Source organism: Halomonas sp. CSM-2 (genome assembly GCF_002119345.1).
GTDB classification, from domain to species: Bacteria; Pseudomonadota; Gammaproteobacteria; order Pseudomonadales; family Halomonadaceae; genus Vreelandella; species Vreelandella janggokensis.
Map to the genome: position 1 here is coordinate 1 of NZ_NBYR01000006.1, position 57,671 is coordinate 57,671.

51 protein-coding genes, 1 pseudogene and 1 riboswitch (1 of these 53 running past the window's edge) are annotated in these 57,671 nt (G+C 57.1%); of the genes and pseudogenes, 16 read left to right on the forward strand and 36 right to left on the reverse strand.

Annotated elements, in window-relative coordinates; translation table 11 throughout:
- Window positions 1-253: 253 nt before the first annotated feature.
- Together B7L15_RS06075 and B7L15_RS06080 are read left to right on the forward strand one after the other, a co-directional pair.
- Window positions 254-1,054, forward strand: coding sequence for a YbfB/YjiJ family MFS transporter (locus B7L15_RS06075; protein WP_085918114.1), 801 nt, complete (start codon window positions 254-256; stop codon window positions 1,052-1,054).
- Between the two features lie 28 nt (window positions 1,055-1,082).
- Window positions 1,083-1,416 (forward strand): annotated as a pseudogene (locus B7L15_RS06080) (IS66 family transposase); the annotation flags it as partial.
- A 362-nt stretch (window positions 1,417-1,778) separates the two neighbouring features.
- On the opposite strand, the gene B7L15_RS06085 reads toward B7L15_RS06080, so the two are convergent.
- The 4 genes from B7L15_RS06085 to guaB all read right to left on the reverse strand — a co-directional run bounded on the left by B7L15_RS06085 (window position 1,779) and on the right by guaB (window position 7,623).
- Entirely contained in the window at window positions 1,779-3,257 is a 1,479-nt protein-coding gene (locus B7L15_RS06085) for a hypothetical protein (protein ID WP_085918115.1), read from the reverse strand.
- Entirely contained in the window at window positions 3,247-4,287 is a 1,041-nt protein-coding gene (locus B7L15_RS06090) for a protein kinase domain-containing protein (protein ID WP_085918116.1), read from the reverse strand. The genes B7L15_RS06085 and B7L15_RS06090 overlap by 11 nt, the downstream gene beginning before the upstream one ends.
- A gap of 199 nt (window positions 4,288-4,486) precedes the next feature.
- A complete protein-coding gene (guaA, locus tag B7L15_RS06095; protein ID WP_085918117.1) occupies window positions 4,487-6,064 on the reverse strand; it encodes a glutamine-hydrolyzing GMP synthase in 1,578 nt (525 codons plus the stop codon).
- Window positions 6,065-6,153: 89 nt separating this feature from the next.
- Window positions 6,154-7,623 (reverse strand): IMP dehydrogenase, encoded by a 1,470-nt coding sequence (gene guaB / locus B7L15_RS06100; protein WP_085918118.1) that lies wholly within the window; start codon window positions 7,621-7,623, stop codon window positions 6,154-6,156.
- 170 nt (window positions 7,624-7,793) lie between these two features.
- On the opposite strand from guaB, the gene B7L15_RS06105 reads away from it, so the two are divergent.
- Together B7L15_RS06105 and xseA are read left to right on the forward strand one after the other, a co-directional pair.
- Window positions 7,794-8,387: a DsbA family oxidoreductase gene (locus tag B7L15_RS06105; protein ID WP_254902858.1), complete on the forward strand. Its 594-nt coding sequence runs from the start codon at window positions 7,794-7,796 to the stop codon at window positions 8,385-8,387.
- Between the two features lie 3 nt (window positions 8,388-8,390).
- On the forward strand, window positions 8,391-9,734 hold the full coding sequence (gene xseA / locus B7L15_RS06110; RefSeq protein ID WP_085918120.1) for an exodeoxyribonuclease VII large subunit: 1,344 nt from the start codon (window positions 8,391-8,393) through the stop codon (window positions 9,732-9,734).
- A 38-nt stretch (window positions 9,735-9,772) separates the two neighbouring features.
- On the opposite strand, the gene B7L15_RS19530 is transcribed toward xseA, so the two are convergent.
- Complete coding sequence (locus tag B7L15_RS19530) at window positions 9,773-9,925, reverse strand: hypothetical protein (RefSeq protein WP_176243645.1); 153 nt, start codon at window positions 9,923-9,925, stop codon at window positions 9,773-9,775.
- A 355-nt stretch (window positions 9,926-10,280) separates the two neighbouring features.
- Between B7L15_RS19530 and B7L15_RS06115 the strand changes: the two genes are divergently transcribed.
- Complete coding sequence (locus tag B7L15_RS06115) at window positions 10,281-11,135, forward strand: SDR family oxidoreductase (RefSeq protein ID WP_085918121.1); 855 nt, start codon at window positions 10,281-10,283, stop codon at window positions 11,133-11,135.
- Here B7L15_RS06115 and argA read toward each other — a convergent pair.
- The 3 genes from argA to B7L15_RS06130 all read right to left on the reverse strand — a co-directional run bounded on the left by argA (window position 11,132) and on the right by B7L15_RS06130 (window position 14,610).
- Complete coding sequence (gene argA / locus B7L15_RS06120) at window positions 11,132-12,448, reverse strand: amino-acid N-acetyltransferase (RefSeq protein WP_085918122.1); 1,317 nt, start codon at window positions 12,446-12,448, stop codon at window positions 11,132-11,134. The two genes, B7L15_RS06115 and argA, sit on opposite strands and share 4 nt — an antisense overlap.
- Before the next feature lie 170 nt (window positions 12,449-12,618).
- On the reverse strand, window positions 12,619-13,884 hold the full coding sequence (locus tag B7L15_RS06125) for an inorganic phosphate transporter (RefSeq protein WP_085918123.1): 1,266 nt from the start codon (window positions 13,882-13,884) through the stop codon (window positions 12,619-12,621).
- Window positions 13,885-13,929: 45 nt separating this feature from the next.
- Window positions 13,930-14,610 (reverse strand): TIGR00153 family protein, encoded by a 681-nt coding sequence (locus B7L15_RS06130; RefSeq protein ID WP_085918124.1) that lies wholly within the window; start codon window positions 14,608-14,610, stop codon window positions 13,930-13,932.
- A 136-nt stretch (window positions 14,611-14,746) separates the two neighbouring features.
- Here B7L15_RS06130 and B7L15_RS06135 point away from each other — a divergent pair, with 136 nt between their 5' ends.
- Both B7L15_RS06135 and B7L15_RS06140 read left to right on the forward strand, forming a co-directional pair.
- Entirely contained in the window at window positions 14,747-15,634 is an 888-nt protein-coding gene (locus B7L15_RS06135) for a CYTH domain-containing protein (protein WP_085918125.1), read from the forward strand.
- Between the two features lie 28 nt (window positions 15,635-15,662).
- Window positions 15,663-16,601 (forward strand): ion transporter, encoded by a 939-nt coding sequence (locus B7L15_RS06140; RefSeq protein WP_085918126.1) that lies wholly within the window; start codon window positions 15,663-15,665, stop codon window positions 16,599-16,601.
- 47 nt (window positions 16,602-16,648) lie between these two features.
- Here the strand turns inward: B7L15_RS06140 and B7L15_RS06145 are convergent, their stop codons facing one another.
- The 3 genes from B7L15_RS06145 to B7L15_RS06155 form a co-directional block, all read right to left on the reverse strand.
- Window positions 16,649-17,425, reverse strand: a complete 777-nt coding sequence (locus tag B7L15_RS06145; protein WP_085918127.1) for a 5'-nucleotidase, lipoprotein e(P4) family — start codon at window positions 17,423-17,425, stop codon at window positions 16,649-16,651.
- Window positions 17,426-17,670: 245 nt separating this feature from the next.
- The gene (locus B7L15_RS06150; RefSeq protein WP_085918128.1) at window positions 17,671-18,294 is read right to left on the reverse strand and encodes an L-threonylcarbamoyladenylate synthase; all 624 of its coding nucleotides are present in this window, start codon (window positions 18,292-18,294) and stop codon (window positions 17,671-17,673) included.
- Between the two features lie 48 nt (window positions 18,295-18,342).
- Window positions 18,343-19,263: a PHP domain-containing protein gene (locus B7L15_RS06155; RefSeq protein ID WP_085918129.1), complete on the reverse strand. Its 921-nt coding sequence runs from the start codon at window positions 19,261-19,263 to the stop codon at window positions 18,343-18,345.
- Between the two features lie 132 nt (window positions 19,264-19,395).
- Here B7L15_RS06155 and B7L15_RS06160 point away from each other — a divergent pair, with 132 nt between their 5' ends.
- Complete coding sequence (locus B7L15_RS06160) at window positions 19,396-19,695, forward strand: YciI family protein (protein ID WP_085918130.1); 300 nt, start codon at window positions 19,396-19,398, stop codon at window positions 19,693-19,695.
- 157 nt (window positions 19,696-19,852) lie between these two features.
- The gene (mnmC, locus tag B7L15_RS06165; protein WP_085918131.1) at window positions 19,853-21,859 is read left to right on the forward strand and encodes a bifunctional tRNA (5-methylaminomethyl-2-thiouridine)(34)-methyltransferase MnmD/FAD-dependent 5-carboxymethylaminomethyl-2-thiouridine(34) oxidoreductase MnmC; all 2,007 of its coding nucleotides are present in this window, start codon (window positions 19,853-19,855) and stop codon (window positions 21,857-21,859) included.
- Here the strand turns inward: mnmC and B7L15_RS06170 are convergent.
- The 13 genes from B7L15_RS06170 to ccmA all read right to left on the reverse strand — a co-directional run bounded on the left by B7L15_RS06170 (window position 21,856) and on the right by ccmA (window position 36,933).
- Window positions 21,856-22,131: a YheU family protein gene (locus B7L15_RS06170; RefSeq protein ID WP_066321347.1), complete on the reverse strand. Its 276-nt coding sequence runs from the start codon at window positions 22,129-22,131 to the stop codon at window positions 21,856-21,858. The genes mnmC and B7L15_RS06170 overlap by 4 nt on opposite strands.
- The gene (gene ligA, locus B7L15_RS06175) at window positions 22,131-24,164 is read right to left on the reverse strand and encodes an NAD-dependent DNA ligase LigA (RefSeq protein WP_085918132.1); all 2,034 of its coding nucleotides are present in this window, start codon (window positions 24,162-24,164) and stop codon (window positions 22,131-22,133) included. The genes B7L15_RS06170 and ligA overlap by 1 nt, the downstream gene beginning before the upstream one ends.
- 101 nt (window positions 24,165-24,265) lie before the next feature.
- Window positions 24,266-25,903: a cell division protein ZipA gene (zipA, locus tag B7L15_RS06180; protein WP_085918133.1), complete on the reverse strand. Its 1,638-nt coding sequence runs from the start codon at window positions 25,901-25,903 to the stop codon at window positions 24,266-24,268.
- Between the two features lie 473 nt (window positions 25,904-26,376).
- Window positions 26,377-29,868 carry a chromosome segregation protein SMC gene (gene smc / locus B7L15_RS06185; protein ID WP_085918134.1) on the reverse strand — a complete coding sequence of 1,164 codons (3,492 nt, stop codon included), beginning with the start codon at window positions 29,866-29,868 and terminating at the stop codon, window positions 26,377-26,379.
- Window positions 29,869-29,886: 18 nt separating this feature from the next.
- Window positions 29,887-31,128, reverse strand: coding sequence for a c-type cytochrome biogenesis protein CcmI (ccmI, locus tag B7L15_RS06190; protein WP_085918135.1), 1,242 nt, complete (start codon window positions 31,126-31,128; stop codon window positions 29,887-29,889).
- Window positions 31,125-31,595, reverse strand: a complete 471-nt coding sequence (locus B7L15_RS06195) for a cytochrome c-type biogenesis protein (protein ID WP_085918136.1) — start codon at window positions 31,593-31,595, stop codon at window positions 31,125-31,127. Before B7L15_RS06195 ends, ccmI begins: the two co-directional genes overlap by 4 nt.
- Window positions 31,586-32,113, reverse strand: a complete 528-nt coding sequence (locus tag B7L15_RS06200) for a DsbE family thiol:disulfide interchange protein (protein WP_085918137.1) — start codon at window positions 32,111-32,113, stop codon at window positions 31,586-31,588. Before B7L15_RS06200 ends, B7L15_RS06195 begins: the two co-directional genes overlap by 10 nt.
- Entirely contained in the window at window positions 32,110-34,089 is a 1,980-nt protein-coding gene (locus B7L15_RS06205) for a heme lyase CcmF/NrfE family subunit (protein WP_085918138.1), read from the reverse strand. Before B7L15_RS06205 ends, B7L15_RS06200 begins: the two co-directional genes overlap by 4 nt.
- Window positions 34,090-34,135: 46 nt before the next feature.
- A complete protein-coding gene (ccmE, locus tag B7L15_RS06210) occupies window positions 34,136-34,624 on the reverse strand; it encodes a cytochrome c maturation protein CcmE (protein ID WP_085918139.1) in 489 nt (162 codons plus the stop codon).
- Window positions 34,608-34,817 carry a heme exporter protein CcmD gene (gene ccmD / locus B7L15_RS06215; RefSeq protein ID WP_309782254.1) on the reverse strand — a complete coding sequence of 70 codons (210 nt, stop codon included), beginning with the start codon at window positions 34,815-34,817 and terminating at the stop codon, window positions 34,608-34,610. The genes ccmE and ccmD overlap by 17 nt, the downstream gene beginning before the upstream one ends.
- Entirely contained in the window at window positions 34,817-35,557 is a 741-nt protein-coding gene (locus tag B7L15_RS06220; protein WP_085918141.1) for a heme ABC transporter permease, read from the reverse strand. The genes ccmD and B7L15_RS06220 overlap by 1 nt, the downstream gene beginning before the upstream one ends.
- Window positions 35,558-35,570: 13 nt before the next feature.
- Window positions 35,571-36,302, reverse strand: a complete 732-nt coding sequence (gene ccmB, locus B7L15_RS06225) for a heme exporter protein CcmB (RefSeq protein WP_254902859.1) — start codon at window positions 36,300-36,302, stop codon at window positions 35,571-35,573.
- Window positions 36,303-36,312: 10 nt separating this feature from the next.
- Window positions 36,313-36,933 carry a cytochrome c biogenesis heme-transporting ATPase CcmA gene (gene ccmA, locus B7L15_RS06230; RefSeq protein WP_085918276.1) on the reverse strand — a complete coding sequence of 207 codons (621 nt, stop codon included), beginning with the start codon at window positions 36,931-36,933 and terminating at the stop codon, window positions 36,313-36,315.
- 220 nt (window positions 36,934-37,153) lie between these two features.
- Between ccmA and B7L15_RS06235 the strand changes: the two genes are divergently transcribed.
- From B7L15_RS06235 to B7L15_RS06255, 5 genes are all read left to right on the forward strand, one after another.
- The gene (locus B7L15_RS06235; protein WP_139839344.1) at window positions 37,154-38,116 is read left to right on the forward strand and encodes an IS1595 family transposase; all 963 of its coding nucleotides are present in this window, start codon (window positions 37,154-37,156) and stop codon (window positions 38,114-38,116) included.
- A 49-nt stretch (window positions 38,117-38,165) separates the two neighbouring features.
- Entirely contained in the window at window positions 38,166-38,399 is a 234-nt protein-coding gene (locus tag B7L15_RS06240) for a site-specific integrase (protein ID WP_254902868.1), read from the forward strand.
- A gap of 700 nt (window positions 38,400-39,099) precedes the next feature.
- A riboswitch (TPP riboswitch) is annotated at window positions 39,100-39,260 on the forward strand.
- A gap of 89 nt (window positions 39,261-39,349) precedes the next feature.
- Window positions 39,350-40,018, forward strand: coding sequence for a thiaminase II (gene tenA, locus B7L15_RS06245; protein WP_085918277.1), 669 nt, complete (start codon window positions 39,350-39,352; stop codon window positions 40,016-40,018).
- 26 nt (window positions 40,019-40,044) lie between these two features.
- Window positions 40,045-41,934 carry a phosphomethylpyrimidine synthase ThiC gene (gene thiC / locus B7L15_RS06250; protein ID WP_085918144.1) on the forward strand — a complete coding sequence of 630 codons (1,890 nt, stop codon included), beginning with the start codon at window positions 40,045-40,047 and terminating at the stop codon, window positions 41,932-41,934.
- 180 nt (window positions 41,935-42,114) lie between these two features.
- Complete coding sequence (locus B7L15_RS06255; protein ID WP_085918145.1) at window positions 42,115-43,785, forward strand: hypothetical protein; 1,671 nt, start codon at window positions 42,115-42,117, stop codon at window positions 43,783-43,785.
- A gap of 105 nt (window positions 43,786-43,890) precedes the next feature.
- Here the strand turns inward: B7L15_RS06255 and B7L15_RS06260 are convergent, their stop codons facing one another.
- The 8 genes from B7L15_RS06260 to B7L15_RS06295 all read right to left on the reverse strand — a co-directional run bounded on the left by B7L15_RS06260 (window position 43,891) and on the right by B7L15_RS06295 (window position 51,791).
- Entirely contained in the window at window positions 43,891-44,970 is a 1,080-nt protein-coding gene (locus B7L15_RS06260) for an NAD(P)-dependent alcohol dehydrogenase (protein ID WP_085918146.1), read from the reverse strand.
- Between the two features lie 143 nt (window positions 44,971-45,113).
- Complete coding sequence (locus tag B7L15_RS06265; protein ID WP_085918147.1) at window positions 45,114-45,299, reverse strand: CsbD family protein; 186 nt, start codon at window positions 45,297-45,299, stop codon at window positions 45,114-45,116.
- A gap of 150 nt (window positions 45,300-45,449) precedes the next feature.
- Window positions 45,450-46,526 carry a DUF2955 domain-containing protein gene (locus B7L15_RS06270; protein WP_085918148.1) on the reverse strand — a complete coding sequence of 359 codons (1,077 nt, stop codon included), beginning with the start codon at window positions 46,524-46,526 and terminating at the stop codon, window positions 45,450-45,452.
- 2 nt (window positions 46,527-46,528) lie between these two features.
- Window positions 46,529-47,590: an HlyD family secretion protein gene (locus B7L15_RS06275; protein WP_085918149.1), complete on the reverse strand. Its 1,062-nt coding sequence runs from the start codon at window positions 47,588-47,590 to the stop codon at window positions 46,529-46,531.
- Window positions 47,591-47,717: 127 nt separating this feature from the next.
- Entirely contained in the window at window positions 47,718-49,043 is a 1,326-nt protein-coding gene (locus B7L15_RS06280) for a TRAP transporter large permease (RefSeq protein ID WP_085918150.1), read from the reverse strand.
- Entirely contained in the window at window positions 49,040-49,555 is a 516-nt protein-coding gene (locus tag B7L15_RS06285; protein ID WP_085918151.1) for a TRAP transporter small permease subunit, read from the reverse strand. Before B7L15_RS06285 ends, B7L15_RS06280 begins: the two co-directional genes overlap by 4 nt.
- Window positions 49,556-49,639: 84 nt before the next feature.
- Complete coding sequence (locus tag B7L15_RS06290; protein ID WP_085918152.1) at window positions 49,640-50,692, reverse strand: C4-dicarboxylate ABC transporter substrate-binding protein; 1,053 nt, start codon at window positions 50,690-50,692, stop codon at window positions 49,640-49,642.
- Window positions 50,693-50,870: 178 nt separating this feature from the next.
- Window positions 50,871-51,791 carry an EamA family transporter gene (locus B7L15_RS06295; protein ID WP_085918153.1) on the reverse strand — a complete coding sequence of 307 codons (921 nt, stop codon included), beginning with the start codon at window positions 51,789-51,791 and terminating at the stop codon, window positions 50,871-50,873.
- Between the two features lie 164 nt (window positions 51,792-51,955).
- Here B7L15_RS06295 and B7L15_RS06300 point away from each other — a divergent pair, with 164 nt between their 5' ends.
- The gene (locus B7L15_RS06300) at window positions 51,956-53,140 is read left to right on the forward strand and encodes an acetate/propionate family kinase (RefSeq protein ID WP_085918154.1); all 1,185 of its coding nucleotides are present in this window, start codon (window positions 51,956-51,958) and stop codon (window positions 53,138-53,140) included.
- Window positions 53,137-55,320 (forward strand): phosphate acetyltransferase, encoded by a 2,184-nt coding sequence (gene pta, locus B7L15_RS06305; protein ID WP_085918155.1) that lies wholly within the window; start codon window positions 53,137-53,139, stop codon window positions 55,318-55,320. The genes B7L15_RS06300 and pta overlap by 4 nt, the downstream gene beginning before the upstream one ends.
- Before the next feature lie 89 nt (window positions 55,321-55,409).
- Here pta and B7L15_RS06310 read toward each other — a convergent pair whose 3' ends face one another.
- From B7L15_RS06310 to cyoC, 4 genes are all read right to left on the reverse strand, one after another.
- Window positions 55,410-56,015 carry a Yip1 family protein gene (locus B7L15_RS06310; protein ID WP_085918156.1) on the reverse strand — a complete coding sequence of 202 codons (606 nt, stop codon included), beginning with the start codon at window positions 56,013-56,015 and terminating at the stop codon, window positions 55,410-55,412.
- A gap of 118 nt (window positions 56,016-56,133) precedes the next feature.
- Complete coding sequence (cyoE, locus tag B7L15_RS06315) at window positions 56,134-57,027, reverse strand: heme o synthase (RefSeq protein WP_085918157.1); 894 nt, start codon at window positions 57,025-57,027, stop codon at window positions 56,134-56,136.
- 5 nt (window positions 57,028-57,032) lie between these two features.
- Window positions 57,033-57,350: a cytochrome o ubiquinol oxidase subunit IV gene (cyoD, locus tag B7L15_RS06320; RefSeq protein WP_066316837.1), complete on the reverse strand. Its 318-nt coding sequence runs from the start codon at window positions 57,348-57,350 to the stop codon at window positions 57,033-57,035.
- 1 nt (window position 57,351) lies between these two features.
- Window positions 57,352-57,671 carry the 3' portion of a cytochrome o ubiquinol oxidase subunit III gene (cyoC, locus tag B7L15_RS06325; protein ID WP_085918158.1) on the reverse strand. Its footprint extends 301 nt past the window's final position, so 320 of the gene's 621 nt are visible here — the last part of the coding sequence; the start codon falls outside the window, past its right edge; it ends in the stop codon at window positions 57,352-57,354.

Here is a 57,671-nt window from a genome sequence, read left to right on the forward strand (position 1 = left end):
GGCTCAAGCTCATCAAAGTAGGCGCGGTCATCATCCGCAATACGCGTCGAATCCGCGTACTCATGAGTGACAGCTACCCCTATAAAACGGCGCTATCCGATCTCGTCAGGCGGTTGGTGCCGAACTGACTGCTCGGGCGCCCCCGGCCCGACGCAATGGGGGGAAGGGGGAGGTGTGTCTGAACGACGAAAAGTGGTTAAAAAGTAGCCGATGTAAGTCGAGCCAGTAGGTGTTTAGCGGTGTTACAGCCTGAGTGCGGTACTGGCTGAGGTACTATGAGAAATCCGGGCTAGGACTGTTCTATGCAGGTTCAGGACTAGGCATTGCTCTTTCCGGTATCTCTGTACCCTGGATTTTATCCCAATGGGGTGAGTCCGCTTGGCCAGGCGCTTGGATAGTTTTGGCAATCATATCGAGCGTATTGATGTTGGGGATGTTCTATGGAGTTCGAAATCTGCCGGAACATCGGACATTCCAACACACTAAGTCTCCAATACTAGCTATGAAGTGGATTATTGCAGGCTACTGTCTATTCGGTGCAGGTTATATTACTTACATGACTTTCATGATTGCGTGGATCCAATCACATGATGAAGGTCCAATTTTTCAGGCTCTATTTTGGATCATTCTTGGCCTTGGTGTAGCAATATTTCCTTGGCTATGGTCCGGAGTATTAAAGTCCCAACACCATGGCCGAGCCTTCGCTATTTTAAATGGACTAACGATGGCGGGAGCTGCTCTGCCCCTAGCCTTTAGCACTTGGCCTATCTTGCTTATTTCAGCAGCAGTTTTTGGGAGTTCCTTTTTTGCAGTTGTCGCGTCGACAACTGCTTACGTGCGACGTAACTGTCCTCCATCCTCTTGGGCATCGGGTATCGGCGCAATGACATTGGCGTTCAGTATTGGCCAGACCTTTGGCCCCACCTTCACAGGTTGGCTGAGTGATCTAACCGGAAATTTATCAGCAGGGTTGTTGGCTTCGGTTTTTCTTTTAATTGCCGCTTCTTTGTTAGGATTGCTGCAATCAGATTTAAATCCTGGATTCATAAAGTAACTGCCAACGGTGATTTTCAACCCAGTTACCCAAAAGTGCGCTAGGGAAAGCCCTGCACTACCTGGATCACCACTGGCTCCGCCTGACCCGATTCCTCGACGATGGCCTGATCCCGCTGGACAACAACTTAGCCGAGAATGCCATACGCCCGTTCGTCGTCGGTCGCAAAAATTGGCTCTTCAGCCACACGCCGAGTGGCGCCCACGCCAGCGCTGCGATCTACAGCCTGACCGAAACCACCAAAGCCAATGGCCTCTCGCCTTACGACTACTTGCAGTACGTCTTCACGACACTGTCCACACTCAATGATGATAAACTAAGCACGCTGGCCCTGGCAGTGGAAAGAGACCTTACCGGTCTAAGCAAAGCCTGCCTAGATGGGGTTGGTGACGCGCTTACTTATGAAACTGCTCCACTTAGAATACTCTCACTGGATTTCGCGGTAGCTGACTTTTTTATATTGCAAATACTAGCTGATTAAAAACTTCAATATTAGCTTATATCACATGAATTAAAGCTATCACTAGGGTCAGTGAAATAGAAGTGAGAGGTTATATTTACTAATTGTTCAAATTTCGATACCATTCCCTTGCTTGAGCAACTTCGGAGACCGAAAAATTAATCTCAAGAATCATATGGCTTCAACGGATGGCGGCCCAGCTTGTGGCAACACAGTCGGCCACCATTTCTTTATAATAATTGCCTACAATTCTTTAAAAGACCATCACCATTCAACTAAAAGTTCAAGCATACGTTTCTTTTTAGCAGTAGCTTCAACCGAGCTTCTTAATTTAGCATAAAGATCATTATTATGATGCTTAACATTTTGAGAATAAAAGTGCTCAGCAATACCAACTGCTCGTTCATCTTTTCTCTTTTTAAAGAACTCTATTGCGGACTCATAAAGCTCGGCACCTTTACATTCCTCACCAATTTTAAACATCATCAAACCTGAAGTAGCTACATAAATTCCCTTTGCACTTTCCTCCCTAGCCTCTGCTTTTTTGGCTAATAGCTTAAAATCAGACTCAATTCCATGAAAATTATTTTGCAACAACTTAGCAACAATCAAGTTGTTTAAAGCGCCAAAACTCATTTGCGTCTTAGGCTTTTTATAATATAACGATTCAGTGACAAACGTTGGGTCTTTTAAACCAATCAAACTCATATAACCAGCATCAACCATTGAAGCATCTGAGAATGGTTGAAAAGAATGAAACTCTACCAGCTTATCCCTACAGCGTGAAAAATCGCCAGACACATAATATTTATTAGCATCATTTTCAATTGACGAATCAGGAAGCGAAGGCTCTTCATCAATCGAAAACCCATGCTTTTGCTTTAACCATCCATACTGTGACAAAGCATTTTCAGAGGGGACTAAAAGGGAGGCTTGGAACATTTTCTTTGCTTTTTTTAGGTTTCCATTTTCGAATTCTATAGTACCTAAACTTGCAGCCAAGTCAGAAACTCTACCCATATCACCTGAAAAATTTTTTAAAATTTTCTTTCCATCATTCACCCTCGCGCTAGGTAGCTCAAAAGAATTAGCAATTGAAATATGAGCACTAGTTAGTAAAGGATTATTTCTTGAATCCTCACTGCGATTCAAGACCCAAAGAGCTTCTTCGGGATTATCTTTATGTACCAAAAATCTCGCAAATGACCTAGCTACAAAAGGAATATATTTATTCAAACTCCATGCGGTTTTCAAACACTTATAAGCCTTTTCATCTTCCCCCTTAACTGTATAGTAAAAAGCCATATCCACCCATGAAAAAACATCTCTTGGGTTTCTTTTTAAAAAACCTCTCACATTCCTTATACTCAAGTCTGTCATATTAGACTCTAACGCATACAATCCTGTTCCTTTAACTTCTTCACTTGAGTTAATGAATGACTTCACTCCAGGAGCAAGCATATTATAATTATCTAAAAGAAAAGATAAAGTTGACAAATAACCGGCATCTTCATACATGCCATTCATGAACAATGCTACATTAAGCTCAACTGCATTAAAAACAGTTCTTTTTTTATCCCACTCTTTCCTGGCCTCTTCTAGCCAAGGGTCATGTGCATTAGTGCTATTAATTGCAACATTTTTCTTTTTTAGCGTTGGATACTGCAGAGACAAGGCTTTTCTTGAAGCATGCCATCTTGGTATTAGTTGACGCTTTTCCATAAGAAGAAAGTTATTTGACATTATTTATAAGCCCCTCAATATAAAAAAGCCTAATTACAGTTGCCATCTTGCTTGTATATCTTCTTGCATTTAGCTTCATGGGCCGCGCTATAAACTTAGGAGCTCCACGTTTTTCATAATCAGGATAACACATTTCCCCCACAATACCTGTCACCTCTTCAGCAATTTTATTGCCGAAAATATTTTCACATGCTCCATAAAACTCTTCCATCAATATTGAAAATGAAGATATATGTATTACCAAAGACTCTCTATAATCTCGCTGAAAGACATTTGGAGAAATTTTTTCAGACTCATTTGCTAAAGCAGCAGTTAATGAAACCCCCATGACTGTTTGGTATACCAAGCTTCCAATAGCATATATATCGGTAAGATACCTATCACTAAACTCTTTTACTGTTATCCCGTACCTAACTTCAAGAGGCGCGTACCTATAATCGCCCGGAAAAGGCATATTAATAAATGGCGATTTACCTTGAATATCTGTAACCCTACCCAAGTCTCCAATTTTACTTTGGTTCTTAGGGAAATGGAGTACGTTTGATGGTTTGATGTCTTGGTGAGCAATGCCTGCACGATGTAATTGTTCAGCAGCAATGCATATATGGTGCATTGCTTTAAAAAAAGAAAACCAATCATCATGTTGTTTTTGAAGATAAACTTCTCTAAGGTCGCCTTCAGCTTTTTTAAAAACTATATAGAAAACTCTATTCAATGGAGCTTGGAATTGATTATTAACAAGTTCACCTGCCGATAACGGCACTACTACCTTACTCATTTTTTCATCTTTGCAGTATGCTAATATATTTCTCTCAAACAAGTACTCGTTAATTAATGCTTGAATATCTTCAAGGCTGCCGCCCATTACTCGGGTAAGATCCATCGCCTTCATAAAAGCGATATCTCCATTTTGACTCTCTACTAAATAGCGTGTACAGAAATTCCCTCCTGATGTTTGACTAGTCGTAATCATTTCTACCACGTTCCAGCCGCACGGCGTGCTTTTTCCAACAAGGCTTGTAGATGGCATAGTTACTCCTAGAAGAATGAAAAAGCTAAAAAATCCCTAAATTAATATTTCATATACAGCATTTTTTTGACCGATAGCGATCACAACTCATACCTTACATATGAAGAGCATCCATGTAATTAAAAATATGTATTACCAAAAAAAAGCCATCCAACTTTGGGATGGCCTTGTACCTAGAATGCTCCATTCCTAGCAATATTCACTCCCACTCAATAGTAGCAGGCGGCTTGCTGCTCACATCATAGGTCACCCGCGACACCCCTTCCAGCTCATTGATAATCCGGTTGGATACCTTCTCCAGCAGTTCATAGGGCAGGTGCGCCCAGCGGGCGGTCATGAAGTCGATGGTTTCGACCGCGCGTAGCGCGATGACCCATTCGTAGCGGCGACCGTCGCCGACCACGCCGACTGACTTGACCGGCAGGAACACGGCAAACGCCTGGCTGGTTTTTTCGTACCAGCCTGAATTGCGCAACTCTTCGATGAAGATGGCATCGGCTTCGCGGAGGATGTCGGCGTACTCTTTTTTGACCTCGCCGAGGATGCGCACGCCTAGGCCCGGCCCCGGGAAGGGGTGGCGGTAGACCATGTCGTAGGGCAGGCCGAGCTCCAGGCCGAGTTTGCGCACTTCATCCTTGAACAGCTCGCGCAGCGGCTCGACCAGCTTGAGCTTCATGGTTTCCGGCAGGCCACCCACGTTGTGGTGGGATTTGATCACGTGGGCCTTGCCGGTTTTGCTGGCGGCAGATTCGATCACGTCCGGGTAGATGGTGCCCTGGGCGAGGAAGTCCACATCCTCGATTTTACTGGCTTCATCATCGAACACGTCGATGAAGGTGTTGCCGATGATCTTGCGCTTGATCTCGGGGTCGTTTTCGCCCTTGAGCTTGTCGAGGAACAGGTCTTCGGCGTCCACACGGATGACCTTCACGCCCATGTGCTTGGCGAAGGTTTCCATGACCTGGTCGCCTTCCGCCTTGCGCAGCAGGCCGTTGTCCACGAACACGCAGGTCAGTTGGGTGCCAATCGCCTTGTGCAGCAGCGCGGCGACGACAGACGAATCCACACCGCCGGAGAGGCCGAGCAGCACGTGGCGGTCGCCGACCTGTTCGCGAACGCGCTGCACCTGGTCTTCGATGATCTGCGCGGGCGTCCACAGCTTTTCGGCTTTACAGATATCCAGCACGAAGTGCTCGAGAATGCGCTGGCCCTGCAGCGTGTGGGTCACTTCCGGGTGGAACTGCACGCCGTAGAACTGTTTCTCTTCCCAGGCCATGGCGGCAATCGGGCAGCTGGGTGTGGAAGCGGTCACAGTGAAGGTGTCCGGCGCCTGGGCGACTTTATCGCCGTGGCTCATCCATACATCCAGCAACGCTTTGCCGGTCTCGTGGTCGACGTGGTCCTTGATGTCGTTGAACAGCGCCGTAGGTTCGTCCAGACGGATCTGGGCGTAGCCGAATTCGCGCTGGTTGGAGCCTTCCACCTTGCCGCCCAGTTGCTCGGCCATGGTCTGCATGCCGTAGCAGATACCAAAGACCGGCAGGCCCATGTCAAACACGCACTGCGGCGCACGCGGGGAATCCAGCTCGGTGACGGATTCCGGCCCACCGGCCATGATGATGCCGTTGGGGTTGTACTCGCGAATCTCTTCTTCGGTGATATCGAAAGCGCGAACTTCGGAGTACACACCGATTTCGCGAACCCGGCGGGCGATCAACTGGGTGTACTGGGAGCCGAAGTCGAGAATCAGGATCTTGTGGGCGTGAATGTCACTCATGGCGGTATCTCGTTAAGCGGGGCGGGGCCACGGTAAGGCCAAAAAGCAAGCGGCGAGCCATGCCCGCCGCTATTGAACTAAAGCGCTGGTTAGCTCACCCGGTAGTTGGGCGCTTCTTTGGTGATCTGCACGTTGTGGACGTGGGATTCGTTAAAGCCAGCGCCGGTGATTTTCACGAACTCAGGCTTGGTGCGCATCTCTTGAATGGTGCTGCAGCCGGTGTAACCCATGGAGGCACGCAGGCCGCCCATCAGCTGGTGGACGATGGCGCCCATCACGCCTTTGTAAGGTACGCGGCCTTCGATGCCTTCCGGCACCAGCTTTTCGGCACCTTCGGCTTTATCCTGGAAGTAGCGGTCGGCACTGCCCTGATTCTCGGACATGGCACCCATGGAGCCCATGCCGCGGTAGGCTTTGTAGGTACGGCCCTGGTAAAGCTCCACTTCGCCCGGAGCTTCTTCGGTACCGGCCAGCAGGCCACCCACCATCACCGCGCTTGCGCCGGCGGCAATGGCTTTTGAAAGGTCGCCGGAGAAGCGGATGCCGCCGTCGGCAATCAGCGGAATGTCGAACTCTTTGAGCGCTTCTGCCACGTTGGAGACGGCGGTGATTTGCGGTACACCCACGCCTGTAACGATCCGCGTGGTGCAGATAGAACCGGGGCCGATACCCACTTTCACCGCATCGGCACCCGCTTCGGCCAGCGCCTTGGCGGCGGCGGCGGTGGCGATGTTGCCGCCAATCACCTGGATGGCCGGGAAGTGTTCCTTGATCCAGCGAACGCGGTCAATCACGCCTTCGGAGTGACCGTGGGCGGTATCCACCACGATCACATCAACACCGGCTTCGGCCAGCGCCGCGATGCGGTCCGGGGTTTCCGGACCGGTGCCGACGGCCGCGCCGACCAGCAGGCGGCCGTCGCTGTCTTTGGCGGCCATCGGGTAGGTGCGGGCTTTTTCGATGTCCTGGAAGGTCACCAGACCGCGCAGGTGGAAGGCGTCGTCAACGATCAGCATCTTTTCGATGCGGTGTTCGCGCATCTTGGCTTTGCTTTCTTCAAGCTGGGTGCCTTCCGGCACGGTGACCAACCGATCGCGGGGGGTCATGATGTCGGCCACGCTGTCGCCGTGGTTGGGCTGGAAGCGCATGTCGCGCTCGGTCACAATACCCACCAGGGTTTCGCCTTCGACCACCGGGAAACCGGAGAAGCCGTACTCGCGCGCCATGGCGAGCAGGTCTTCAAGCTTGGCTTTGGGGCTGACGGTAATCGGGTCTTTAACGATCACGCTTTCGTGCTTCTTCACCTTGCGCACTTCAGCGGCCTGCTGCGACATGGTCATGCTTTTATGAATGATACCAATGCCACCTTCCTGCGCCATGGCAATCGCCAGTCGCGCTTCGGTCACCGTGTCCATCGCGGCGGAGACAAGCGGAATATTAAGCGAGAGATTGCGGGTCAGGCGGGTTTTAAGGTTAACATTCTTGGGGAGAACGTCCGAATAACCGGGCAGGAGGAGTACGTCGTCGAACGTAAGTGCTTCTTGAGCCATACGTAGCATAGCGGCAACACCCAATTTGAAGTGGAAGACGGGGCGTGAAAAGTTAATCCCCCATTATAACGGGTAGAGGGCCATCCCAGCAATGCAGAGACGCCATTACGCTTATACCAATGGATAATGACGATTGATGGTAGCCTGACAGCCGATTCATTTACCGACCCAAGGGGTGCGTGTTGACCCAGCAAATCATTGTTTACAGCGATTACGTCTGCCCCTTCTGCCTGCTGGCCGAAGAGGTGCTTGCCGAGGCCACCAAAGGCCTGGACGTCGACATCCAATGGCGCCCGTTCGAGCTGCGCCCGGCGCCGGTGCCCACCTTGAAGGTCGAAGACCCGTACCTGCCCAAGGTGTGGCGCGAGGCGGTCTACCCCATGGCTGAAAAACTGGGCGTGCCCATCAAGCTGCCCAATATTTCGCCGCAGCCGCGCACCGACAAGGCCTTTGAAGTCTTCGCCATGGCGGAAGAACACGGCCTGGGCCACGCCTATTCGATGGCAACGTTGAAGGCGTTCTTCCAGCAGGAACGCGATATTGGCGACCCGGACGTGCTGGCCGACATTGCCGACTCCGTCGGTCTGGAGCGCCAGGCGGTGCTCGATGCGCTTGCCGAGGGCCGCTACCGCGAGCAGCACCAGGCGGCGCTGCGCCACGCCATGGAAGAAGCGCGCATTCAGTCGGTGCCCACCTTGATCATCGACGGTGAAACCATCCAGGGCGTCCCCGACCCGGCGGCGCTGAAACACTTCCTCACCGAGCGCGCTTAACCTATGTCCTCTGCCACGCCCCAGGCGCTTTCCGTCAGTCAGCTCAATCAGCGCGCCAAGCAGACGCTCGAACGTGACGTGGGCGAGGTGTGGGTAGAGGGTGAGCTTTCCAACGTCTCACGCCCGGCGTCCGGGCATGTTTACTTCACCTTGAAGGACGACCGGGCGCAGATTCGCTGTGCATTGTTTCGTCAGCGGGCGCGGTTTGTGTCGGCGCCGATGCGCGATGGTGACCAGGTCAAGCTGCGCGGGCGGGTGTCGCTGTTCGAGCCCCGCGGCGATTACCAACTGATTGCCGAGGCCGTTCAGGCAGCGGGGCTGGGCGAACTGCTGGCGGCGTTCGAACGCTTAAAAGCCCAGCTCGACGGTGAAGGCGTGTTTGCCAACGCCCGCCCCCTGCCCTTTCCGCCGCGCAAGCTGTTGATTTTAAGCTCGGCGACGGGCGCGGCGATTCGTGACGTATTGGCGGTGTTGGCCGCCCGCTGGCCGCTGGCGGATGTCACGCTGATTCCGGTGCCGGTACAGGGGGCCGAGGCGGCGCCTGCGATGATATCGGCACTGGCCCTGCTCAATCGCCAGGCGCGGCTGGACCCGGAACGCGATGCCATCCTGATCACCCGCGGCGGCGGCAGTCTGGAAGATTTGTGGGCGTTCAATAACGAGCACCTGGCGCGGGCGATTTTTCACTCCCGGCTGCCGGTGATGTCGGCGGTGGGTCACGAGGTGGATATCACCCTGGCAGACTTTGCCGCCGACATCCGCGCGCCCACGCCTTCCGCCGCGGCCGAGCGCCTGGTGCCGGACCAGCACACCCTCAAGCGCCAGCTTGAGCACCATGAAAACCGATTGATGCGGGCCATGCAGGCGCGCCTGGAGCGGGACAGCCAGCGGCTGGATACCCTGCGCGCCAAACTGCGCCATCCCGGCGAGCAGCTCAATCGCCAGCGCCAGCATTTAACCGCGCTCTACCAACGCTTGAGCCGCGCCATGCAGCAAACGCTCACCCAGCAGAAAGCGCAGGTATCGCAATTGAGCAGGCGCCTGGCCAGCCAGGATATGGCACGTTTGCACCGCGTGGAAAGCGAGCGGGTCAGTCAGCTTCAGCGCCGCTTGAGCGCGGCCATGCAGCGCCAGCTGGAAAGCCGCCAGGCGCGGTTAACCAGCGCCGCCCGAGAGTTGAATGCCATCAGCCCGCTCGCGGTATTGGGCCGGGGCTACGCCATCGCCCAGGACGAGCAGGGTCAGATCGTGCGGCGTGCGGACGATACCTCGCCGGGGCAAAAACTCAAACTGCGTCTGTGCGAAGGCCAACTCAGCGTGGAGGTAAAACGGCGCTACAAGGGGTAGCGCCGCGATGGCTGAGTTGACGGGATCAACCTGGCTTACTACTTGTCTTTTTGCCTGTCCTTGCCCGGTTTCTGGGGCGAGTCTTCGGACTCAGGGTTTACATGATGCGTATCCGGCATCGGATTGGCTTCACTGTAGTGTTCGTCCTGAGGTTTGGGTGATTTCTCGTCTTTCCTGTCGGGATGAGACATAACGCGTACTCCTTACGGTTAATGGTGCTCGGCATTACGTTGCCTGTCTTCACTGTAGTGCGTCACGCGTAACTTGCAATTAAGCACCTCTCGCCCACCCATCCCCTTCGAATTAAAAAACAATTTAAAAACAATGCCATATAAGAATCATGGTATTCAGCAGGGTGATTAGCAAACTAAATAAGGCACATCGACTGTCACTATCGTCGTGGATTCCGGCTTACGCCATGCTGTAGATGCCCCGGTTTGCCCCTACTGGCGAGCCGGGTCTACATTAAAAAACGGGTGCCCAAGGAGGCTGGCACCTGCTGCATCTTACTTTTTGATGTTTGTGCCAACAAAGGAGTGACCGCACATGAGCAATCAGCAACAACCCCCTCAGCATCAAGCTAAACAGCCGGGCGACGAACACATCATGCACCCGGAACCCGAGTTTATTCGCGAAAGCTACCGAGGTGCCGACAAGCTGCTGGATAAAGTGGCAATCATTACCGGCGGCGACAGCGGTATTGGCCGCGCGGTGGCAGTGCACTATGCACGCGAAGGCGCCGACAGCGTGATCGTGCATTTGAAGGAAACCCAAGATGCCAAAGAAACCCAACGACTGGTTGAGGCTGAAGGCCGTCGCTGCCTGGTTGTGAAAGGAGACGTAGGAGCTCCCAGCTTCTGCCGTGAGATTGTGAAGCGCGCCCTGAAAGAATTCGGCAAGCTCAATATCGTCGTCAATAACGCGGCTGAGCAGTACGACTGGCGCGATATTACCGAGATCCCCGACGACCAGTTGCAGCGTACCTTTCAAACTAACCTGTTCAGCCACTTTTATATGACCAAGGCCGCGCTACCCCACATGAGCGAGGGCGATACGATCATCGCCACCTCGTCGATCAACGCCTTCAAGGGCAACGACACGCTGATCGACTACACCGCCACCAAAGGGGCGATTCAGGGCCTGGTGCGCTCGCTTGCCATGTCGCTGATGGACCGCGGCATTCGGGTCAACGCCGTTGCCCCCGGGCCGGTATGGACGCCGCTGATTCCCGCCAGCTTCGACGACGATAAAGTCGCCTCCTTTGGCGGCCAAGTGCCGATGAAGCGCGCTGGCCAGCCCAGCGAAATGGGGCCTGCCTATGTGTATCTGGCAAGCGAAGAGTCGTCCTACATGACGGGACAAACAATGCATCTGAACGGCGGTGTGATCCTCAATACCTAACCCGCCAGCGTTTTGACCAGCACCTTGGATTTACGCGCGTGGTTGTAGGTTTCACGCTTCAGCGTCGGCAGCTCTTCAAGGCTGGCGGCGCGGAAGCCCCGCTCCACAAACCAGTGCGCCGTGTGGGTGGTCAGCACAAACATCTCCTGCACCGCGCGCTGGCGGGCACGGCGCTCCAGCGCCTCGACCAGACGCTCACCGCGTTCGCCACCGCGGTAATTGGTATGCACCGCTACGCAGGCCAGTTCGGCCACGCCCGTATCAGGGAAGACATGCAGCGCCGCGCAACCGATCACCATGCCGTCGCGCTCGATGACCATGTAGTCATCGATTTCATGCTCCAGCCGCTCGCGGGAGCGTGCCACCAGCATGCCCCTGTTCTCCAGCGGCTCCAGCAGCTCCAACAGGCCCGCCACATCGTTGAGCGTGGCCGGGCGCAGCTGTTCATAGCGGTGCTGGGTAATCATGGTACCCACACCGTCGCGGGTGAAGAGCTCTCCCAGCAAGGCATCGTGATTGCGCCAGGAAAGCAGGTGAGTGCGGGCCACGCCTTCCCGCGCGGCGGTACAGGCGGCATTGAGATGGCGGGCCAGTTCACTGCCCGGCGCGGCATGCTGGATGCGCGGCTCGGCATCGGCGGGAGACAGCTGGCGCAGCAGTGCACCCTGCTCGTCTTCCAGACCTTCGGACTCGCCCAGCAGAATCAGCTTGTCGGCATTGAGCGCCACCGCGGCATGTTGGGCCACTTCGGAAGCATCCAGATCGAATACCTCGCCGGTGCTGGAAAACCCCAGCGGCGGCAACAGTACCAGCGAGCCTTTTTCCAGCAACCCTTCAATGGCGCTGGCGCGCACGCGACGCACCTCGCCGCTGTGGTCGAAATCCACCCCTTCGCGCACGCCCAACGGTTTGGCGGTCACCAGGTTGCCGGAAATCACGCTTAGCTCCACGCCATGCAGCGGCGTACTGGGCAGGCCCAGCGAAAGCCGCGCCTCCAGCCACAGGCGCTGATGGGCAGCCACCTGTTCCACATGCGCCATAACCGCGCGATCGGCGACCCAGCGGCCGTTGAGACGCGTCGGTTCAACCCCCGCCGCACTCAGCGCCTCGTGCACCTGGGGGCGAATGCCAAACACCACCACCAGTCGCACGCCCAGCGTATGCAGCAGCGCCAGGTCCTGGATCAGTTGCTCCCCTCGGCCAGACGCCATGGCTTCGCCTTCGATCAAGATGACAAAGGTTCGCCCCCGGTGCGCATTGATATAGGGGGAGGCATTACGAAACCAGTCGACAAAGGGGAAGCGTGTATCCAAGGGGCCGCTCTCCGGCAGCAGGTGAATGGAAGAACTATGGTTAATAACTACGGTTACTTTACCAGAGCACAAAAAATAGCGGCACCTTCTAATGCACTTATGCATAAAGAAGATGCCGCTTTGGGGTACCAGGCGTTGGCGTGCCGGGTCAGTTGTACTGCCCTCGCCGCTTAACCGAACATACCCTTGAACATAAAGAAGAACAGAATGGAGAGCGCCGCGCCTGCAGGCAGCGTAATCAACCACGACATGGCGATCGTACCGATCACCCGCAGGTTGAGCGCCGTCATGCCGCGCGCCAGGCCAACCCCCAGAATGGCACCAACCAGGGTATGGGTGGTGGAAATCGGCAAGCCGGTGCCTGACGCAAGCACGACGGTGGTGGCCGCCGCCAGGGTCGCGGCAAAGCCGCGGCTCGGCGTCAGCTCGGTGATGCCTGTACCCACGGTGGCAATCACTTTATGACCGTAGGTCACCAGACCGGCCACGATACCGCCACCGCCTAGTACCAGTACCCACCAGGGGACCAGCGCCGAGCCGCCAATCTCACCACCGGTTTGCACCACGCTGATCACCGCCGCCAGCGGGCCAACCGCGTTGGCCACGTCGTTAGAGCCGTGCGCAAAGGCCATGGCGCAGGCGGTGAAGATCATCAACACACCAAAAGCGCGCTCCACGTTGGCATAGCCAAAGTGATCATCGCTGCTTTCTACGTACTTCACACGGCGTTCCATCAAGACACCGACACCGGCGAGCAACCCGCCCAGGATCAACGAGATCACCAGGCTCTGGCCAAACGAAAGATTCAGGCCAACGTGTTTCAGGCCCTTGGTCATGGTGACCATGGAGACGACAAAGCCTACCAGGAACACATAGGCGGGCAGATAACGCTTGGCGGCTGCCAGTGGGTTGCGGTCTTCAAACACCAGGTGATGGACCGACTTAAACAGCACGAAACCGGCCGTACCGGCCAATAGCGGCGACACCAGCCAACTCGCGGCGATACTACCGACCGCCCCCCAGTCGACGGCCTCGGCCCCCAGGCCTGCCACTGCAAAGCCGACAATCGCACCCACAATCGAGTGAGTGGTCGAAACCGGCCACCCCTTCATCGAGGCAACCAACAGCCAGGTGGCCGCTGCCAGCAGCGCCGACAACATGCCGTACACCAGCAGTTGTGGTTCCCCCTGCAGCAGTTCAGGATCGATAATGCCCTTGCGGATGGTATTGGTGACTTCGCCGCCCGCAAGCCAGGCACCTAGAAACTCAAACACAATGGCAATCAGGATTGCCTGTTTGATGGTGATGGCCTTGGAGCCGACCGAGGTACCCATGGCGTTGGCCACGTCGTTGGCCCCCACGCCCCAGGCCATGAAAAAGCCGAAAAGACAGGCCAGGATGATAAAAATATCACCGTGCTGAGCAATGATCTGCATAACGCTTCCCTTGGTTGGGATCAGGTATTAGGTTTGGATCACAAATTAGTTGGCGGTCATGATCTGCAGGCGGCTACCGACCCGTTCGGCGCGGTCGGAAAGTTCGCCTACCCAATCAATGATCTGGTAGAGGAAGACCACATCGACCGGCGGTAGCTCGCTTTCCAGACTGAACAACTGACGGCGGATCGCGACTTGCTGACCATCGGCCTGGTGCTCAAGGGTATGCAGTTCGCGGATCATGTTGTGCATGACATCCGATACATTGCGCCCAAAGCCTGACTCCAACAGGTCCTTGAGTTCTTCCAGCGCCTGGCGGGCTTGCGCCACACAGGCCACGCTGGTGCGGATATAGTCACGCATGGGGTCAGCCAACTCGTCAGGCACGGTCATTTTACGGCCCAGCATAATGCCGGTAATGTCGCGTGCTTTATTGGCAATCTTGTCCTGTACGCTGATCAGGTCGAGCAGATCGGAGCGCGAAACAGGCAAGAACATGGTGTTAGGCAGGTTCAGACGTAACTCGGTCTTGAGTACGTCGGCATCGTGTTCTAAACGGGTGACGTTTTCACGCAGTTGCGCAGCGCTCTCCCAATCGCCTGCCAGCGTCGCTTCGAAGAAGGGCAGGAGTTGATCGGCACATTCGTTTGCCTTGACGATGTGAGCGAGCAGCGGCTGGAATGGCGAGCGGCCAAACATCGAGGAAAAAGGGTTGGAAGTAACCATAAAGCCTTTACGCCTTTTTTCGGGAAGCCGGGAAATGGCGGCAATAGTATAGAGAGTGCGTCTGCCGCCGTCATGAAAAGTTCATAATGTCATTAAAATTTAACCTAAATGTCATAGTATAGAGGTGGCAATTGTCATGAAACCCTCAGAGCCAACCGAGATTGAACTGAAGCTTGCCCTGGCCCCCGAGGGGCCGGTGGCCCTGCGCCAGTACCCCCTGTTGCAGACCCTGACACCCAGTCGGCAAACCCTGACCAACACCTATTACGACACCCCTGGGGGAGCACTTGACCAGGCGCGCATCGCGGTGCGTCTGCGTCAGGTGGACGATCAGGTGCTGCAGACCGTCAAGACCGCCGGCCACGGCGGCGGCGGGTTTTCGCAACGCCATGAGTGGGAATGGCCGCTGACGACACGCCACCTGGATACCCAAGGGCTTGCCGAGCTCCCGCCGTTTCAGGGCGCCCTGGGCGAGGCAATTCCCACGCTGCAGCCTCAGCTGAGCACCGATTTTGAACGGTGGAGCTGGCAGGTGATGTGGCAGGACAGCCATATCGAACTGGCACTGGATGAAGGCAGGATTCACAGCGGTGGGCATCAGGCGATCATCTGCGAAGCGGAACTCGAGCTTAAACACGGCGCGCCCGAGGCACTCTGGTCGCTGGCCCAGGCGATCGCCGAACGCGTTCCCCTGCGCCCTTCAGACACCAGCAAGGCCGCCCGTGGCAACGCCCTCGCCGCCCAGCAATGGCCGCTTCCCGACGCTGACTCCCCTGCGCAATGGATGCACCGGGCAACGCTGGCGCTTGATGCCTACCACGACAGCCACCGCGCCGAGCACTTGGCGGCAGCTCAGGAGGCACTTGCCATGCTGGCCGCCGATCCGATGCTCACCGACCAGGCCCGTGATGACGCGAACGCCATGCGCGATGCGCTGGGAAGCACCGGCCAGCCAAGCGTGACGTATGCCAAGGCCGCACTGGCCCTTGCCCATCGCATGGCGCATCAAACCGCGCTACGCTAGCGCTCACAGCCTTTTTCAGGACGGCCTGATGAATCTTTCATTAAAACCTGGCGCAGAGGGACTTCGCGCGCAGCTTTTCCACATCATTTTCGAGTCCGATACGCCGGGTGCCAAAGCCTTTGACATTGGCTTGATTCTGGCGATCCTGCTCAGCGTCGGGGTCATATTACTGGATAGCGTTGAGGCCTATGCCGAGCGCTACGGCATGCTTTTTTATGTCCTGGAGTGGATATTCACCATCCTGTTCAGCATCGAGCTGGTGCTGCGCCTTTACTGCCTTGAGCGCCCCACGCTCTACCTGAAAAGCTTTTACGGTATTGTCGATCTGATCGCCATCCTGCCCACCTGGCTGGTATTGCTGATACCCGGCGCCCACGGTCTGGTGATTGTGCGAATCCTGCGGGTATTGCGTATCTTCCGCATTCTGCGGTTGATGGAGTTTGTCGGTGAAGCGCGGCTGCTGATCGATGCGTTAAAGCGCAGCCTGCGCCAGATCCTGCTGTTCTTCTTCAGCATTTTCATGGTGGTCACGCTGTTTGCGGCGCTAATGTATGTGATCGAATCGCCAGAAGCCGGTTTTACCAGTATTCCCATGTCGATCTACTGGGCGATCGTCAGCATGACCACGGTAGGCTACGGCGACATCGTGCCGGCAACGCCGTTAGGCAAATCCATCACCGTGGTGCTGATGCTGCTCGGTTACTCGATCATCGCCGTGCCCACCGGGGTGTTCTCCGCCCAGGTCATACGTTCGATCCGCGAGGATCGCTACTCTGAAGAAGCCTGCCCAGGTTGCGGCCACGAGCGCCACGAAAAGCGCGCCTACTATTGCCTGCGCTGCGGCACCTGGCTGGATGAACACAGTGAAGACCCGCGCAAGAAAGAGGAAGAAAAGAAAGAAGAAAAGAAGAAAGACGACAACGGCGACGACACAGATAAAAACGCGCCCCAGGATAGTGACACCTGAGGCGCGCGGCGCTTCTTGCTTATCAAATGGCGTGATTATTTAACCCATCACTCCACTTCGTGCGGAGCGTCCCAAGCGTTCAGCTCGGCCTCGCTCCAGTCCCCGTAAGTGGCGTTGGGGAAAACAATCCAGTCATTGCCAAAACGGTCGACATTTTCGTTGACCAGCGTACGCTGCTCCTCAAGGTTCGCTTCGGCAAACTCACCGGCGAAGTCATGCAGCGTGTCGCCGAGTTGCAGCACCACCGTGTGCCCGTCCTCAACCTCGGCACGACGCTCCGACTTGGGTGGCCCCAACAGTTTCACGCTGTCTTCAGAGACCTGAGGAAGTCCCAACGTTTCGAGCGTGGCCAGTGTATCGGCTTTATTTTCCTGGTAGCGATCAGAGACATAGTAGATCGCCACGTCGTGCTCATCAGCGAACTCCAGGAAGTCTTTTGCCCCGGGAATCAAACGTGGATTCCCTTCGCGCTCCCAGTGCTTCCAGGTATCCCAGGTGGTGAAGTCATGGCAAGCTTGCATGTCACGCACCAGCAAGGCGCTATTATCCAACACTGTTTCGTCAAGATCGGTAATGATCGCCAGGTCAGCATCGTCACCATGGGCTTCGATCTGCTCTTCCAGACGATAGGTGGCCAACTCGAACCCCTGACGCTGCAGGGCAATGGCTTCGGCGGACTGCTGTTGAAAACGCAGTCCCATGGCGTATTCAGCCTGGGCGCAACCCGTATCTTCGTTCGCCACTGCCTGCCCCGCGAGCGGCAGACTCGCCAAGCTTGCCAGGGCCGCCAGGGTGGCCACATTGCGGTAACGCGATAGTGTCATTAGGCAATCTCCTTTTGTCGGCAATCCTGAAGCAGCAAGCATCCCCCCACCGCTTGGATTGCCTTCGTTATCGATAGAATGCATTGATACCGTATTTTATTTTTATTAATCATTCAAATAATATTAAAAGACACAAAATAGCTTTATGCGGTATCTCGGATCTCAGTGATCGGCAAAAAAAAACCCCCAGTCAATGGGGGCTCGATTCACAAGAATTCAGTCAGAGCAGTCAAGTTTATAACCGGTTAAACGGTAAAGGGCGTGACATCCCCGCGGCCTTCGCGGACGATCTTGGGCGGCAGTTCGCGCAGATCGATGACGCTGGTGGGGTCCAGGTGGCAGGCGCCACCGTCAATGATCAGGTCCAGGTGTGCCCCAAAGCGCTCGCGGATATCCTCGGCGTCGCTCATTGGCAGGTCCTCGCCGACGGGAATCAGGGTGACGCTCATCAGCGGCTCGCCCAGTGCATCCAGGAGCGCGTGGGTGATGCGGTGGTCGGGCACGCGAACACCGATAGAACGCCGTTTGGGGTGCAGCAGCAGGCGCGGCACTTCGGTACTGGCGTCTAGAATGAAGGTGTAGGGGCCAGGCGTATGCGCCTTGAGCAGCCGGAACACGTCGTTATCGACCTTGGCGTAGGTGCCGATCTGCGACAGGTCCGAGCACACCAGGGTGAAGTTGTGCTTGTCGTCCAGCGAGCGCAGCCATTTGATTTTCTCGATGGCTTTTTTCTCGCCCAGGTGGCAACCCAGCGCGTAGCCGGAATCGGTGGGGTACGCCACCACGCCGCCTTTGCGAATAATCTCGATGGCTTGGTCGATCAGGCGTTTTTGCGGATTCTCGGGATGAATCTGAAAGTATTGGCTCATGGCGTACTCCTGCCTGTGGATATTAGTGGTCCTACCGCCTACCTTAGCTTATGCAGCGGCGAGAGGCCCAGCCGGTGCGTCCTGCAGGTGGCGTAAACGCGGATGCTGCCAGATAGGCGGCGCTGCGGTTCGCGGTATCATGCTCATGCTGCCAGGGGCGGCGTGGCTGCCGGGAAAGTGAAAGTCACTGCCCATCGAGGCGTATAACTCGCGTTCGACCAGTTGGCGCGCCAGATCCCGGGTGCTGTCCGGATTTTGCTGGCCGCTGACCAGTTCCACCGCCTGGCCGCCGGCTGCCTGAAAGGTATCCATCAACAGGCCACGCTTGCGCCGGGTCAGGCCGTGTCGCAGCGGATGAGCCAGCACCGCCACGCCGCCTGAGGCGACAACCCAGCCCACCGCGTCGCTGATTTCCGGCCAGTGGGCCTTTACATCGCCTTTCTTGCCGCTGCCCAAAAAGCGCTTAAAGGCGCTGGCCCAATCGGCCACCATGCCGTCTGCCACCAGGGCCCGGGCAAAGTCGGGGCGGCCTAGTGGCCGGTCGCTACCGGCCTGCTCGCGGGCCTTGGCCAGGGCGTCAGTCAGACCGGCCTTTTCAAGCCGCTCGGCAATCACCTCGGCGCGTTTGATACGCGCCTCACGCTGATGGATCAACCCTTCCACCAGCGGGCCCTGGAGGCCGCCCGGCATCAGCGCCACCATGTGAATATTGATACCCTGCCAGCGAGTGGATAACTCACAGCCGGGCAGCAGGCACATACCTGTGGATGCCGCCGCCTGGCCCGCCTCCACCACGCCATCCATGGTATCGTGGTCGGTCAACGCCATGTGGGTAAGCCCACGTTCGGCGCACAGCGTGACGAGTTGCGTCGGCGTCAAGGCACCGTCGGATGCCGTCGAATGCATATGCAAATCAACGGGGTAACGCTGGTCGGTCTCAAACGTGGCAGGAAGTCGGAGCATAGGCATGACGCCGTGTGGCGAGTTTGTCAGAATAAGGCTTAGGTTGATGCGATATGGTGCTCGCTTATACCGGTCCGGTCAATTGAAGCCGTGGTTACCTACCTTTTTGTTCCTTCTTTCATTCAAGGAGTTATGCACATGCTATATGCCATCATCAGTGAAGATACGGCTAACAGTCTGGAACGCCGCCTGGCCGCCCGGCCTGACCATTTAGCGCGGCTGGAAGCCTTGCGCGACGAAGGGCGCCTGGTGCTCGCAGGCCCCCACCCGGCCATTGATGCCAATGACCCTGGCGAAGCGGGCTTCAGCGGCAGCCTGGTGATTGCAGAGTTCGGCAGCCTGGAAGACGCCAAAAGCTGGGCCGATGCCGACCCCTACGTCATTGCCGGTGTTTATTCCCAGGTGACCGTCAAGCCGTTCAAGAAAGTTTTACCTTGACCCTGGCGAGTGAATATGGAGGGTCCGTCGGCTTTTTCACAGAGGCTGTGGAAAACTCTGTGAAAACACGGCGGACGCATTTCCCTAAGCCAGGAATAACGCCCCTATTCACAAATTGGTCATTTTTTAACCATCTTTCTGCAACACGGATGACTGCGTGACGCAACACCCTTACCCTTTGCCGCCTCTGGCGGCGCTGACGTCGCCGTCGCTCACCTGGAACGACGCGGCGCCGCACTCGGACGCCTTCGACGACGTTTATTTTTCCCGTGATAACGGCCGCGCTGAAACCGAGCACGTGTTTATCAACGCCAACCACCTGCCTGCTCGCTTTACCGAGTGGCAGCAGCGGCGTGCCTTTGTGATCGGCGAGACCGGCTTTGGCACCGGGCTGAATATGCTGTGTGCCTGGGCCTGCTTTGCCGCGCATGCACCGGCCCACGCCCGGCTTCACCTGTTATCCACAGAGAAGTTTCCCCTGGATCGCGCCTCGCTTATCCGCGCGTTGAGCGCATGGCCGTCGCTTGCCACTTATGCACAGGTGCTTTGCGACCAGTGGCCCGACGCGGTCAGCGGCATCCACCGTTTGCACCTGAGCGAACGCGTGACGCTGGATCTGCATTTTGGTGACACCACCGAGCGCCTGTCGCAGTTGGATGGCCAGGTCGACGCCTGGTTTCTGGATGGCTTTGCACCTTCCAAGAACCCTGAGATGTGGCAACCTGAGCTATTTGAGGCCATGGCGGCGCGCTCACGCCCCGGGGCGACATTCGCCACCTTCACCTGCGCCGGTATCGTCAAACGCGGGCTGAAAGCCGCCGGGTTTGGGTGGCAAAAAGTGCCGGGCTTTGGACGCAAGCGGGAAATGCTGGCAGGCGCGATCGCCGCGCCACCCGGCGATACGCGCCGCCGCGCCACGCCATGGTTTACGCCGCCTGCAGGCCTGGATAACCGACACGTCGCCGTGATCGGCGCGGGCATCGCCGGGGCCAGCGTCGCCGCCGCCCTTGCCAGGCGCGGGATCAAGGTCAGCGTGGTAGAGCGTGAGGCACCCGGTGCGGGCGGCTCGGGCAATCGCCAAGGAGCGCTATACGTCAAACTGGCCGCAGAGACGAACCATCAAAGCCGGTTTTATTTGGCCGGGTTGATGTATTCCCAGCGCTGGCTTGGGCAGTTAGCCACGGACACGCCTGTATGGCGGCAAAGCGGCGTGGTACAGCTGGCGTTAAGCGATAAGGAAGCCCGCCGCCAGCAGCGCTTCATGGCGTACCATGCGCTGCCTGAAGCGGTGGTGTCGGCTCATACGGAAAACCTGAGCGAGCTTGCCGGGGTACCGATCAGTGCCCGGCAGGCGCTGTTTTATCCCCAGGCAGGCTGGGTACACCCCAAGGCGCTGTGCGAGCAGCTGCTCGCCCATCCGCTTATCAGTATTATTCAGGGGGATGTGACACAACTGCAGCGAGACGGGCAGCATTGGCAGCTCGACCTGGCCAACGGCGATACCGTAAGCGCCGATCAGGTCGTGATTGCCAACGCTCAGTTGGCCAACCACTTTGCGCAAACCACACAACTGCCGCTGCAGCAGGTGCGTGGCCAGGTCAGCGAAGTGGTGCTGCCAGAAAGCGTGCAAGCGCCTCAGCGGGTGGTTTGCGCTGGCGGCTATGTCTCACCGCCTGTGGATGGCGTACTGACTTTTGGCGCCAGCTTTGTGCCCAATAACGACACCCGCCACGTCACCCATGACGACCACCAGCGCAATATTGACGAGCTGCGACAGGCATTGCCCGACTGGGTGGCGGCTATTGAGGCATCAGGCGTTGACCTCAGCCCCGAAACACTCGAGGGCCGGGCCGCCGTGCGTGCGGCAAGCCCGGACAAAAGCCCCTATGCAGGGCCGGTGCCGATAGCTGAATCCTGGCAGGAGGCGTATCAAGCATTAGGCAAGGACGCCTCGAAAGTGCCTGATACACGGGGGGAGCATTACCCGGGGCTGTGGATATCCACCGCCCACGGTTCCCGTGGGCTTGCCAGCGCGCCGCTGTGCGCCGAGGTGATTGCCTCGCGTATCAGCGACGACCCGCAGCCGTTGGAGTTGCCGCTGGTCGACCACCTCCACCCGGGGCGGCGGCTTATCAGCGCGATTATTCGGGGAACGATGGCCTAGATGTCACCTTCCTCCTCATCGTCGGCTATATCGCGGCCAAAGGAACGCCATTGGGCCAGGGTCATCACCTCGGTCATCTCTAGCTCAAGGTCGTGGGCAATGATCAGCTCATTGCGCTCAAGCTGCTTTTTAAGCTGCGCAACCCAGCCATGCATGCCCTCGCCCGTGGTATCGGTCGTGTCGTAGCCCTGACGAGTCACAAACGCCTCGAGCAGGGCATCCAGGGTTTCCTGCGGCAGCATTCTGGCGGGTACTTCAATAAATCGGCTCATTAGCTCTGCTCCCACTCTGCCAATCGGTCTATAAAGGTCGCTTCATCGATGACGTCGACACCCATCTGCTCGGCCTTGGTGAGTTTGCTGCCCGCGGCTTCGCCCGCCACCAGGCAGGCAGTTTTCTTGGAGACGCTGCCTGCCACCTTGGCACCCAGTGCCTGCAGGCGTGCCTTACCTTCGTCGCGGGTCATCGACTCAAGGGTGCCGGTGAGCACCCAGGTCTGGCCGTCAAGGGGGGTGGGGCCCTGGGTAACCTCTGCTTCTTGCCAGGTTACGCCTGCGTCTATCAGCGCCTGCAGTGTTTCCAGGTTATGCGGCTGGCGGAAAAAGGTGTGCAGGTGAGCCGCGACCACCGGCCCGACATCGTTCACCGCTTCCAGCCCTGCCTGGTCGGCGTCCTGCAGTGCCTGGAGGGTGCCGAAGTGATTCGCCAGGTTGGACGCCGTGGCTTCGCCCACTTCGCGTATGCCCAATGCGTAGATAAACCGCGCCAAGGTTGTCGACTTGGCGTTATCCAGGGCGTTGACCAGATTGCGGGATGACTTTCCCCCCATGCGTGGCAGGCCTTGCAGTTGCTCAACGGTCAGATGAAACAAATCTGCCGGGGTTTTCACCCAGTCCAGGTCAACGAGTTGCTCGATCAACTTCTCGCCCAGACCGTCGACATCCAGCGCCTTGCGGCTGGCGAAATGTTTCAGCGCTTCTTTACGCTGGGCGGCGCAGTAAAGCCCCCCGGAGCAGCGGGCAACGGCCTCATCGGCTAAACGCTCGATCTCTGAGTCGCACACCGGGCAACGCTCGGGAAAGATAATGGGCCGGGCATCCGCGGGGCGCTTGTCGGCATCCACCCGGACCACCTGTGGAATCACATCACCGGCACGACGAATCGCGACGGTATCGCCAATCATGACGCCCAAGCGAGTAATTTCATCGGCATTGTGCAACGTGGCATTGGAAACCGTCACGCCTGCCACGGTCACCGGTTCAAGCCGTGCCACCGGGGTAATGGCGCCGGTACGCCCCACCTGAAATTCCACCTCGTTGAGCGTTGTGACTTCTTCCTGGGCGGGGAACTTGAAGGCCACGGCCCAGCGCGGCGCCCGGGCGACAAAGCCAAGCTCCCGCTGGTGGCGCAGATCGTTCACCTTGATGACCACGCCATCGATATCGTAGCCCAACTGGTCGCGCTTCTCGCCGAGCTGTTCGCAGTAATCGGCGACGGCTTTGGGGCCCTTCATGGTGGTCAGCTCGGCGCTGGTACGAAAACCGAGTGTTGATAACCGCGCCATCAAGGCGCTGTGGCTGGTATCGCCCAGGTCGGGCTCAAGGCGAGCCGCCTGGTAGGCATGAAACTCCAGCGGCCGTTTAGCGGTGATGCGCGGGTCCAACTGACGCAGGCTACCCGCCGCTGCGTTACGCGGGTTGGCAAACACCTTGCTGCCCTCTTCCCGGGCGCGTTCGTTGAGCGCTTCAAACCCCGCATGGCGCATGATCACTTCGCCGCGAACTTCCAGAAGCTCGGGGACGTTTTTCCCCATCAGCTTCAAGGGCACCGAGCGTAGCGTGCGCAGGTTGGAGGTAATTCCCTCGCCGGTGCGACCATCGCCCCGAGTCGCCCCACTGACCAGCACACCCTGCTCGTAAACCAGCGACACCGCCGCACCATCCAGCTTGGGCTCGCAGCTAAACTCGATATCATCCGTCTCGCTCTCCAGGCGTTCGGCAACGCGCTCGGCAAACGCGTGGATATCCTCACGGCTAAAGGCGTTATCCAACGACAGCATGGGAATGGCGTGGGCCACTTCGGGGAAGCCATCGGCAGGCGCCGCGCCCACCCGCTGGGTAGGGGAATCCGGCGAGACAAGTTCAGGGTTATCGTCTTCAATGGCTTTTAAACGCTGAAACTTACGGTCGTAGTCCGCGTCGGATAGCGTGGGCTCATCCAACACGTAGTAGCGGTAGTTGGCGTCGTCCAGCTCGGCGCGAAGCTGGCTGACTTCTTGCCGCACATCGGGGGAAGGCTGACTCATTGAAGCGGGTTCTCGATAGCGGTGGTACGAATTAACGGTATTATAAAATAAAAAACACCCGCCCTCTGCAAGAGGACGGGTGCTGGATGACAAGCGCGCTGTTAGTGCGCCTGCATATGGCGGTGCAGGCGATGTCGGCGTTCAAACTCGTGTACGCGTTGGCGCGCAAACTCGATGGTTTGTGCCGTCATCACGCTATGGTTCTCGTCTTTCAGCTCGCCACCCATATGCCGCACAACTACCATGGCGGTTTCGACCATGGCCTCGAACGCTGCCGAGCTGTCGTGGGCGCCGGGTAGCGGCATCAGCAAGGTAATGCCGGGGGTCACAAACTCATCCATCTCTTCAATGGGGAAGGTGCCGGGCTTGACGACATTGACCATGGAGAATTGCAGTTCGCTGTCGGCACTTTCGGTTTCGAAGCGGTGGAAAACCCCCATGGCGCTGCTATAGCGGAGGCCACAGGCCATCATCAATTCCAGCAGCTTGCCACCGTCAAAGCCTTCCGGGTCGCGTGACAGCACGCTGATGACGATCATTTCTTCTGCATTGGTCAAGGTTTCCTTGGCGTGTTCACCGCAGACATCGTGACGCAATGCTTTTTCCAGTGCAGGGTGAGTCCGTACTACCCCTTCATCAGGCTCGTGCCGGGTCGCTTGTGGCTCCAGCGAGTCGTAGGCTTCTTCCTCGGCGGCATACTGGGCCATCTCGGACGCCTGGGCGAGACGTTCTTCTTCAGCGGCCTGGGCAGCCAACTCACGTTCTTTCGCCTGTTCCTGAGCGATGCGGGCTTTCTCTGCCTCGGCGGCTTCCTCGGCTGCCCGGCGCTGCTCTGCTTCAAGCGCCTTACGCTCTGCTTTCTGCTTGGCTAATGCGTCGGCGCGACGCGCCTTCTCGGCTTTTTTCTTTGCCCGGGCTTTGCGATGGTCGATCATCTTCTGTTTCAGTGAACGACCAATTTCCTCAAAGTCGACCAGACGATAGGTATCTTCTTCTTCGTCTTCATCCGGGTATTCACCGGCAATATCGTTGCGCAGATGACGACGTTTCGTCGATCCATCAGAGGAGGCGTGTTTGGCGAACGCGGCGTCCTCCGGCTCAGCCCTCAGTACCGGCCTGTCGTCATGGACGTCTTGCGTGGCCGCCGAACGTTCAACCTCGTTTTCCTCCATGGCACTTAAACGAGGCTCGCGGCTGGCAGCGGTGGCGTTTTCATCTGGCGCAGGGCTGGCGCCGTCTGAGGAGGACAACGCAGGATCGCGATGGCCTTCTTCTGGCGCTGGCGTTGGCTCAGGCATTTTCACCTCGGGGCGCTGGGCACGCGTCGTTGTCGATGCTTCGGCTGTGCGCGTGGTGGCTGGTTGCTCATCCCGGCTCTCTTTCCAGCTCTCTTTTACCCTCGAGGAGACAGATGAACTTGTCTTGGAGCTACCGCGCTTAAACTGGGAAAGTATTTTTGAGGGTCCCGGGTGTTCTTGACGTTCCAACTTGGGCTTTTGATTGAAACCGCTATAATCAGCAGGCTTTACGACACGGGCTCCGCCGTTGGGAAGCTCCCAGTTGACCTCAGCTTCTTTAGCCGCGTCATCGAACTCGGTGGATCGACTTGCCGGTGTCTCGCCGACAGACTGGTCAAGGCGAGGAACACGGCGCTGGCGCTGAAGTCGTCTCACCCCATCAATCACGATGAGGGAAACCAACGCCAGCCCTAAAATGATTAGCCACTCTCTTAATTCCATGTTGAACATTCCATGGGTCATTTTGACGGTTGCTAAGGCGCGATGCCTGAAAATTAGATCACTACTGTTAAACCTATACTTACCCCAAGCATAGCGCGATTACTACGAAAAGGGCCACTTTTTGCTAATTTTCACGTTATCGCACAGTTTTTAACGTTATTTAAGGCAAAAATTCGACTATACCGTCGGCGATAAGTGCCCCAATGCCTGTCTATTAATTAACTACCTTACGCGACAGCAACATCGTTTGCGATTGAAGCCCGTGTTAGTAATGCATGCCCAGTCCTTTAAACATCACCCTGCTGAGTACCGGAAGCTGGATGCGGTTACCACATTTTCTAACACTACTGAAGGCCAAAATCACTCATCGCCCTATAATATAGATAAGTTTAGCGCCTCAAGTCACCTTTTTTAACGCTGGGGCGTGGATCATTAACCGTTAGGGTAGTTAATAACGTTAACACTTGCGAGCATTAATCCACCAACGCTGTTGCTTCTTCAATCCCTACCGAGACCATCCGTGAGACCCCCGGCTCCTGCATGGTGACCCCCATTAATCGCTCGGCAGCCTCCATGGCAATTTTGTTGTGGGTGATATAGATGAACTGAACGTTTTCCGACATCTCTTTTACCAACTTGGCATAGCGACCAACGTTAGCATCATCCAAGGGGGCATCGACTTCATCCAGCATACAAAAAGGCGCCGGGTTTAACTGGAATATAGCGAACACGAGGGAAAGTGCCGTCAGTGCTTTTTCCCCCCCGGATAAGAGATGAATCGTGCTGTTCTTTTTACCCGGTGGACGCGCCATGATCGCCACACCGGTTTCCAATAAGTCATCACCTGTGAGCGTTAACCAGGCAGTGCCGCCGCCAAACACTCTCGGAAACAAGGTTTGCAATCCGGTATTGACCCGATCAAACGTATCTCTAAAACGAATGCGGGTTTCTTGATCAATACGTTTAATGGCGCGTTCCAGGGTTTCCAGCGCTTCGCTTAGCTCAGCGTGCTGGGCTTCCAGATAGTCACGCCGTTCGGCCTGTTGATCATATTCTTCAATCGCCGCCAGGTTGATGGCCCCCAGGCGACGAATTTTGTCGGTGGTGCTTTCCAGATGCTCCTGCCAGGCGGTTTCAGTGGCGTCGTCGGCAAGCTGTTCTGCCAATGCATCGCCATCGTGGCCCAGCTCAGTGAGCTGCTCATCCTGAGTAGCAGCTTTTAGCGCCAGCGCCTGAACGTCCATTCGCCGCTGCTGCAGCTGCTCGCGGCTTTGTTCCAGATTACGTTCATGCTGCTGACGGGTCAGTTCGTCGTTACGCAACTGCTCTGCCAGTGTCTGGGTTTGCTGGCGGGTGTCGTTTAAACGCTGCTCTTGCTGTTCGCGCTGGTGAAGCAGCTCTTCAAGCTCCTCGGCGGCAAGCTCGTCAGGTTCAAGCAGGGTCTCCCGCGATGCTTCCAACTCTTCAATGCGCAACGCCAGGCGCTCTTCGCTTTCATGGCTACGCGACTGCTGGGAACGCAGGCTATTAAGCTCGGTGTTGAGACGTTCCCGCTCAAGCGCCAGCGCCTGTTGGCGGGCTTTCAGCGGTGCATGCTGCTGATTCAACCGTTCGCGTTGTTCGCGCTGGTGATCCCGCTGCTCGGCGCTTTCGTCGCGGGCCTGGGCAGCCATTTCCAGCTGCTCCATGGCCTCATGCCAGCGGGCACGCTGTTCATCGAGAGTAAGCGCTAACTCTGCTTCATCTTCCTGCAGTTGACTCAATTCTTCGTCAAGTTCTGTGGCTCGGCTTTCCAGATGTTCCAGACGTTGAGAAAGGCGCTGCTCGGTGACCGCCAGCTGCTGGAGCGTGGCGGCGTGGGCTCGCTCTTCCTCCGCCTGTTGATCGCGGGTGTGCTCCAGCGTCTCGATGGTTTCACTGGCCGCCTCGCACTGGGCTTCAGCAAGCGCCAGCGCCTCTTCATCCTGCTCCCGGCGGGCCGCCAGCTCATCATAGCGACGCCGGGTGACCAACAGCGCGTCCACGCCGTCGCCGTTGGCCTGCTGGTGCAACCAGCCACGCCCGCGCCACACTCCCTCCCGCGTGACCACGCTTTCACCCGGGGCAAGTGTGGCTAATAGCGCATCCGCCTCGGCGCTGCTCTCGGCATAGTGAATACTTGCCAACCATTCACCCAGCGCGCCCGCTCCACTCACCAGCGCGTCCAGGCGTTGTCCACCGTGCAAGGCAGGCGACGCCCGGTCAATCAAACACCAGTCGGTGGCCAGCGCGTCGGGCAGGGCCTGCAACTGATCAACGGCAACCAGACGGGCATTGAGCCAGGGCGCCAGCAGCCAGGAAATCACCCGTTCCCAGCCGGGTTCGACACTGATGGCCTCTCCCAACCGTGGCGCCTCGGCAAGCCCGTGGGCGGCTAACTCCTCGGTGATGTGCGGGTCGTGATCGGCAAGCGCGGCATCAATCAGCGCCTCCAGCGAGGCAAGTTCGCCCTGTCGCTGACTCAACTCGGCGCGCTGCTGATCGCGGGCCTGGGTCGCCTGCTGGTAAGCCGCCTTGGCTTCGCTGTAGCGCTGCTGCCATTGGTCGCGCTCGGTTTGGAATGCCTCAGCGCGCTGTTCGGCCTCTTCCTTGCGGGCCTGGCATTCAGCGTGCTCGCTGCGTAATTCGGTGACATCGGCAAGCTCGCCCCGCTGCTGACGGCGGCGCTGGCGTTCGGCCTGCAGGCGGGCAATGCGCTGTTCAAGGTCACGTAACTGATCCTGGCGGCGCTCGGCCTCGCGGCTGGCATCCCGCCAGTGGCTTTCGGCATCCGCCCACTGCTGCTCGGCGGCCTCCAGAGAGGGGCTGGCATCGGCCAGGGCCTGTTCCAGCGTTTCCAGCTGTTCGTCGAGTGCTTCGTGCTCGGGCAGCAATTCTTCCAACCGCGCTTCAATGGCGGCCAGGCGTTCCTGATCGCCTTCGCTGACCTGGCGCTGCTCGTCGAGGTCTCGCCGCGCCGTCTCGATGTCGCTTGCCAGTTGCGCTTCCCGGCTGCGCCGGTGGGCCTGGTCCTGCTCCAGACGGGCGATGCGGGTGGTGGTCTCAAAGAACTGCTGCTGATGGCGCTCGAGGACTTCGGCCAGCTCATCGTGTTGCTCACGGGCCTGCTCCAGGCGGGTTTCGCACTGGCGAACGCCGAATACGTCTTTCTCGACGGCGATTTCCAGCTCGCGCACACGGCTTTCCTGCTGGGCCTGTTCCGCCCGCAGAGCACGCCCGCGCAGCACGGCAAGTTCGCCTTTTAGCTGGAATTCCTGCTGCTTCAATGCCTGGTAACGCTTGGCGGCCTCGGCCTGACGCTTGAGGCGTTCAAGCTGCTTATCCAGTTCTTCGCGGATGTCGTCCAGGCGCTCCAGGTTTTCCTGGGTACGCCGCATGCGGTTTTCGGTTTCCCGGCGGCGCTCTTTGTATTTGGAGATCCCCGCCGCCTCTTCCAGGGTGGCACGCAGGTCATCCGGGCGAGCTTCGATCAGCCGCGATATCATCCCCTGGCCAATAATGGCGTAGGAACGCGGGCCCAGCCCGGTCCCCATGAACAGGTCGGCGATATCCCGGCGGCGGCATTTCTGGCCATTGAAAAAATAGTTGGACTGACCGTCGCGGGTCACCAGCCGCTTCACCGCAATTTCAGCGTACTGGGCATAGACCCCACCCATGGCGCCATCCCGGTTATCGAACTTCAGTTCAATGGAGGCCTGCCCCACCGGTTTACGGCCCGTCGAGCCGTTGAAGATGACGTCGGCCATGGACTCACCGCGCAACGTCTTGGCGGAAGACTCGCCCATCACCCAGCGCACGGCGTCGATAATATTCGATTTACCGCAACCATTGGGCCCGACGACAGCCGTCATATTTCCGTCGAAAGGCACCGTGACCGGGTCGACAAAGGATTTGAAACCGACGAGACGTATTGACGTTAAACGCATGGAGAGTTCACGTTGAGATTATTCAAAAACACGATCAATGGTCACCCTGGTAGTCTCTCGTGCGTTAATCGGGCCAACGTCGACCCGGTCGACAGAGCCCCATAAATCCCCCGCCTGAGGAGTAGCCTGGCCGCTTGGCGAAACACGCACCATCAGACGAACTTCACGCGCTTGCGATATCTGCGCGTCAGCCGTCATGGCCGCGCGGTCGTCCAGCACGACGGTCATTGGCAGTTCTGACACCAGGCCCTGAACCACCGCCAGTGGCGGCTGTTCGCCGCCTACATCGCGCGCAACGATAAAGACTTTATCATCACCGTCAACCTGACTTGCCAGATCGGGATCGAGCGACACGCTGACCCGCACCCCCGGGCCGTCTGCCTGCGTGACTTGACGGCCTTCTTCTCCCAGGCGCGATTGCGCCACCTGAATTCCCTCGCGCAGCGACGCGGCGATATCGGGATTCTCAACATTGGCCACGGCGCGCCGCCAGCGGTCGATTGCCTGCGCATAATCGCCAGCGTCGAAGGCGTGAATGCCGAGTATACCCAAGGCAGTGGGCTGACGGGGATCTTCCGCCAGCACTTCGTCCACAAGCCCCTGCACCTCGTCGGTGAGTTCTCGCCCGGCCATGAAAAAGCGCAGCTGCGCGAGCTGGGCTAACAGCGGTGGCAAGCGCCCTTCGAGGGCGATCAAGCGCTCAAGCGCTGTCACGGCGTTATCCGCTTGGCCGGTTTCCCGATAAAGCGGGAACAGTGTGCTCCACAGGTTGGGGTTGGACGGCTGCCGGGACGTCTGGGCTTCAAGCCTTTCGATATACATCTCCTGCGAGCCCTCCGGATGTTCGCGAACCTCCTGGCCAATGGCCCACAGCACAAGATCGTCTTCAGCGCCCTGCTGCTGGTACCACACCACGCTGCCCGCCCCCAGCGCGAGCATCACCAGTGGAACGATCCAACGCCCCGATACATAAGGCTTGAGCGGCCGACGCTGCAAGGTGGCGGTATCGTCCAGCAGACTGCGTTCCAGTTCAAGACGTTCTTCCGCCAATTGCGCTGCGTCGACTTTGCCGTCGGCGTGGGCGTTTTCAAGCGCCGCGAGACGCCGCCGAAAGATGGCGACATTTTGTTCAGCGGCGCTGTCATGCTGCTCAAAGGCCATTTGCTCGTCGCGCCACCGGCGCGCCGTGCGCAACGGCAACACCAACAGCCAGAGCGCGGGCAGCAATACGCAGGCAAGAGCGGTCCAAAGCAGGGTCACGACGACTCCTTACGCTCGATAAGGGCATCCAGTCGCGCCTGTTCGTCAGGGCTAAGGGCCTTCGCCGAGGCGTGGCGACGAGACCTGACGATCCATGCCACCACAACGCCTACCACTACCAGCAGCCCGACCGGCAAGCCCCACAGCAAGTAGGTACGCTGTTCCAAACGCGGGTTATAGAGAATGTAGTCTCCAAACCGCTGCACCATGTGCTGGATGATTTCCGTATCCGATTTGCCCTCGTCAAGCAACTGATACACCCGTTCCCGCATGTCCGCCGAAATGGGCGCATCGGAATCATCGATTGCCTGGTTTTCACACAGTGGGCAGCGCATCGAAGCCGTTAGGTCGCGATAGCGCTGCTCCGTTACCGGGTCGTCAAAGTCGCGCAGCTCGATACCGGCCGACCACGCCGGTAGCGCGCATAGCATCAGCACCACCAGGCCTAAGCCGCGAATCAGCGCCATTTCTCCACCTCCGGCATAAGACGGTTGCGAACATCCTCGGGAGATACATAGCCTTTATGGTGATAGCGAATGACACCTTGCGCATCGACCACAAAGGTTTCCGGCGCGCCAATGACGCCAAGCTCAAAGCCGAGTTCACCTTCAGGATCAAAAATGTTGGCCGCAAAAGGATCACCAAACTCGTCCAGAAACGCCAGGCCATTCTCACGGGTATCCCGGTAGTTAACCCCCACCAGTCGGATGCCCCGATCAGCCAGGTCAAGCAACTGGGGCATTTCCTGGCGACAGGCGGCACACCACTCTCCCCACACATTGACCAGTGTCAGTTGGCCATGGAGCAACGATTGATCGACCCGCTGCTGCTCATCTTCCAGCGTCGTGGCCTCAAAGGCGGGGAAATCGCGGGCCATCAGCGCCGAGTCACGATCGGCGGGGTCCTGGGACAAGCGCTCAAAGAAAAACAGCGCGAGACCTAAAAACGCAACGGGTAACAGAAACAAAAGCCAGCGTCGTTTCATGCCTGCCTCTCCTGGACCAATCTTGCCGGGCGCGTCTTACGATAGCGCTTGTCGAACACCGCCAGCACACCGCCCAGCGCCATCAGCAAACCGCCGAGCCATAGCCAGCGCACAAAGGGTTTGTACTGGATACGCATCGCCCAACTGCCGTCGTCCAGCTCTTCGCCCATGGCCACGTAAAGATCACGAAAGAGGCCCGGGCTAAGCGCCACCTGGGTCATGGGCATGCCCGTCGCCAGATACAGCCGCTTTTCTGGCTGCATCTCGAAACGGCGGCGACTGTCACCGCGCTGTACCTCAATAACAGCGGTATCGGCCAGAAAGTTGGCACCGCGCCGGTCAAAAAGCTCGGTCATGGTAAAGTGATAGCCTGCCACCTCGACGCTGGTATCCGGCGACATGCGCACGTTGCGCTCCACCGCATAATGGCTGACCACCGTGGCACCGACAATCGTCACCGCCACCCCCAGATGGCCCAGCACCATTCCCCAATAAGCTAACGACAGGCTGCGCAGCCCTTTCCATATCGAGTGCCGATGACGCACTTTGTCGAACAGGTCACGGCTCAATGACAGCCCTATCCACAGCGCCGTCGACAACCCCAAGGTCACCCAGAGGTTCCATTCGCCGCGATACACCAGCGGCACCAGTGCCCCCAGACCCAGCGCGACCAACCCGGCCAGCCACAATCTGCGCACCAGTTTGCCAGGCGACGTCGATTTCCAGTGCGCCATCGGCCCCAGGCCCATGAACAGGCAGGCGATCACGGTCAGCGGTACAAACAGTGCATTGAAATAAGGCGGCCCCACGCTGATCTTACCCAGCCCCAGCGAATCCAGGATCAACGGGTACAGGGTGCCCAGCAGCACCGTCATCGTCGCGGTCACCAGCAACCCGTTATTGATCAGCAGCAGGGCATCCCGGGACAACCAGTTAAAACCCACCGTATGGCTGACGCGCGGTGCTCGCAGCGCAAACACGACCAGGGAAAGCGTGACGGTGATAGCCAGCAGCACCAGGATAAACAGTCCCCTTGATGGGTCGTTGGCAAAGGCGTGTACCGAGGTCAGCACGCCGGAGCGGACCAGGAAGGTGCCCATCAGCGAAAGCGAAAAGGTGGCAATCGCCAGCAAGACCGTCCAGCTCTTGAAGGAGCCGCGTTTTTCGGTGACCGCCAGCGAGTGAATCAGGGCCGTACCGGTGAGCCATGGCAGCAGCGAGGCGTTTTCCACCGGGTCCCAGAACCACCAGCCGCCCCAGCCCAGTTCGTAATAGGCCCACCAACTACCCAGCGCAATCCCGACCGTCAGAAACGCCCAGGCGGCGTTGGTCCAGGGCCTTGCCCAGCGGGTCCAGGCGGCATCCAGCCGCCCTCCCAACAAGGCGGCAATGGCAAAGGCGAACACCACCGAAAACCCGACATAGCCCATATACAGCATGGGTGGGTGAATGATCAGCCCGATATCCTGCAGCAAGGGGTTAAGGTCTGCGCCATCGGCGGGGATGTCAGGCAGATGCCGCTCGAAGGGATTGGAGGTCAACAGGATAAACAACAGGAAACCGGCGCTGATCAGCCCCAGGACACCGAGCACACGGGCAAGCATGTCGCGGGGCAGGCGCCGCGACCACCAGCCGGCAACGCATCCCCAGCCCGCCAGCATCAGGCTCCACAGCAGCACAGAGCCTTCATGGTTGCCCCATACGGCGCTGAGCTTGTAATACCAGGGCAACAGCGAATTGGAGTTGTTGGCGACATTCACCACGCTGAAGTCGTCCATGGCGTAACTGGCCGTCAAGCAAACGTAGGCCAGCAGCACAAACAGGAACTGGCCGGTGGCCATGGGCTGCCCGTAGGCCATCCACAAGGGACGCCGCGTTGCGGCCCCGGCCAATGGCAGTACTGACTGCACAACCGCCATCAGTAGGGCAACGATCAAGGCGAAATGACCTATTTCGGGCAATATTCGGGTCAGCATGGGGACTCCGGCTGAACACGACGATCGATGGCGAGGTAGCGGGGCATCACGTATCGTCCTCGCGCGGCTGCCTCACCTCGGCGGCCCTGGCCTGAAAATCGGCGGGCGAGTAACCGGCCTCTTCCAGGGCCTGTGCGACCTCGGGCGGCATATAGTTCTCGTCGTGCCGGGCTAAGACGTCATCGGCACGAAAACGGCCATCCTCCTGCAGCTCCCCCACCACGACCACGCCCTGCCCTTCACGAAACAGGTCGGGCAGGATGCCCTGGTAATCAACGTGCAGATCACCCACGTAATCGGTAACGGTAAATTCGACATTCAAACTATCGGCATCGCGGGATACCGAGCCGACTTTCACCATGCCCCCCGCACGGATGGAACGCGACACGGGGGCCTCGCCCTGGGCAATCTGTACGGGGCTAAAAAACAGATTGATGTTGGCCCGCAGCGCATACAGAGTCAGGCCCACGGCCACTGCGGCCAGGCTGACCAGCGTGACAATCACATAAAGCTTGCGCTTACGCTTTGGGGTCATCGTCATGCCCTCTTTGCTGCGGGGGTGAGGCTTGGCGGCGCGCTACCCGCTTGAGATGTTTGAGCAATTGTCGACGTTCCAGCCGGGCATGGAGCGTAAGGCCCAGCATAAACAAGGCCGTAATACCCCAGGCAGACCACACGTAGACACCGTGCTCACCCATGGATACCCATTCAGCCAACGAGGCCACCATCAGTTAACCTCCTCAAGCAACGCTCTCACCCATCGGGTATTGGCTTCGCGACGGAGTATTTCGCTGCGCGTACGGGTAAGCGTAAGGGCGATAAAAAAGCCGTAAAAGCCCACCACCATCATCAGCAGCGGCAGCCACATTTCCATCGGCATTGCGGGGCGGGAGGTCAGGGTAAATGAGGCGGGCTGGTGCAAGGTGTACCACCAGTCCACCGAGTATTTGATGATGGGAATATTGATCACGCCAACCATTGCCAGCACCGATGCCGCCCGCGCACCGCTATCCCGACGACTAAAGGCACCGCGCAGTGCTATCACCCCTATATATAAAAACAGAAGAATGAGCATGGACGTCAATCGGGCGTCCCATATCCACCATGTTCCCCAGGTTGGCACGCCCCACACCGCGCCGGAAAACAGCGCGACAAAGGTCATGGCCGCCCCCAATGGGGCCATGGCAGTCGCCGCCATATCGGCAATCTTGATTTTCCAGACCATGAAAACAAGCCCGGAAACGGCCATGGCGACAAACACCGACTGGGCCAAAAAAGCGGCGGGCACATGGACATAAATGATGCGGAAGCTGTTGCCCTGCTGGTAGTCGGCTGGGGCAAAGACGAGCCCCCATACGCTGCCGACCAGCAGCAACGCGGCGGCCACGCCCCAGCACCAGGGCTGCAGCGCTGCACTCCGGTAATAAAACCACTTTGGCGACCCCAGCTTATGTATCAAGCCCCACATACAGTGCTCATCCCTACCCGTTAATACTGATACGCAGCGACGCGGCGATGGCCCAGGGAGCAAATATCAGCGCTGCCGCCAGCAAGGCGCCAAGCATCGCCAGGTGAGGCAATGCGGTATCGCCCTGGATTGCCGCCTGAACCGCCCCGGTGCCAAAAATCAGCACCGGAATATACAGCGGCAGTACCAGTAGCGAGAGTAGCACGCCACCCCGGGGCAAACCGACGGTTAATGCCGCGCCAATGCCGCCGATGAGGCTCAAGCTGGCGCTGCCCAGCGCTAACGATGCCATCAGCACGCCGGCACTCTGGAAAGGCAGTGCCAGCATGATACCCAGCAGCGGCGCCATGAGCGCCAGCGGCAAACCGGTAACTAGCCAATGGGCTGCCACTTTGGCGACACTCAGCGCCGCAAGCGGCTGAGGGGAAAGCATCATCTGCTCCAGGCTGCCGTCATCGAAATCACTGCGAAAAAGTCCATCCAGCGACAACAGTGTGGCGAGCAGCGCCGTGACCCATAAAAGCCCCGGCGCCATGACAGCCAGCAGCTCTGCCTCGGGTGAAATACCGATGGGAAATAAGCTAACCGCCAAGGCATAGAAGACCAACGGGTTCAGCACGTCACCGCGCCGACGGCGAACGCGATTAAGATCACGCACCAGGGTAGCGCCAAAGGCGACGCCCAGGCGCCTGGATGTCGGCTCGGCCAGGACCGCAACGCGCTGTGTGGTTTCTGAAGGCGGCAACTCTGGCTCCTTAGCCCAACGCAACATGACGCAGTGGATGGTCAATCTCGAGTACGTGATGGGTCGTCATCACCACGGCCCCACCAGCCCTGGCATGGGCGACCAGCTGCGCCTCCAGCGCCTCGACGCTCGCCTGATCGATGGCCGTAAAGGGCTCATCCAGTATCCATAGCACACGCGGAGTGAGATTCAGCCTTGCCAGCGCCACGCGGCGTTGCTGGCCTGCTGACAAATGCCCCACCGGAACATCTTCAAAGCCTTCAAGCCCCATGGTCGCAAGGGCTGCTTCGCGCTGTACCTCGTCGCTACATTCATCGTGCAACGCCTGGTACCAGGCCAGGTTTTCCAGCGGCGTCAGGCCCGCGCTCACGCCCGGCGAATGCCCCAGGTAAAGCATGTTGGCGGCAAAATGTTCACGCCCCTGACCAAGCGGCCTGCCCTGCCAGTGGAGCGACCCGCAATAGTCATTGAATTGCCCCGCCAGCACTTTTAACAGCGTGGTCTTGCCACTGCCATTGGGGCCGGCCACATGCCATATATCGCCGCGATTGACGTCGATATCCAGCCCCTCAAAGAGCCAGCGGCCATCGCGCTCACAACCCAATTGACGGCCTTGCAAACTCAGCGACACATGCCACCCCACGCAATCAAATACTGGCTTGAACTCTACACTCAAAGCCATTTCCCCGCTAGTCGCGCCGGTCTTCGACGCTCGCATAGGTCGGTTTGCCAAACCACTGGATAATTATTTCTGGCACTGTATGCAAAAGGCTATGTTGGTATCTGCTGTTGGCGTGCTTCAAAAATACTGTATAAACTACTGTATATGCAGTTTGCCTCTGGAGCACACCATGAAGCAAGCAGACCTCATAGCCCTTGAGCAGACCCTGGCTTCTCTCCCTGTTGATCTCAAAAAATACCTTGCAGATCAGCTACTTGGTCAAATAAGCTCCCAAGCGGACACCCTGCTCGAAACCGTCAGACCTCACCTTCCATGCCCGCACTGTGGCAGTGAACACCCTGCCAAGTGGGGACGCAGCGGTGGCCTACAGCGATATCGGTGCCGGAATCCCGATTGTCACAAGACGTTCAACGCCCTGACAGGCACGCCTCTGGCCAAACTGCAGCACCGCGACAAATGGTTCGACTACCTACGTTGCATGCGAGACAGCCTGACGTTACGCGTCTCGGCGGCCCGAGTAGGCATCGATTTGAAAACGGCTTTCCACTGGCGACATCGCTTCCTGAAAAGGAGTGCTCAAGACAACGCCAACCCACTATCCGGCATCATCGAGGTAGACGAAACCGTCTTCCTAGAGTCCTGCAAAGGGAAGCGCAAGATCACTCACCGCAGACCTCGAAAGCGCGGCGGGCAAGGCAGTATGAAGAAAAAAGAACAAAAGATTCAAGTGCTTATTGCGAGAGACCGAAACGGAAAGATCAGTGATTTGGTGGAACCGGCGCTCCAGAAATCCACTGTTCATGAATTCCTTTTACCGATCATCGACCGTGACTCGATTTTATGTTCGGACGGGCACAGCTGGTATAGGACTTTCTCTGCCGACCACGGCATTGCTCATCATCGACTGATCACACTCGATAATCAGCGAGTGCTCGGCAAGGAATACCACATTCAGAACGTCAATAGCTATATGAGCCGATTGAAGGGCTGGATGGCGCGCTTTCATGGGGTGGGGACCGCGTACTTACCCAATTACCTGGCATGGCGGCGGCTGTTTGAAACCGCGAAGCCAGCAGAGGAGGCGTGGTTTCGCGCAGCGATAGGCGCAGACCAACAACAGATACCAACATAGCCATGTAAAAACAGCAACCAAAGCTGCATGGGTGCAACCTGTGAAACTGATGGAGAGGGTGAAGGCTGCCCTCAGAGTCAAACGCTACAGCCTTCGTACTGAGAAAACCTATTGCTACTGGATTCGCTTTTTCATTCGTTTCCACAGAATGCGTCACCCTGCCTCTATGGCGGGCAATGAAGTGCGGCAATTTTTGGAATACCTAGCGATTGAAAGGCGTGTTGCTGCGGCATACAAAACCAGGCACTCAATGCCATCGCATTTCTTTATCGCCACTTTATAGATCAACCGCTGGATGAATTTGTCGCATTAGGCCGAGATTTTCACTTTTTACCAGGTCGCGCTATCGCTATGCGACTTACATCATTCAAGCAAAGTGGGCCTGGAAAACCCGCTTCTACGTACGGCACAATCATCTGCGACCATGCCTCTTCTTTTTTCCAGTGACTCCAAGATACTAGCCTCGGGTAGGCAGAATCTGCAAGGAATAGAACTGCAACAGATCGACCTTTAGTTGTTAAAGGCTGAAGGGGATGACATTTCATAAGAGAAAAATCAAACTCTTCATGGTTTGGCTCGCGCAAATCGAACATCGACACGCATTCTCTTTTCCGAAAGAACCCGTTACTCCCAAAACCAAATGTCTTTTCCCCACCCCCAGCTGCATTAACAACTTTGGTCTTTAGTATTTTATGAAGATTGGATAGTAGAGTCACATGAAATATACAGCCTAGCAGTTTCGACTCCACGAACGAGTTCATGTGCTTAATATCTATTGTAGATCGTGAGATTTCCATACGTCATATGACCCTAATTTAATCTAACCAACTGCTATTAAAGCTGTAAGAACCCCGACGGCTCATCAATTCGCGTAAGTTAGCCACCATCTCTGCCTCCCTCTTTATCTATCGAGCATAGTCTAATTCGACATTAACTACTTCCCCCTTGCATCTCCCCCACCCGCCTCCTAAACTCCACCAACGAACAGCTTGACGGGGTGCCGGTGATATCCGGCTGAGATGGCGCAGGGCTCGCATTTATTTGCTGCCAAGCGCTGGTCCCGCTGAACCTGATCCGGCTAATGCGCTGCTGCTCACATGAGTTGCACGCGGGTACCGGCGTAGGGATCAAGCAATGGCCTTGGCTAGCTTTCTCCCACGATCGCACGCCACCTTTCCGCGCCATTTCCTCGATCTCTCGCCTGCCCTCCGGATCATTACCACCGGAGGCATTATGGGCTACTGCTTTACCGATCTCACCAACGCTTGTCACGATGAATGGCGTGCCTATATCGAGCACGATTTCGTGCGTCAGTTGGGCACCGCCACGCTGCCCGAAGCGTCGTTTCGCCACTATTTAAAGCAGGACTACCTGTTTTTGATCCACTTCGCCCGCGCCTATGCGCTGGCCGCCTACAAAAGCCCCACCCTCGCCGATCTTCGCCAGGCCCATGAAGGCATGAAAGCCATCGTGGACGTGGAGCTGGGCCTGCACGTGGGCTTTTGCCACGAATGGGGCATCCGCGAGTCGGAGCTGGCGGAACTGCCGGAAGCCAGGGCGACGCTTGCCTATACCCGCTATGTGCTGGATACCGGCAGCCGGGGCGACCTGCTCGATTTGCACGTAGCGCTGGCCCCCTGCCTGGTCGGCTACGGCGAAATTGCCAACTGGCTTAACAACCAGACCACCACGGTGCGCGGCGAGCACAACCCCTTTGACGCCTGGATTGGCATGTACGAGAGCGAAGAGTTTCAGTCCGCCATGCGGGCGGAGCTCGAATGGCTCAATGCCCGCCTTGCCGATGTTACCCCCGCCCGCTTTGCCGAACTGAGCAAAATCTTTCGCGATGCCACCCGCCTGGAAATCGACTTCTGGCAGATGGGCCTCGACCTCACTGACTGACTGCCAACAACGACAAGGAAGCTACTATGAGCAAGACTAGCCACTTTTTAGCCGAAACCGCCCAGGTGGATGCCGCCGCCATCACGCCGCTGCCGGGCTCCCGCAAGGTGTACGTGGAAGGCTCACGGCCGGATATTCGCGTGCCGTTTCGCGAGATCACCCTCTCGCCCACCAAGACGTCCGCCGATGACGAGCAGAACCCGCCGCTGTTGGTCTACGACACCTCCGGCCCCTATACCGACCCGGAAGCCCAGATCGACCTGCGTCGCGGACTGCCGGCGTTGCGCCGCGCCTGGATTGAAGCGCGGGACGACACCGAGTTCTTGACCGGCCCTACCAGCGAGTACGGCCACCGCCGCGCCAACGACCCGACGCTTGCCCAACTGCGCTTTGATCTAACCCGGACACCACGCCGAGCAAAAGCGGGCAAGAACGTAACCCAGCTGTACTACGCCCGCCAGGGCATCATCACGCCGGAAATGGAGTTTATCGCGCTGCGGGAAAATCAGCGTCGTCAGGCGTTGGGCAATGAGGAAGTGGAGCGCATTCTCGGCCACCAGCATAAAGGTCAGAGCTTTGGCGCCAGCTTGCCCGAAGAGATCACGCCGGAATTTGTGCGCGATGAAGTCGCCCGCGGGCGGGCGATCATTCCCAATAACATCAACCACCCGGAAAGCGAGCCGATGATCATTGGCCGCAACTTCCTGGTCAAGATCAACGGCAACCTGGGCAACTCGGCGGTGACGTCTTCCATTGAGGAAGAGGTGGACAAGATGACCTGGGGCATCCGCTGGGGCGCGGACACCATCATGGACCTCTCCACCGGCCAGAACATCCACGAAACCCGCGAGTGGATCCTGCGCAACTCGCCGGTGCCGATTGGTACGGTGCCGATCTACCAGGCGCTGGAAAAGGTCAACGGCGTGGCCGAAGACCTCACCTGGGAGGTGTTCCGCGATACGCTGATCGAGCAGGCCGAACAGGGCGTGGACTACTTCACCATTCACGCGGGCGTGCTGCTGCGCTATGTCCCGCTCACCGCCAAGCGGGTCACCGGCATTGTCAGCCGCGGCGGCTCGATCATGGCCAAGTGGTGTTTGTACCATCACCAGGAGAGCTTCCTGTACACCCACTTCGAAGATATCTGCGAGATCTGCAAGCAGTACGACGTGGCGTTCTCGCTCGGGGATGGCCTGCGTCCCGGCTCGGTGGCGGATGCCAACGACGAAGCGCAAATGGCGGAGCTCAAGACCCTGGGTGAGCTGACCCATATCGCCTGGAAGCACGACGTGCAGGTGATGATCGAAGGCCCCGGCCACGTGCCCATGCACCTGGTGAAAGAGAACATGGATAAGCAGCTGGAGTACTGCGACGAGGCGCCCTTCTATACCCTCGGCCCGCTGGTGACGGATATTGCCCCCGGCTACGACCATATTACCTCGGGCATTGGGGCGGCGATGATCGGCTGGTTTGGCTGCGCGATGCTCTGCTACGTCACGCCCAAGGAGCATCTGGGACTGCCCAATAAGGACGATGTAAAAACCGGCATTATCACCTACAAAATTGCCGCCCACGCGGCGGATTTGGCCAAGGGCCACCCGGCTGCCCAGCGCCGCGATAACGCGCTCTCCAAGGCGCGCTTCGAGTTCCGCTGGGAGGACCAGTTCAACCTGGGGTTGGATCCGGACACCGCCCGCGAATACCACGATGAAACCCTGCCCAAGGACTCCGCCAAGGTAGCCCACTTCTGCTCCATGTGCGGGCCGAAGTTCTGCTCCATGAAGATCAGCCAGGAGGTACGTGATTACGCCAACGAGCACGGGCTAAACGGCGACCAGGAAGCCGTCATGAAAGGCATGGAGGAACAGGCGGAGAAGTTTCGCAATAAAGGCAGCGAGCTGTATCAGGAGGTTTAAAGCAGCGGTCTAGGGAACGACGTGGCTGAGTAAGGTGGCTCTTGAGTGTTACAAGCCTCAAGGGTCATTTTTTTACTTAAGCAGAAGATCATGAAGAAAACTTTGTGTATGGTTATCATTTATTGATTATTCAGGCCAACAACCACCTAAAACCAAAACCATTCAAGGAACGAATACCTGATGAAAACCAAACTTTCCCTGGCGGTTACCCTGATCAGCGCAGGGCTGCTCAGCGGCTGCAGTGATGACAACGCGTCAACCGAAGCAGCGACGATGCTGGATTATATCCCAGCTGATTCTCCCTACTTCATGGCCTCCAGTGACGCAATGCCTGAACAGGAGGCCTTTGATCTCTTTCAGCGCATGCAGCCTATGGCGAACCTTGAGTCTGATCTGGATGAACTGCGCGATACGCTGGCCGATATTGACGATGAAGTATCGCGCTCAATGATGAAGCTTCTGATCGCCATCGGTGAAGAGCTCGACGGTGTTGAATCACTGGATGATTTCCATGCGCTAGGCTTGAAGGTGAGCCCTCGGGGCGCCTTGTATGGACTGGGCATTTTGCCTGTATTGCGCATGCAACTGCAGGATGAAGAGGCGTTTCGCGAAACGCTTCAGCGCGTCCTGACCAAGGCGGAAATCACCCCCAGCACGGCCACCACCAACGGCACCGACTACTGGGTTCTGACACCCGAGGCGCCAGTCCAGGCGATCCTTGTCATTGAAGATCAGCAGTTGCTGATGTCGGTAGTGCCCCAGGATGCCAGTGACGAATTAATGGCGCAGGTACTGGGTAGCGATTTGCCTGACAGCAACCTCGGCGACTCTGGCGCGCTGGCAGAGCTTGAGCAGCGCCACGACTTTACCCCTTACGGCGCTGGGGAGGTCGACTTTTCACGCCTGCTTAATGAGCTCAGCTCTCCTTCCCATGCAGGTACTCAGGCATTGATGGACGCCGTTGAGGCAGAGCAATTGGATCTGTCTGCCTGTCAGGCCGATATTGACCGCATCACCAGCCGCTTCCCCGGCCTTGTGATGGGCATGCGTGAGTACAACCAAGACCGCATGGAGATGAATGTCATTCTGGAAACCGATGAAGCGATTGTCAGCGACCTGCGCGCTCTGACCACTCAGGTGCCAGGTCTTGGCAACACAGAGGGTATGGCTAGTTTCGGAATGGGCCTGAATTTACCGTTACTGCTTCAGACAGTTCAAAAATATGCCCAGGAAGTGCGTCAGAATCCCTTCAACTGTGATGAGCTGCAGGACCTGAACAGCGCCTGGAGCGAAATCAACGCGGCGATGAACAACCCGGCTACGATGATGATCGGTTCAGCGCTATCAGGTTTGAGGGCTCGCATCGACAGCCTGACAATGATCGACGGCGAACCCAGTGGCAGCGGCATCCTGACCCTTGCTTCCCCAAGCCCGATGGGGCTGGTGACGACCGCAGCCACCTTCTTGCCTGAACTGGGCGCGCTTGGGCTTGAGCCAGGCGGAGACGCCAAGCAAATCGAAAGCATGATGCTGCCGCCCGAAACACCACCGCTGTATGCCGCCATGTCCGACACGGCCATTGCCCTGGGCGCAGACATCAGCGACCCGGCGTCACTGCAGGAAGCCCTGCAAGCCCCTGCGTCAGAGCGTGACCTACTGCTTCATGGTCATCTGACCGGTGAGTTTTATCATTCCCTGGCCGATGTCATGGAGCAGGTGCCTTCCGCTGAGCTGGAAGCGTCCGATATTGACATATTCCGGCAGTATGGGGATATCTATAAGCACATGGCGTACGGGGTCAGAGTGGACGATGCAGGCGTTGAGATGAACTTCTCGCTGGAACTGGACTGATACCTGGCGGCTATTGCCGCCTGCAATAAAACCCGCTGACGGCTGTATAGCGACCGTTAGCGGGTTTTTCATTTTTGGCTCATTGCTGAACTTGGCGACTGAAACTCAGGAGACCTCGAGCGCCACTTTCAAGACGCCGTCGCGCTGATGGGAGAAAAGATCGTAGGCATCGACGATATTCTCCAGCGCGAAGCGGTGGGTAACCATGGGACCCAGATCCAGGCGGCCGGCGGCGATAATGCTCATCAGCCTGCGCATGCGCTCCTTGCCGCCCGGGCACAGCGAGGTAATGATCTTGTGGTCGCCCAGGCCCGCGCAGAATGCGCCCAACGGAATCGTCAGGTCTTCGGAGTAGACGCCGAGACTGGAGAGTGTTCCGCCGGGTTTCAGGACGCGCAGGGCTGACTCGAAGGTCTGCTGCAAGCCGAGGGCTTCGATGGCCACGTCCACGCCGCGCCCGCCGGTGAGCTTGAGGATTTCATCCACCACGTCGACCTTGCGGAAATCCAGGGTAACGTCGGCGCCCATCTGCCTGGCCATGGTCAAGCGCTCGTCCACGCCGTCAACGGCAATGATCATGCCCGCCCCGCGCAGCCTTGCGCCCGCCGTGGCGCACAGGCCAATCGGTCCCTGGGCGAATACCACCACGGTATCGCCGATCTTGATACCGCCGGCTTCAGCCCCGGCAAAGCCGGTGGACATGATGTCCGGGCACATCAGCACCTGTTCGTCGGTCAGGCCGTCGGGCACCGGCGAAAGGTTCGCCTGGGCGTCGGGCACCAGCAGGTATTCCGCCTGGGCGCCGTCGATGGTGTTACCAAAGCGCCAGCCGCCCATGGGTTTGTAGCCATGGCTGTGGTGGCCGCCATCCTGGGAGGAGCAGCCGTCCTGGCAACCATAGGAGGTAAAGCTCGGGCATATCGCCCCGGCAATCACCCGTTGGCCTTCCTGGTACCCCTGGACGTTGGCACCCAGTTTCTCGATGACACCCACGGGCTCGTGACCAATCGTCAGGCCACGTTCCACCGGGTACTCGCCTTTCAGGATATGCACATCGGTGCCGCAGATGGTCGTGGTGGTCACGCGCATCAAGGCATCGTTGGGGCCAATCTCAGGGATCGGTTTATCGTCAATCTCGATACGGCCAGGTTCAACAAAAATGGCCGCTTTCATCATGGTCGGCATGGGACGTCTCCTCAGTCGGAAAGTCGAATCACCTGACCATTACGGCACACAAGACGCCGCGCCATATTGCCCTGGATCAACCTTACCGCGCTTAAACGCCAACAGGGGGCCGAAGCCCCCTGTTAGTCGTCAGTATCATGTGGCTAGCGTTGTTTTTTCTGATTCTCCCTCAAATGACCTACGCCTTTCTGCATGCCGCCCTTTGCCTGTTGGGCTTTGCCTTTGGCTTCGGTTTTGCCGCTTCCGGTCACCTTGCCCGCCGCTTCTTTCAATTTACCGACGCTCTGACTGGCGGCCCCTTTCGCTTTGTCTTTTTTGCCACTTGCCATGATGAACACCTCTAGTCCGTTAGTGGAGAATAGTGCTGGAGACAGCGCTGGAGATATATCTGTAGACAGCGCTCAAAAAAGTAAATACTTACTTCGTTCGAGGCGCTGTCATCATCATAGTCGGTATCAAAAAAATCACCGCAATTTCTTTTAGCCCGCCGTATCGGGTAAGCGCGTGGGCGCCCAACAATTCAGTGCGACATGCAGGCAGGCCATCACCAGCAACGTTCCCAGCAGCGCCACGCTCATCGACGAAAAACGGTATAGCGCGCTATAAACGAGGTCCTGCTCAGGCCCCAACGACTGACCAAATAAAATACCCAGCGTCGTCATCCCACCAAAGCCAATGCCAGAGCCGCCGCCTTCCAGGATGTGCTCCCTTGCGAACAGCATGAGACCCAGCCAGTAGAGCAGGATGACCAGCATAAAATGGTGGCTTTGGGTATATAGCACCAGCTGCATGGCAAGCGCGAGGTTGCAACCCAGAAGCGTCCCCACGGCCCGCTTACCCGCCGACACTTTGGCGCCGCCATAACCCAGTGAGAACAACACCAGAATGGTAGCCATCTGCGCCGAGAGCGACCCTTGCAAATCAAACACTTGAAACATCACAAACGATAGCGTTGCGGTGATGCCGCCCATCAGGGTTTCGTGGCGAATTTGCTCAGCAGGTTTTAGGCCTTTGGGCGGGGGCTGTCTTGGCTCAACATCGGGAAATAGCGTGTACATCAGCATGGCGATGAACACCGCAAGCCCACTGGCCACCATATTGCTGGCCAGCAAGTCGCTCAAATCAACACTTGGATAACTGGCAAAGTGCAGCAGAATGCTTAGCGTCAACACGCCATTGGCCCCAAACAAGAACAACGGGCCTTTGGCCATGAGATAAAAGCGGAATGAGAAGATCGCCAACACGACCAACGTCATCACCACGGGCATATGCTTGAGCAGACCGACGACCAAGCTGACTTCGATTACATTGATCGAAACGTTGCCCAGAAACTGGCGCACGATATGGCCGTTCAGGATGGGCACCATGCCCAGCAGGAACATTGGAAAAACGGTGAAGAAGACACCGTAGTTCCAATCCATCAGTTGGCTGACCACAAACCCCAGCAGGCCACCGCCTGCCACCCGCAAACATTGGCGCAGGCCGTTCTCCGTTAATCCGACAGGGTGCTTATCCGCCGCCGGGCGGCTGGGCTTCAATAGCCGTAGGATTGCCATGCTCAATACACCGCGTGAAGCCAGCTGATTAAACGCGCCTGAAGCGCGGCGAATGGCTTGGCCAATAGGTGGTCGCCCGGCACCAGTTGAACAGTGGCCCGAGCACCGCTGGCCGGTAACGAAGTGAGCGGCTCGTCCAGTGTCACGTGGAGGCGTAGCCGCTGGGCATCGCGCACCCAGCGATCCGTCGTCGGAATATCGGCGAGTTGGCCATCGGCAGCCAGTTGGCCGTTACGCACGCCCGCATCAAAGGCACTGACCTGGCCTTCAAACACCTTCCCCGGCCAACTGTCGAAGACAACTTTTGCCTGATCGCCGAGGTGCACATGACGCAGGCTCTTTTCGCGGAAATCGGCAATGATATCCATCTGATTGGCCACAAGTGCCAGCGCAGGCTGCCCGGCCTGCACATAGTCGCCTGCCTGCAGTTGAAGGTTGGTGACGATCCCCGGCTGCGCAGCGCGAACTTGGGTATGCGCCATGTCCAACTGTGCTTTTTCCAGGGCGTTTTCCGCCTGGCGCAAGCGCAAATTGGCTTCGCCTTCCTTACCCAACTGTACTTCGAGGCTTTCAATATCGGCCTGGGCAGAGGCGACGGCGGACGCCGCCGTTTGCTCAGCGGCAACCTGCTGCTCGTACTGCTGGCGAGAGAGGCTGTGCCTTGCCAGCAACGCTTCACCACGACGACGCTCACCACGACGTTCCTGGGCCGTGGCCTCCGCCGATGCCAGGGTGGCACGGGCAGCGGCAAGCTCTGCCCTCAAGCGGGCATTGTCTTTCAGGGCTTGTTCGCGATTGAGCCGGGCCTCGGCGAGCGCTAACTGAAACGGCGCTGGATCCAGGCGGAACAGCACATCACCTTTGGCCACCTGCTGATGGTCGTCTACCGTCACTTCTTTAACGGGCGCGCTCAATTCAGGTGCAATGCGCGTCACCGGGCGCATCACCCGCGCTTCCGGGGTGATAGGCATAAAGCTATCGGCGATGAGAAAATACACAAACAAAAGCATAAAGGCAGCAACCGCCACCTTTACCCAGCGGGCAAAACGTTGTTCGGGGGACATGCAGGACTCATTAGCGTGTTAATGACAGCGTCAGCTTATCATTTAATTAGCGCGCTAACAATATTAATGATATTACAGCCCAACAAACATGCCGCCCTAGGGCGGCATGATGATGAACGTCAATGACTTACCAGGAAGGACCGCTCATCGCCTCAGGAAGCCAGAGCGCAATTGCCGGGAAAGCAAGGACTAGCGCCAGAACAACCAATTGCGCGATGATAAAAGGCACAACCCCTCTATACATATGCTTGAGTGTAACCTCCGGCGGTGTGATGGCTCGCAGATAGAAAATTGCGGGGGCCAAAGGCGGCGTCAAATAGCTAGTTTGCAATACCACGAGGAAGGCAACGCAAAACCAAATTTCGTCAAAGCCCAACATCCTTACAATGGGCATCGCCACTGGAATGATGATAAGCACGACTGAAATCAAGTCGAGTACAAAACCAGCAATAAAAGCAATCAGGAGAATAAGACCCAGGATCATCCATGGGTTTAAACCTGTGTCCATCAGCAGTGACTGTACGGTTGCCATACCGCCAGAGGCGAAAAATACGCCAGCGAACATACTTCCGCCCATGACGATCAATAATATCATCGCTGAAATATTCATCGTTTTAATGGCGGACTGCCATAAAACATCTCGGGTCAAATTGCGGTAGGCAATCGCTAAAACCACCGAACCTAGCGCACCACAGGCGGCAGCTTCAGTCGGTGTGGCAAGCCCCATCAAAATAGTCCCCAGGACGGTAAATATCAGCAGCATGGTTGGCAGCAAAGCGACCAACGTGATGCGCATTTTTTCTTGCCAGCTGATTTCTGGTTCGTCTTGCTCAACACGAGGAGCCATTTCCGGCCTGAAATAGGAAACACCGATGATGTAAACCAAAAACATCACGGCCATTAAAAAGCCTGGTATTAACAGACCACTGAAAAGCGATCCAACCGATACACCAGCAACAGGCCCCAGCACTACAACAGTGATAGAAGGAGGAATGGCGGTACCTAACGAACCGCTTGCGCAAATGGTTCCTGACATGAGGCTTTTACTGTAGTGATGCTTGAGCATCACAGGAATAGCGAGCATACCGATAACGGCTTCTGTTGCACCAACCACACCACTAGAAGCTGCAAACAGAGTCCCCATGATGATCGCTCCAACCCCTAAGCCACCGGGTAAGCGCCGTGTCCATATATGGATCGCTTCAAATAAGCGTTCAGCAATACCTGAACGTTCCAGCATTGCCCCCATAAAGATAAACAATGGGACAGCTGCCAGAATAGAGTTAGACGCTGTATCTTCAATTTTGGTAAGTAGCTGATAAGCTGCCACATCACCGAACTGAATAATACCAAACCCGCTGGCAACCAGGATCATTGAGAACGCAATAGGGAACCCAGCAATGATAAATGCCATTAACGCTGGAAACATCAGCAGTGCAAGATAACTACTCATGAGCCACCCTCCTCAACCTGCTTTTGGCCAAGCGCCGTCATCACAGATCGGATTAACTCAGCAAGTACCTGTAAGGCCAAAAATAAGAAACCAACAAACCACACGGTGTAGATAGGCCAGACAACAGGATTCCAGGCGGACCGCCCTGACCGTTCATTTGTCTCAAACGCTTGGAGGGCGTAGGCCGAAAGCTCCCATACAAGCCAAATAAGTAGCGGAAGGAAAAGAAAATAACCGATCGCATTGATAATAGCTTTTACGCGTTCACTGAGCTGCATGGAAACAATGTCTACGCTGACATGCTGCCGCACTCGCAGGGCATTCGACATGCCAAGCATAAAGATTGCCCCCATTACCATATAACTAACTTCAAATGCCCATAAGGTCGGACGCCCCAGCAAATAGCGACTGAAAACTTCAAACACCAAAGCCCCTATCAAGGGAAATATCAAAACAGCGCCTAGCCACCCCGACCATCGGGTTATTGACTCAATCGCGTTTATAAGCTTCATAGCGGGTATCCATTGGTCCGATAATTAGAAAGTATAAACACATAAAAGAGAGGCCTAAGGCCTCTCTTTTACTTAGCGTGGTGTTTATCGTCCCATGGTACCAATCGGCAGGCGATACTCCGGCCAAGCACTCATTGTTTCTTTAAACCCCCTTTGAGACTCTAGAACACGAGCAAACCATTCATTATCTTCAGCGTACTCGTCTTCCCATTTAGCGGTTTCTTCATAAATCGTATCAATAAAGTCTTGATCAAGGTGGACGATTTCATTCTCTCCACTAACAAGTTCTTCGTAAGCATCTAGATCATCATATGAACTCGCTAGCCAAGACTCAAAGACACTAAGCTTACCCGCTAAGCGAAGGTTATCCTGCTGGTCTTCACTAAGGCTGGTCCAGACCTCTTCATTCACCTGGCACTCTAAAAAGCCACCTGACTGGTGAACACCTGGAACGATCACGTATTGGGCAACTTCTTGAAAACCAGTGGGGCGGTTCATCTCAGGACTCCCCCACTCGGCCGCATCGATCACCCCTCGTTCAAGGGCACTGTAAATATCCCCACCCGACATGACCACTGTCGAAGCACCGAGGCGTGAAGCAAGTTCCGACCAGGCCCCTGATGTACGCAGCCGCAGCCCCTGGAAGTCCTCCAGTGTTTCAACGCGTTTATTAGAGTGAAGGAATATCTCTGTTCCCAGAATTGCACAAGGGAATGCCACAACATCGAACATATCCCGGCGATACTCTTCGTAGAGTTCAACGCCACCCCCCTGGTACATCCACATCATGAACTCTTCGGGAGTTAAACCACTGGAATGTCCTGCCAGGAGTGCTGTGGTCGGGTCAGTGCCATAATCGTAGTTGATATAATTATGGCTAATATCGGCAACACCCGATTTGACTGAATTAGTGACTTTCAGCGCACTGCCGAGCGTTCCCCCAGGAAATATTTCGATTTCAATTTCCCCGCCTGAAAGGTCATTAACGTGGTCGGCAAACATCTGAGCATCGCGCTCAAGCCAGGGCCCACCGCTCCACGGTGTCGCCATGCGCCAGTTAGTCTCAGCCGTAGCAGCGGTAGTCGCCAATCCCGCGCTCAGCCCAATAGCTAATGCAATTTTGCTTTTCCTGTACATGGTAATTCCCCTTTTCAAGAAGGTTTTTGGTTGTTCGCTGGCTGCCCGTAATAGTTATTGAATTACACACTATCAGTTTGTTGAGCGGGGAATTTGGCTCAAACTCCGATAAAATGTGCTGATACTAAGAAATGCCACGGCAGTAAAGGGCGTGCTCGGCGAGTATGCCATGCGCAGGCTAGCGACGACGGGACAAGCTCAGCACCACAATTCCCCCAACGACCACCGCCCCACCGACCAGTTGGCTGGGGCTGAGCATTTGGCCCAGGACGAAGTAACCAATCACTAACGAAGCGACGGGTTCGATATTCATTACCGGTGCGTTGCGCGCCATATTCAGTCGAGGCACAAAGATAAACAGGGTCGAAAATGCCGAGCCGTACAACAACCCCAAAAGCGCTAACCCAATCCAGCCCTGGTTAGTTTCCGGCAAGCTCATACCTCCGGGCACAATGCCGGTAAGGCCACCGATGATCATGGCGATAAACACCGTTTGCATGGTGAGCAGGCTGCGCAGGGTACTCCCCACTCTCGCGAGCCGGTGCTCCGTAGTCCAGAGAGCACAGGCGAAGGCAAACGCCGCCGTCAAACCGAAGCCGATGCCCGCCAGCCAACCGGGGCCCATATCGTCTATATTGGCGTACCAGGCGGGAATATCGAGCACCACCAGTAAGCCGATCAGAATCGTGCCCATGATCAGACAGCTGCGCAGCGTGGGTCGCGGCCCACCTAACGCCCAACTCAGCAATGCCAACTGGATCGGAAAGGTATTCACCAGTAACAGGGCAATGACCACGGGCAAGCGCGCCACGGCCGAGTACAAACAGAGGCTCTGCACCGTGATACAGAGCCCGACCGCAAGCTGCCACGGCCAGGTGCCCGGCGGCAGCCAGAGCCGCTTTTTTTGCGCAACGACCAGACAAACCAGAATCAAGCAGGCGACACCTGAGCGGGTAAGTACCGCCAGCAAAAGCCCTGTGCCATTATCGAACGCCAGTCGCGCCGAGACGTGGTTGGCCGCGAACATCGTCGCCACCGTCATTAACAGCAGGATGGCCAAGTGACGGGGTAAAACAGACGGAAGCGAGGGGGATTGCATGTTGGAAGCGGGCTCTTTTTATGATGAAACGAAGGGTGGTAATACCCAGCATGCCGGGATTGTAGCTAGAAGGCTAACGATATAGGTGCACTGACCGCCAACCTCCCATAATGTTATACTAACGTCTAATCAACCCATTGTCTCTCTATTGACAGAAGGCCTCTATGAACGCGTCGGTTCTGGTCATTAACTGCGGTTCCTCTTCCATTAAATACGCACTGATTGATGCAGACCCCAAGGCGGCACGTCTTGATGGTATTGTCGAGCGTTTGGGCAGTGCGGATGCACAGCTAAAGGGCAACGATAACGCCGGTGAGCGTTTTATCAAATCACTGCCTGGCGCCGACCATGCCGAAGCCATTAGCGCTATTCTGGATAATCTGGAAGGCCGACTGCCCTCTGCGGTGGGCCACCGTATCGTTCATGGCGGTGAACATTTCACAGAAGCGGCGCTGATTGATGAGCATGTCATCGCCGCCATTGAAACCACCGCTGCCTTGGCGCCTCTCCATAACCCGGCTAACCTGACCGGTATTGCCGCGACTCGAAACGTCTTTCCATCGCTTCCTCAGGTCGCCGTGTTTGATACCGCCTTTCATCAAACCCTGCCGCCGCGCGCCTACCGCTATGCGCTGCCAGAAGCGCTTTATACCCAGCATGGTATTCGTCGTTACGGCTTTCACGGCACCAGCCATGCCTTTGTTAGCCAGCGCGCCGGGGAGTTGAGCGACAGGGGAGCTGGCGGCTGGCTGACAGCGCACCTGGGCAACGGTTGCTCGACCAGCGCCGTGTGGCAACACCAAAGCCTGGACACCAGCATGGGGTTAACGCCGCTGGAAGGCCTGGTAATGGGGACCCGCAGCGGCGATGTCGACCCCGACCTGCACGCGCATCTTCACCGCCAGCTGGGTTGGTCGCTGGAAGAGATCGATAACGTGCTGAACAAGCAGAGCGGCCTGCTGGGGCTTTCCGGCCTGACCAACGACATGCGCGAAATCGAACAGGCCGCCGAACAGGGCCACGCGGGGGCGTCGCTGGCGGTGGAGGTTTTCTGCTACCGTATCGCCAAATCACTGGCCGGCCTGTCCTGCGCACTGCCCACCCTCGATGGCGTGATCTTCACCGGCGGCATCGGCGAAAACTCGCCCCAGGTGCGTCGCCGGGTGATTCAGCTGATGCCCCACTTCGGCTTTGCGCTGGACGACGCGGCCAACGAGGCCACGGTTCGCGGCCGGGAAGGCGCGCTGGATCGCGACGGTCATCGCGGCCCAGAAGTATGGGTCATCCCCACCGATGAGGAAGCCCGTATCGCTCTGGAAACCCGCCACTGCCTGGAGACCCAAGCATGAATACGCCCGCCGACACTCCCCAGGCCATTTTGCTGGTACCCACCAGCGAAGGGGCCGGGTTAACCTCCGCCTGTCTCGGGCTGATTCAAGCGCTGGATACCATTGGTCTCAAGGCGGGCTTCCTAAAACCGTTCATGCAGAACGAGTTGAACGGCCCGGGCCTTGATCGCTCAACGGCGCTGGTGTCCCGGGCGCTGAATCAGCGCCCGCCCTCGCCCATTTCCCAGACCCGCCTGGAGCGCCTGCTGCGCGACAACCAGACCGATGAGCTGATGGAAAACGTCATCGAGCTCTACGATCAGGTCACCCAGCAGGCTTATCGCGACGGCAGCGCACTGGATCTGGTAGTGGTCGAGGGCGTCGTCCCTACCCAGCACACCACCTACGCCACCCAGACCAATGCACAGTTGGCCAATGCATTAAATGCACGCATTATTCTGGTCGGCACCGGGGATTTAAATGAGCCTGAGGCCTTGGCGGACCAGCTAGATATGCACGCGCGCAGCTTTGGCGGCGTCAGCTCAAGCCGTACCCTGGGCGGCATTTTAATGCGTATGAAAAACTTACCTTATGATCAGGACGATGATCTTTCTGCAGCGCCGGGCACCTTTAAACCCCAGTTGGAAGAGTCGGTGCTCGCTGAACTCCGCCAGTATTCCCCTGCTCTGGCGACTGACAAGTTTCACCTGATTGGCGTTGTCCCTTACAGCAACGCCCTCAGCGCACCGCGCACGCTGGATGTCGCACGGGCACTGAAGGCAAAGATGCTGAACGAAGGCGAGGCCCTCAGTCGCAGGGTGCTTTCCACCAGCCTATGCGCCCGAAGTGCCGCCAATGCATTGCATATTTTCACGCCGGGTAGCCTGGTCGTGGCGTCTGGCGACCGCGACGACGTGATACTGGCTTCTGCGCTTGCCACCATGAACGGCACTCGGCTGGCAGGCGTACTGCTGACCAATGGCTTTATGCCTAACGACAACATGATTGAAATGTGTCGACCAGCGCTGAAAACCGGCCTCCCTGTGCTCGCCGTCGATACCGACAGCCTGACCACCGCCCAGAACTTGAGCCAGTTGAGTAACGAAATTCCCATGGACGATTTCGAGCGCGCAGAGAAGGTGGCCCGTTATGTCGCAGCTCACATCGACCTGGAATGGTTAAAGACCCATCTCAGTCGCGGCTACACGCATCGTCTTTCGCCCTCGGCGTTTCGTCACCAACTGGTCAAGCTCGCCCAGCACGCCAAGAAACGTATTGTGCTGCCTGAAGGCGACGAGCCACGCACCATCGAAGCAGCGATTATCTGTCAACGCCGCGGCATCGCCAACTGTGTGCTGCTGGGTAAACGCGATGACATTGACAACATCGCCCGCAACCGCGGCCTGACGTTGCCAGAAGAGCTGACCATCATCGACCCGGAAAGCACCCGCGCACATTACATCGCGCCCATGGTCGACCGCCGGCGCGGCAAGCTCAACGAGTTAACCGCCGAGGCCCAGTTGCAGGACAATGTCGTGCTCGGCACCATGATGCTGCAGCTGGATGAAGTCGATGGCTTGGTATCAGGGGCGATACACACTACGGCCAATACCGTACGCCCTGCGTTCCAACTGATTAAAACCGCGCCAGAATATCATCAGGTCTCGTCGATATTCTTCATGCTGCTGCCGGAGCAGGTAGTGGTCTATGGTGATTGCGCCGTGAACCCCGACCCGGACGCTGAAACGCTGGCCGAGATCGCCCTGCAGAGCGCCCGTTCTGCCGAAGCCTTTGGTATCGAACCACGCGTCGCGATGATCAGCTACTCGACTGGCGACTCAGGTACCGGGGCCGATGTCGACAAGGTGCGCGAGGCGACGCGCATTGCCCAGCAACGCGCACCACACTTACTCATTGATGGTCCGCTTCAATACGACGCTGCCGCGATCGAAAGCGTCGGCAAACAGAAGGCTCCTGACTCGCCTGTGGCGGGCAAGGCCACGGTGTTTGTCTTCCCGGATCTCAATACCGGCAATACCACTTACAAAGCCGTTCAACGTAGCGCACGGGTGGTCAGCGTTGGCCCCATGCTGCAGGGCCTGAACAAGCCGGTGAACGACCTCTCACGTGGCGCGCTGGTCGATGATATCGTTTATACCATTGCCCTCACCGCCATTCAGGCCAGTCAACGACTCGCCTGACTCACCAACGCAAGCTGCCACCTTATCGTTGACGATGAGGTGGCAGGCATTAAATGACTGAAGACATACAGAAGGCATGTCGACACTGGCTATTGCAGAATACTCAGGATTATCCGCTCACCGTAGCCCCACAGCAGTACCGTCGCTGCCAGCAGCATCTCCAATACCAGCACCCCAATTGCCAACGTCGCGCTGGAAACGATAAACCCCTGCTCATCAGAGATATCCAGGAAGTTCGGTATCCCCACGTAGAGCAGATAACCCGACCAGCAAAGTCCGATCACACCGGCCAGCAGGCAGAGCCATACAATGGGATAAAGCGCCACAACGCCGCTGAGCAACATGGGGGTAGCGACATAGCCTGCAAATTTTACGCAGCGGCGACGGTTCGGGGGGTCAACAAAACGTTGTGCCATCCAGTGGATAACATTGCCCATGAAAAACACGGCCGCCAGAATGACCAGGTAGAAAACGATGCCCGCATAAAAGGCGTCCAGCAAACCCAACTGAATGGTGCGCTCAGCACCGAGTCCCCAGCCAAACTGAGTGGTGCCAATGAAGGAACAGACTACGGGTACTGCGCTTAGAATCAGCACATGATGGGCATAAAGATGAAACACCGTTTCGTGCTCATCGTGCATTTGTTTCCATTCGCGCTGAGGGTGGGCCATCAAGCCCCAGACGTGTGTCAGCATGGGTACGCCTCCTACTGTCCTTTTTATTCTAACCGACGGGATAGCCGGTCAAACCCGCATCGGGCTTATAGACAGTATAGACAGGAGCATTGCACTCCTGCCTAATTTCTGACGTACTTCATAACCAACGGTCTAACAACGGAGGTAACGACAGCAGGCTGGCATCCAGCGACATGGCAACACTAAGCGCCGTAATCGCCAGAATCGATACACCAAAAACGCGCCTGGCCCAGCGGACATCATCGCTTCCGTGATAGCCCTGCACGGCTTGGTAAAGCCAATAGCTTCCCATCACCAATGCCACGATCAGATAGCCAACGCCAGCATAGCCAGCCAACGCTAATGCCAATGACGCGGCAATGAACGCCACAATATAGCCAAGGATGTAGCGGCGAGCCGAGGCAATACCGCGAACGACTGGCAGGACCGGAATTGAAGCGGCGCGATAATCATCCATCCGGAAAATAGCGATCGCATAGGAATGCGGCATTTGCCATAGGCAGAAAATCAACAGCAGCGTCAGTGCGCCTGCGTCCAGCTGGTTCGTCACGGCGCAGTAACCCACCACCGGCGGTATTGCGCCAGATAGGCTCCCCACCAGGGTCCCGAACTCTGAGTGGCGCTTCATGTAAAGGCTATAGGCTCCGACATAAATGGCATAGCCAAAGCCTGCGAGGGCCACCGTCAAACCATTAGTGCCCAGTGCCAACACGGTAAAACCGGCAATACCCAGCAATGTCGCAAAGCAAAGTGCCGCAAACGGCGTGATGCGGCCCTGAACCAGAGCCCGTGTACGCGTGCGGCTCATCACCGCATCGATATCGCGATCGATCACGTTATTAAAGGCACAGCCCGACGCAATGACCAGCGCCAGGCCCACCACCGCGCTCATGAATAGCAGCAGGTCAAAATCGCCGCGGGCGGCTAAAAAATAGCCGCCCATCACCGAAATGGTATTGCCACCAATGATACCCGGTTTGGTGAGGGCGAAATAATCGCCCATCTTTGCCATAAACGTTACCCGATGTGCAGATTGAGGTGCAGGTGATGCATGATCCACAACGAACCTCCAACAACCAGGCCGAGAATAATCAAGGTGAAGACGAAAGACATGAAATTCCAGCCTTCCTCCTGCTTGGTGTCCATGTGCATGAACATCACAAGCTGCACCAATATCTGGGCGACGGCAGTGATCACGATCGTCCAGACGGTGGCATTCATGCTCAGCGCGCCGCTCATTACCGCCGCGAACGGGATAATGGTCAGCACGATGGAGAGAATCAGCCCCGTCACATAAGACTTGACGCTGCCGTGTGCAGTGGGTGAGTCCTTCATATTACAGAGCCCCCATCAGGTAGACGAATGAGAATACACAAATCCACACGATATCCAGAAAGTGCCAGAACAAGCTTAGACACAAAATACGCGGACGCGTCATATCGTTCAGACCCTTGGTACGCAGCTGATAGAGTACCACCAGGATCCAGACCAGCCCGAAGGTTACGTGCAGACCGTGTGTGCCAACCAGTGTAAAGAAGGCAGACAAGAAGGCGCTGCGATCAGGGCCATAGCCGAGATGTATGAGATGCTGGAACTCATAAATCTCCATGGCGATAAAGGCTGCCCCCAGCACGAAGGTGATCCAAAGCCATTTCT

Coding starts and splice junctions, on each gene's coding strand:
- B7L15_RS19530 (WP_176243645.1), bottom strand. CDS start 9,925: ATGTCTCATCCCGACAGGAAAGACGAGAAATCACCCAAACCTCAGGAC.
- B7L15_RS06140 (WP_085918126.1), top strand. CDS start 15,663: ATGAATCTTTCATTAAAACCTGGCGCAGAGGGACTTCGCGCGCAGCTT.
- ligA (WP_085918132.1), bottom strand. CDS start 24,164: ATGAGTCAGCCTTCCCCCGATGTGCGGCAAGAAGTCAGCCAGCTTCGC.
- cyoE (WP_085918157.1), bottom strand. CDS start 57,027: ATGGCAAAGATGGGCGATTATTTCGCCCTCACCAAACCGGGTATCATT.
- B7L15_RS06265 (WP_085918147.1), bottom strand. CDS start 45,299: ATGGCAAGTGGCAAAAAAGACAAAGCGAAAGGGGCCGCCAGTCAGAGC.
- B7L15_RS06260 (WP_085918146.1), bottom strand. CDS start 44,970: ATGCCGACCATGATGAAAGCGGCCATTTTTGTTGAACCTGGCCGTATC.
- B7L15_RS06130 (WP_085918124.1), bottom strand. CDS start 14,610: ATGGTTACTTCCAACCCTTTTTCCTCGATGTTTGGCCGCTCGCCATTC.
- B7L15_RS06275 (WP_085918149.1), bottom strand. CDS start 47,590: ATGTCCCCCGAACAACGTTTTGCCCGCTGGGTAAAGGTGGCGGTTGCT.
- B7L15_RS06150 (WP_085918128.1), bottom strand. CDS start 18,294: ATGAGCCAATACTTTCAGATTCATCCCGAGAATCCGCAAAAACGCCTG.
- B7L15_RS06090 (WP_085918116.1), bottom strand. CDS start 4,287: ATGCCATCTACAAGCCTTGTTGGAAAAAGCACGCCGTGCGGCTGGAAC.
- B7L15_RS06205 (WP_085918138.1), bottom strand. CDS start 34,089: ATGCTGACCCGAATATTGCCCGAAATAGGTCATTTCGCCTTGATCGTT.
- guaA (WP_085918117.1), bottom strand. CDS start 6,064: ATGAGTGACATTCACGCCCACAAGATCCTGATTCTCGACTTCGGCTCC.
- ccmD (WP_309782254.1), bottom strand. CDS start 34,817: ATGGTGGCCTCGTTGGCTGAATGGGTATCCATGGGTGAGCACGGTGTC.
- B7L15_RS06235 (WP_139839344.1), top strand. CDS start 37,154: ATGAAGCAAGCAGACCTCATAGCCCTTGAGCAGACCCTGGCTTCTCTC.
- B7L15_RS06220 (WP_085918141.1), bottom strand. CDS start 35,557: ATGTGGGGCTTGATACATAAGCTGGGGTCGCCAAAGTGGTTTTATTAC.
- cyoD (WP_066316837.1), bottom strand. CDS start 57,350: ATGAAGGACTCACCCACTGCACACGGCAGCGTCAAGTCTTATGTGACG.
- zipA (WP_085918133.1), bottom strand. CDS start 25,903: ATGGAATTAAGAGAGTGGCTAATCATTTTAGGGCTGGCGTTGGTTTCC.
- B7L15_RS06085 (WP_085918115.1), bottom strand. CDS start 3,257: ATGTCAAATAACTTTCTTCTTATGGAAAAGCGTCAACTAATACCAAGA.
- smc (WP_085918134.1), bottom strand. CDS start 29,868: ATGCGTTTAACGTCAATACGTCTCGTCGGTTTCAAATCCTTTGTCGAC.
- B7L15_RS06155 (WP_085918129.1), bottom strand. CDS start 19,263: ATGCCTATGCTCCGACTTCCTGCCACGTTTGAGACCGACCAGCGTTAC.
- pta (WP_085918155.1), top strand. CDS start 53,137: ATGAATACGCCCGCCGACACTCCCCAGGCCATTTTGCTGGTACCCACC.
- B7L15_RS06160 (WP_085918130.1), top strand. CDS start 19,396: ATGCTATATGCCATCATCAGTGAAGATACGGCTAACAGTCTGGAACGC.
- B7L15_RS06300 (WP_085918154.1), top strand. CDS start 51,956: ATGAACGCGTCGGTTCTGGTCATTAACTGCGGTTCCTCTTCCATTAAA.
- B7L15_RS06145 (WP_085918127.1), bottom strand. CDS start 17,425: ATGACACTATCGCGTTACCGCAATGTGGCCACCCTGGCGGCCCTGGCA.
- B7L15_RS06200 (WP_085918137.1), bottom strand. CDS start 32,113: ATGAAACGACGCTGGCTTTTGTTTCTGTTACCCGTTGCGTTTTTAGGT.
- B7L15_RS06295 (WP_085918153.1), bottom strand. CDS start 51,791: ATGCAATCCCCCTCGCTTCCGTCTGTTTTACCCCGTCACTTGGCCATC.
- B7L15_RS06310 (WP_085918156.1), bottom strand. CDS start 56,015: ATGCTGACACACGTCTGGGGCTTGATGGCCCACCCTCAGCGCGAATGG.
- thiC (WP_085918144.1), top strand. CDS start 40,045: ATGAGCAAGACTAGCCACTTTTTAGCCGAAACCGCCCAGGTGGATGCC.
- B7L15_RS06240 (WP_254902868.1), top strand. CDS start 38,166: ATGGAGAGGGTGAAGGCTGCCCTCAGAGTCAAACGCTACAGCCTTCGT.
- guaB (WP_085918118.1), bottom strand. CDS start 7,623: ATGCTACGTATGGCTCAAGAAGCACTTACGTTCGACGACGTACTCCTC.
- ccmE (WP_085918139.1), bottom strand. CDS start 34,624: ATGACCCCAAAGCGTAAGCGCAAGCTTTATGTGATTGTCACGCTGGTC.
- B7L15_RS06285 (WP_085918151.1), bottom strand. CDS start 49,555: ATGAAGCTTATAAACGCGATTGAGTCAATAACCCGATGGTCGGGGTGG.
- B7L15_RS06125 (WP_085918123.1), bottom strand. CDS start 13,884: ATGCAGATCATTGCTCAGCACGGTGATATTTTTATCATCCTGGCCTGT.
- xseA (WP_085918120.1), top strand. CDS start 8,391: ATGTCCTCTGCCACGCCCCAGGCGCTTTCCGTCAGTCAGCTCAATCAG.
- B7L15_RS06270 (WP_085918148.1), bottom strand. CDS start 46,526: ATGGCAATCCTACGGCTATTGAAGCCCAGCCGCCCGGCGGCGGATAAG.
- B7L15_RS06255 (WP_085918145.1), top strand. CDS start 42,115: ATGAAAACCAAACTTTCCCTGGCGGTTACCCTGATCAGCGCAGGGCTG.
- B7L15_RS06135 (WP_085918125.1), top strand. CDS start 14,747: ATGAAACCCTCAGAGCCAACCGAGATTGAACTGAAGCTTGCCCTGGCC.
- B7L15_RS06290 (WP_085918152.1), bottom strand. CDS start 50,692: ATGTACAGGAAAAGCAAAATTGCATTAGCTATTGGGCTGAGCGCGGGA.
- B7L15_RS06195 (WP_085918136.1), bottom strand. CDS start 31,595: ATGGCGCTGATTCGCGGCTTAGGCCTGGTGGTGCTGATGCTATGCGCG.
- B7L15_RS06280 (WP_085918150.1), bottom strand. CDS start 49,043: ATGAGTAGTTATCTTGCACTGCTGATGTTTCCAGCGTTAATGGCATTT.
- B7L15_RS06115 (WP_085918121.1), top strand. CDS start 10,281: ATGAGCAATCAGCAACAACCCCCTCAGCATCAAGCTAAACAGCCGGGC.
- tenA (WP_085918277.1), top strand. CDS start 39,350: ATGGGCTACTGCTTTACCGATCTCACCAACGCTTGTCACGATGAATGG.
- B7L15_RS06170 (WP_066321347.1), bottom strand. CDS start 22,131: ATGAGCCGATTTATTGAAGTACCCGCCAGAATGCTGCCGCAGGAAACC.